The organism is Leifsonia sp. NCR5 (assembly GCF_002105485.1).
In the GTDB taxonomy this organism is placed as follows: domain Bacteria; phylum Actinomycetota; class Actinomycetes; order Actinomycetales; family Microbacteriaceae; genus Leifsonia.
In genome coordinates this window covers 1-57025 of the sequence record NZ_NCSR01000021.1, presented here as the reverse complement: position 1 = coordinate 57025, position 57025 = coordinate 1, and the positions used below count along the sequence as shown (strand labels likewise).

Annotated in this window: 52 protein-coding genes and 1 tRNA gene (1 of these 53 cut by a window edge); 37 read left to right on the top strand and 16 right to left on the bottom strand. The window is 69.1% G+C overall.

Annotated elements, in window-relative coordinates; all coding sequences use genetic code 11:
* A protein-coding gene (locus B7438_RS16040; protein ID WP_085370682.1) for an alkyl/aryl-sulfatase crosses the window boundary here: on the bottom strand, window positions 1–747 show its 5' end (the start). 1125 nt of this gene lie to the left of the window's left edge; only the first 747 of its 1872 coding nucleotides appear in the window; it begins with the start codon at window positions 745–747; the stop codon falls past the left edge of the window.
* A gap of 134 nt (window positions 748–881) precedes the next feature.
* On the opposite strand from B7438_RS16040, the gene B7438_RS16035 reads away from it, so the two are divergent.
* The 3 genes from B7438_RS16035 (at window position 882) to B7438_RS16025 (ending at window position 4686) form a co-directional block, all read left to right on the top strand.
* On the top strand, window positions 882–2300 hold the full coding sequence (locus B7438_RS16035; RefSeq protein WP_256922077.1) for an ATP-binding protein: 1419 nt from the start codon (window positions 882–884) through the stop codon (window positions 2298–2300).
* Window positions 2301–2312: 12 nt separating this feature from the next.
* Window positions 2313–3398, top strand: a complete 1086-nt coding sequence (locus B7438_RS16030) for a hypothetical protein (protein ID WP_256922076.1) — start codon at window positions 2313–2315, stop codon at window positions 3396–3398.
* Between the two features lie 175 nt (window positions 3399–3573).
* A complete protein-coding gene (locus B7438_RS16025; protein ID WP_085370680.1) occupies window positions 3574–4686 on the top strand; it encodes an acyl-CoA desaturase in 1113 nt (370 codons plus the stop codon).
* 196 nt (window positions 4687–4882) lie between these two features.
* On the opposite strand, the gene B7438_RS16020 is transcribed toward B7438_RS16025, so the two are convergent.
* Entirely contained in the window at window positions 4883–5224 is a 342-nt protein-coding gene (locus B7438_RS16020) for a YciI family protein (RefSeq protein ID WP_085370679.1), read from the bottom strand.
* Between the two features lie 166 nt (window positions 5225–5390).
* Between B7438_RS16020 and B7438_RS16015 the strand changes: the two genes are divergently transcribed.
* A complete protein-coding gene (locus B7438_RS16015; RefSeq protein ID WP_256922075.1) occupies window positions 5391–6122 on the top strand; it encodes a hypothetical protein in 732 nt (243 codons plus the stop codon).
* 30 nt (window positions 6123–6152) lie between these two features.
* On the opposite strand, the gene B7438_RS16010 is transcribed toward B7438_RS16015, so the two are convergent.
* The 3 genes from B7438_RS16010 to B7438_RS16000 form a co-directional block, all read right to left on the bottom strand.
* Entirely contained in the window at window positions 6153–7163 is a 1011-nt protein-coding gene (locus tag B7438_RS16010) for a PHP domain-containing protein (RefSeq protein ID WP_085370697.1), read from the bottom strand.
* Between the two features lie 8 nt (window positions 7164–7171).
* Entirely contained in the window at window positions 7172–8605 is a 1434-nt protein-coding gene (locus B7438_RS16005) for a DHA2 family efflux MFS transporter permease subunit (RefSeq protein WP_085370678.1), read from the bottom strand.
* A 106-nt stretch (window positions 8606–8711) separates the two neighbouring features.
* Window positions 8712–9275: a TetR/AcrR family transcriptional regulator gene (locus B7438_RS16000; RefSeq protein ID WP_085370677.1), complete on the bottom strand. Its 564-nt coding sequence runs from the start codon at window positions 9273–9275 to the stop codon at window positions 8712–8714.
* Window positions 9276–9373: 98 nt separating this feature from the next.
* Here B7438_RS16000 and acs point away from each other — a divergent pair, with 98 nt between their 5' ends.
* Window positions 9374–11362, top strand: a complete 1989-nt coding sequence (acs, locus tag B7438_RS15995) for an acetate--CoA ligase (protein WP_085370676.1) — start codon at window positions 9374–9376, stop codon at window positions 11360–11362.
* Window positions 11363–11364: 2 nt separating this feature from the next.
* Here acs and B7438_RS15990 read toward each other — a convergent pair whose 3' ends face one another.
* Both B7438_RS15990 and glgX read right to left on the bottom strand, forming a co-directional pair.
* Window positions 11365–12234, bottom strand: a complete 870-nt coding sequence (locus B7438_RS15990) for a serine/threonine-protein kinase (protein ID WP_085370675.1) — start codon at window positions 12232–12234, stop codon at window positions 11365–11367.
* Window positions 12234–14273 carry a glycogen debranching protein GlgX gene (gene glgX, locus B7438_RS15985; RefSeq protein ID WP_085370674.1) on the bottom strand — a complete coding sequence of 680 codons (2040 nt, stop codon included), beginning with the start codon at window positions 14271–14273 and terminating at the stop codon, window positions 12234–12236. The genes B7438_RS15990 and glgX overlap by 1 nt, the downstream gene beginning before the upstream one ends.
* A 427-nt stretch (window positions 14274–14700) precedes the next feature.
* Between glgX and B7438_RS15980 the strand changes: the two genes are divergently transcribed.
* The 4 genes from B7438_RS15980 to B7438_RS15970 all read left to right on the top strand — a co-directional run bounded on the left by B7438_RS15980 (window position 14701) and on the right by B7438_RS15970 (window position 19295).
* Window positions 14701–15633, top strand: coding sequence for a ThiF family adenylyltransferase (locus B7438_RS15980; protein ID WP_179150850.1), 933 nt, complete (start codon window positions 14701–14703; stop codon window positions 15631–15633).
* A gap of 368 nt (window positions 15634–16001) precedes the next feature.
* Window positions 16002–16913, top strand: a complete 912-nt coding sequence (locus B7438_RS20370) for a hypothetical protein (protein ID WP_143465992.1) — start codon at window positions 16002–16004, stop codon at window positions 16911–16913.
* Window positions 16891–18003: a JmjC domain-containing protein gene (locus B7438_RS15975; RefSeq protein WP_085370672.1), complete on the top strand. Its 1113-nt coding sequence runs from the start codon at window positions 16891–16893 to the stop codon at window positions 18001–18003. Before B7438_RS20370 ends, B7438_RS15975 begins: the two co-directional genes overlap by 23 nt.
* A complete protein-coding gene (locus B7438_RS15970) occupies window positions 18000–19295 on the top strand; it encodes an MFS transporter (RefSeq protein WP_085370671.1) in 1296 nt (431 codons plus the stop codon). Before B7438_RS15975 ends, B7438_RS15970 begins: the two co-directional genes overlap by 4 nt.
* Here B7438_RS15970 and treZ read toward each other — a convergent pair.
* Together treZ and treY are read right to left on the bottom strand one after the other, a co-directional pair.
* Window positions 19292–20980 carry a malto-oligosyltrehalose trehalohydrolase gene (gene treZ / locus B7438_RS15965; protein ID WP_085370670.1) on the bottom strand — a complete coding sequence of 563 codons (1689 nt, stop codon included), beginning with the start codon at window positions 20978–20980 and terminating at the stop codon, window positions 19292–19294. The genes B7438_RS15970 and treZ overlap by 4 nt on opposite strands.
* On the bottom strand, window positions 20977–23250 hold the full coding sequence (treY, locus tag B7438_RS15960) for a malto-oligosyltrehalose synthase (protein WP_085370696.1): 2274 nt from the start codon (window positions 23248–23250) through the stop codon (window positions 20977–20979). Before treY ends, treZ begins: the two co-directional genes overlap by 4 nt.
* Window positions 23251–23393: 143 nt before the next feature.
* Here treY and B7438_RS15955 point away from each other — a divergent pair, with 143 nt between their 5' ends.
* Window positions 23394–23567 (top strand): CsbD family protein, encoded by a 174-nt coding sequence (locus B7438_RS15955; protein WP_085370669.1) that lies wholly within the window; start codon window positions 23394–23396, stop codon window positions 23565–23567.
* Window positions 23568–23686: 119 nt separating this feature from the next.
* Window positions 23687–23959 carry a hypothetical protein gene (locus tag B7438_RS15950; RefSeq protein WP_085370668.1) on the top strand — a complete coding sequence of 91 codons (273 nt, stop codon included), beginning with the start codon at window positions 23687–23689 and terminating at the stop codon, window positions 23957–23959.
* Between the two features lie 96 nt (window positions 23960–24055).
* On the opposite strand, the gene B7438_RS15945 is transcribed toward B7438_RS15950, so the two are convergent.
* Window positions 24056–25000, bottom strand: a complete 945-nt coding sequence (locus B7438_RS15945; RefSeq protein WP_085370667.1) for an NADP-dependent oxidoreductase — start codon at window positions 24998–25000, stop codon at window positions 24056–24058.
* Window positions 25001–25038: 38 nt separating this feature from the next.
* Complete coding sequence (locus B7438_RS15940) at window positions 25039–26013, bottom strand: helix-turn-helix domain-containing protein (protein WP_085370695.1); 975 nt, start codon at window positions 26011–26013, stop codon at window positions 25039–25041.
* Window positions 26014–26099: 86 nt separating this feature from the next.
* Here B7438_RS15940 and B7438_RS15935 point away from each other — a divergent pair, with 86 nt between their 5' ends.
* Window positions 26100–26321, top strand: coding sequence for a hypothetical protein (locus B7438_RS15935; protein ID WP_256922074.1), 222 nt, complete (start codon window positions 26100–26102; stop codon window positions 26319–26321).
* 117 nt (window positions 26322–26438) lie between these two features.
* Window positions 26439–26930: an SHOCT domain-containing protein gene (locus B7438_RS15930; protein WP_179150849.1), complete on the top strand. Its 492-nt coding sequence runs from the start codon at window positions 26439–26441 to the stop codon at window positions 26928–26930.
* Between the two features lie 127 nt (window positions 26931–27057).
* Here B7438_RS15930 and B7438_RS15925 read toward each other — a convergent pair whose 3' ends face one another.
* Both B7438_RS15925 and B7438_RS15920 read right to left on the bottom strand, forming a co-directional pair.
* Window positions 27058–28134: a zinc-binding dehydrogenase gene (locus tag B7438_RS15925; RefSeq protein ID WP_256922073.1), complete on the bottom strand. Its 1077-nt coding sequence runs from the start codon at window positions 28132–28134 to the stop codon at window positions 27058–27060.
* Window positions 28135–28137: 3 nt separating this feature from the next.
* Window positions 28138–28431: a GNAT family N-acetyltransferase gene (locus tag B7438_RS15920; RefSeq protein ID WP_085370664.1), complete on the bottom strand. Its 294-nt coding sequence runs from the start codon at window positions 28429–28431 to the stop codon at window positions 28138–28140.
* Between the two features lie 168 nt (window positions 28432–28599).
* On the opposite strand from B7438_RS15920, the gene B7438_RS15915 reads away from it, so the two are divergent.
* From B7438_RS15915 to B7438_RS15865, 11 genes are all read left to right on the top strand, one after another.
* Window positions 28600–29376, top strand: coding sequence for a dienelactone hydrolase family protein (locus tag B7438_RS15915; protein WP_085370663.1), 777 nt, complete (start codon window positions 28600–28602; stop codon window positions 29374–29376).
* Between the two features lie 16 nt (window positions 29377–29392).
* On the top strand, window positions 29393–29779 hold the full coding sequence (locus B7438_RS15910) for an MmcQ/YjbR family DNA-binding protein (protein WP_085370662.1): 387 nt from the start codon (window positions 29393–29395) through the stop codon (window positions 29777–29779).
* Window positions 29780–29819: 40 nt separating this feature from the next.
* Window positions 29820–29892 (top strand) — tRNA-Arg (locus B7438_RS15905).
* Window positions 29893–30002: 110 nt separating this feature from the next.
* Entirely contained in the window at window positions 30003–30398 is a 396-nt protein-coding gene (locus tag B7438_RS15900; protein ID WP_085370661.1) for a hypothetical protein, read from the top strand.
* A 112-nt stretch (window positions 30399–30510) separates the two neighbouring features.
* A complete protein-coding gene (locus B7438_RS15895; protein ID WP_085370660.1) occupies window positions 30511–31458 on the top strand; it encodes a ribokinase in 948 nt (315 codons plus the stop codon).
* A complete protein-coding gene (locus tag B7438_RS15890) occupies window positions 31455–32456 on the top strand; it encodes an ABC transporter permease (protein ID WP_085370659.1) in 1002 nt (333 codons plus the stop codon). Before B7438_RS15895 ends, B7438_RS15890 begins: the two co-directional genes overlap by 4 nt.
* 76 nt (window positions 32457–32532) lie before the next feature.
* Window positions 32533–33561 (top strand): substrate-binding domain-containing protein, encoded by a 1029-nt coding sequence (locus tag B7438_RS15885; protein WP_085370658.1) that lies wholly within the window; start codon window positions 32533–32535, stop codon window positions 33559–33561.
* A 3-nt stretch (window positions 33562–33564) separates the two neighbouring features.
* On the top strand, window positions 33565–35127 hold the full coding sequence (locus tag B7438_RS15880; RefSeq protein WP_085370657.1) for a sugar ABC transporter ATP-binding protein: 1563 nt from the start codon (window positions 33565–33567) through the stop codon (window positions 35125–35127).
* Window positions 35128–35149: 22 nt separating this feature from the next.
* Entirely contained in the window at window positions 35150–35605 is a 456-nt protein-coding gene (rbsD, locus tag B7438_RS15875; protein WP_085370656.1) for a D-ribose pyranase, read from the top strand.
* 76 nt (window positions 35606–35681) lie between these two features.
* A complete protein-coding gene (gene deoC / locus B7438_RS15870) occupies window positions 35682–36389 on the top strand; it encodes a deoxyribose-phosphate aldolase (RefSeq protein ID WP_085370655.1) in 708 nt (235 codons plus the stop codon).
* Between the two features lie 63 nt (window positions 36390–36452).
* A complete protein-coding gene (locus tag B7438_RS15865) occupies window positions 36453–37193 on the top strand; it encodes a GntR family transcriptional regulator (RefSeq protein WP_085370654.1) in 741 nt (246 codons plus the stop codon).
* A gap of 12 nt (window positions 37194–37205) precedes the next feature.
* Here B7438_RS15865 and B7438_RS15860 read toward each other — a convergent pair whose 3' ends face one another.
* A complete protein-coding gene (locus B7438_RS15860; RefSeq protein WP_085370653.1) occupies window positions 37206–38165 on the bottom strand; it encodes a YafY family protein in 960 nt (319 codons plus the stop codon).
* Window positions 38166–38271: 106 nt separating this feature from the next.
* Between B7438_RS15860 and B7438_RS15855 the strand changes: the two genes are divergently transcribed.
* Window positions 38272–38697, top strand: coding sequence for a VOC family protein (locus B7438_RS15855; RefSeq protein ID WP_085370652.1), 426 nt, complete (start codon window positions 38272–38274; stop codon window positions 38695–38697).
* A 50-nt stretch (window positions 38698–38747) separates the two neighbouring features.
* On the opposite strand, the gene B7438_RS15850 is transcribed toward B7438_RS15855, so the two are convergent.
* The gene (locus B7438_RS15850; protein WP_085370651.1) at window positions 38748–39107 is read right to left on the bottom strand and encodes a cytoplasmic protein; all 360 of its coding nucleotides are present in this window, start codon (window positions 39105–39107) and stop codon (window positions 38748–38750) included.
* A gap of 210 nt (window positions 39108–39317) precedes the next feature.
* Between B7438_RS15850 and B7438_RS15845 the strand changes: the two genes are divergently transcribed.
* From B7438_RS15845 to B7438_RS15830, 4 genes are read left to right on the top strand one after another with little or no spacing between them, the layout of a single operon-like run.
* On the top strand, window positions 39318–40616 hold the full coding sequence (locus B7438_RS15845) for a sugar ABC transporter substrate-binding protein (RefSeq protein WP_085370650.1): 1299 nt from the start codon (window positions 39318–39320) through the stop codon (window positions 40614–40616).
* A 10-nt stretch (window positions 40617–40626) separates the two neighbouring features.
* A complete protein-coding gene (locus B7438_RS15840) occupies window positions 40627–41607 on the top strand; it encodes a carbohydrate ABC transporter permease (RefSeq protein WP_256922072.1) in 981 nt (326 codons plus the stop codon).
* A complete protein-coding gene (locus B7438_RS15835) occupies window positions 41604–42470 on the top strand; it encodes a carbohydrate ABC transporter permease (protein WP_085370649.1) in 867 nt (288 codons plus the stop codon). Before B7438_RS15840 ends, B7438_RS15835 begins: the two co-directional genes overlap by 4 nt.
* The gene (locus B7438_RS15830; RefSeq protein WP_085370648.1) at window positions 42467–44326 is read left to right on the top strand and encodes an amylo-alpha-1,6-glucosidase; all 1860 of its coding nucleotides are present in this window, start codon (window positions 42467–42469) and stop codon (window positions 44324–44326) included. Before B7438_RS15835 ends, B7438_RS15830 begins: the two co-directional genes overlap by 4 nt.
* Window positions 44327–44346: 20 nt before the next feature.
* Here the strand turns inward: B7438_RS15830 and B7438_RS15825 are convergent, their stop codons facing one another.
* On the bottom strand, window positions 44347–45003 hold the full coding sequence (locus tag B7438_RS15825) for a GntR family transcriptional regulator (RefSeq protein ID WP_247597270.1): 657 nt from the start codon (window positions 45001–45003) through the stop codon (window positions 44347–44349).
* Window positions 45004–45198: 195 nt separating this feature from the next.
* Between B7438_RS15825 and B7438_RS15820 the strand changes: the two genes are divergently transcribed.
* From B7438_RS15820 to B7438_RS15785, 8 genes are all read left to right on the top strand, one after another.
* Window positions 45199–47283: a beta-galactosidase gene (locus B7438_RS15820; RefSeq protein ID WP_218775176.1), complete on the top strand. Its 2085-nt coding sequence runs from the start codon at window positions 45199–45201 to the stop codon at window positions 47281–47283.
* Entirely contained in the window at window positions 47280–48746 is a 1467-nt protein-coding gene (gcvPA, locus tag B7438_RS15815) for an aminomethyl-transferring glycine dehydrogenase subunit GcvPA (RefSeq protein WP_256922071.1), read from the top strand. The genes B7438_RS15820 and gcvPA overlap by 4 nt, the downstream gene beginning before the upstream one ends.
* On the top strand, window positions 48743–50425 hold the full coding sequence (gene gcvPB, locus B7438_RS15810; protein ID WP_085370647.1) for an aminomethyl-transferring glycine dehydrogenase subunit GcvPB: 1683 nt from the start codon (window positions 48743–48745) through the stop codon (window positions 50423–50425). The genes gcvPA and gcvPB overlap by 4 nt, the downstream gene beginning before the upstream one ends.
* Window positions 50426–51664 carry an ATP-NAD kinase family protein gene (locus tag B7438_RS15805; protein ID WP_085370646.1) on the top strand — a complete coding sequence of 413 codons (1239 nt, stop codon included), beginning with the start codon at window positions 50426–50428 and terminating at the stop codon, window positions 51662–51664.
* A complete protein-coding gene (locus B7438_RS15800) occupies window positions 51655–52413 on the top strand; it encodes an SDR family NAD(P)-dependent oxidoreductase (RefSeq protein ID WP_085370645.1) in 759 nt (252 codons plus the stop codon). The genes B7438_RS15805 and B7438_RS15800 overlap by 10 nt, the downstream gene beginning before the upstream one ends.
* 127 nt (window positions 52414–52540) lie before the next feature.
* The gene (locus B7438_RS15795) at window positions 52541–54271 is read left to right on the top strand and encodes an ABC transporter ATP-binding protein (protein ID WP_085370644.1); all 1731 of its coding nucleotides are present in this window, start codon (window positions 52541–52543) and stop codon (window positions 54269–54271) included.
* 1 nt (window position 54272) lies between these two features.
* Window positions 54273–56414, top strand: coding sequence for an ABC transporter ATP-binding protein (locus B7438_RS15790; RefSeq protein ID WP_143465990.1), 2142 nt, complete (start codon window positions 54273–54275; stop codon window positions 56412–56414).
* Window positions 56415–56465: 51 nt separating this feature from the next.
* A partial coding sequence (locus B7438_RS15785; RefSeq protein WP_306293905.1) for a DUF805 domain-containing protein occupies window positions 56466–57025 on the top strand: 560 nt, incomplete at its 3' end.

Sequence of the window (57025 nt, the reverse complement as noted above, 5' to 3'; positions counted from 1 at the left end):
CTCGACCCCGTCGACCGTGTGCTTCTCCCCGGTCTCCGTGATGAACAGCGTCGGCACGATCATCCCGACCTCACCGGACGACGTGGTCTGCCCGAGCCCGGCCCCCACCTGCCCGAGCGGCCCGCGCGCGAGCACAGCGCCGTACATGTACCCCGCCCTGCGGCTCATCGCCGTTCCGGCGTAGACGTTCTCCGCGACGGCGTGCTCCACGAACCCTTCCGGGGCGATCACCTGGATGCGCCCGGCCTCCACATCCTCCACCGACGCCACCCCGAATACCCCGCCGAAGTGGTCGACATGGCTGTGCGAGAAGATGACGGCGACGACAGGGCGGTCTCCGCGATTGGCCCGGTACAGGCCGAGGGCGGCAGCGGCGGTCTCGGTGGAGATGAGCGGGTCGATCACGATCACGCCGGTGTCGCCCTCCACGAACGTGATGTTCGACAGGTCGAGCCCGCGCACCTGGTAGATGCCGTCCGTCACCTCGTAGAGGCCCTGGCGGGCGACGAGCTGCGACTGCCGCCACAGGCTCGGGTTGACGCTGGTGGGCGCGTCGCCGGCGAGGAAGGAGTAGCTGTCGTTGTCCCACACCACCCGCCCGTCCTGCGCTTTCACGACCCCGGGTTCGAGGGCGGCGACGAAACCGCGGTCGGCGTCCGCGAAGTCGTCCGTATCGTCGAACGGCAGTGAGTCGAGGAGTTCGCGATGTGCGGCTTCGACGGTCGGTGTCGGCGGCTTCTGGTCCATCTCCGGTCCCCTTCGCTCGCGGTCCCACCCGACGGCGGGCCATCACGCCCGACTATCCTCCGGGCCATCGGGGGCTGTCTAGTACTGAGATTCGGCCCTTGCCGCGGGCGCACCCGCGGTCATACCCTGACCACGTGACCTCGGCGCCCGATGGTGTTGCAACGTCGCTCGACGGAAGACAGTTCCGGTTCAGGACCCCCGTCGAGACGCCGTTCGTGCCCGGCGGGTTCGTCACCCTCCGCGACGGAGGCGCCGCGGGCGGCGCGGCAGAGGCCCGCGAACAGCTCGGGCAGGTCGACGATCTCGACTTCGACGGCGACGACACGCTCGCGGGCACCGGAAAGCTGCTGGGGGAGCGCAGAGCGGACGGCAGCCTCGACACCGGGGCGACGCATCCCTTCGCCTGGGCGGCCGTGGATGCGGCGGACGACGAGGCGGTCGAGCTCGTCTTCCGCGCGGCGAGGGCCACCCTCGACGTCGGATCGCTGATCGGCGTCGACAACGTGCGGGCCAGGCTGCTCACCCACCGGTTCAACCGGCACACCTTCTGGTGCGGCCAGAGCGGGTCGGGCAAGACGTACGCGCTCGGCGTGCTGCTCGAACAGCTGCTCGTCGACACCGAGCTGCCGATGGTGATCTTCGACCCGAACGGCGACTTCGTGCGGCTTCGCGAGCTGCGCACCGTCGTCGACACGGAGGCGGAGCGCACGCTCGCCGGGAAGGACATCCGGGTGCTGCGGCCCGGCGACAGTGAGAACCCGCTGCTCGCGCGGTTCATCGACTTCCCGATGCGGTCGAAGGCGGCCGTGCTGCGCCTCGACCCGATCGAGGACAGGGCCGAGTACAACGCACTCGTCCACCTCGACGTGCGCGAGGAAGCCAGGCGCCCCGACGGGATTGTCCCGGCGCTGCTCGCCTCGGGCGACCCGGCGGCGGAAGCCCTCGCCCGCCGCATCGAGAACCTGCGCCTGATCGACTGGGAGGTCTGGGCCGAAGGGCGGGAGGCGGTCACCGACATCCTCGACGACCGGCCGGATGCGACCGTGCTCGACCTGGGCGGGTTCGCCTACCCGGACGAGCATCTGGTCGTTTCCCTCGCCGTGCTCGACGACCTCTGGGCCAAACGGGAGTCGCGGCGACCGCTCCTCATCGTCATCGACGAGGCGCACAACCTCTGCTCGCCAGACGACGACCGGCCGCTGCAGCGCGCGGTGCGCGAACGGATCATCCAGATCGCGGCCGAGGGACGCAAATTCGGCCTGTGGCTGCTGCTGTCGACGCAGCGGCCGTCGAAGGTGCACCCGAACATCGTCTCCCAGTGCGACAACCTCGCCCTGATGCGGATGAGCTCACCGCTCGACCTGGAGGAGCTCGGCACGATCTTCGGCTTCGCGCCGCCGTCGCTGCTCGCGCACGCGCCCAGCTTCCGGCAGGGCGAGGCGCTGCTGGCCGGGGGATTCGCGCCGGCGCCGATGCTCGTTAAGGTGCGGGACAGGCTCACGGAGGAGGGCGGCGCCGACGTGCGCGTGCCCCTGCGGAATCCGGCCGGCTAGGGTCGGGGAACCGTGACGACCCAGGAAGTGACCGCCGAGGCGCCGACGCGGGGTGCGCATCCACTGTCCCGTGTGCTGCGAAGGCCGGTGGGCAGCGTCGAGTCCGTCGAGTCGTCTGCGCTTGTCATCGGAGCCGCGGTCTTCGTCGTCGGCGGCATCGTCGCGCTGTTCGTGTTCTGGGACAGGGACCTGCCCATCTCCGGCCGCGGCTCGATCGGCGAGTTCGCCGCGATCGGCGGCGCCGTGACCGCCGCTGTGGTGTTCGCGCTCGGGCGCATCCTGATCGACGTGGTTCCGCACCGGGATGCGGGAGCGCGCCCATCGCTGCGCCTGGCCGTGTTCGACGTGGTGGCGCTCGCCGTGGCGGTCGGGCTGATCGCGCTGCTCGCCTGGACGGCCATCTCGGACGTGGTGGAGCGCAGCTTCCAGGGCGCCGTGGTGTTCACACTGCCGGGCGCTGTGCTGGCCGGGGTCTCGCTGGCGCTCACCGCCTACGTCGTGTTCCTGACCGCCGTGCAGCTGACGTCGATGCTGCTCTCGCTCGTGCTCGCCGTCTTCCTGGTGGTCGGCGTGTTCACGAGCATGCTGAGTTCGTCCGACCCGCTCTGGTGGCAGAAGAACCTGTCGGCGCTCGGGATGACGGACGATCTCTCCGCCTTCGCGTTCAACCTGACGCTGATCGTGGCCGGAGCGATCGTCGTGATCATCGCGCGGGTGGCGACGGCGGGCATCCCGACCCCGGATCACGCGAGTCGCAGGGGCCGCGACCTCGTGCGGTGGGCGTTCGTGCTGATCGGGGTGTTCCTCGGGTGCGTCGGCGTGTTCCCCGTCGACCGGTTCTTCGTGCTGCACAACACCGTCGCATCCGGGATGGCCGTCGTGTTCGCCGCCCTCGTGATCGGGTTGCGCTGGTGGGTGCCCGCGATGCCGCGCGTGTTCCTGCTGCTCGGCTACGTCTACGTGGGCGTGGTGGTGGTGCTCGCCGTGTTCTTCGCCGTCGGCTACTACAACCTCACCGCGGTCGAGCTCGTGGCGGCCATCCTCATCTTCAGCTGGATCATCCTGTTCCTGCGGAACACCGCCGCGAGATACCCGTAACTGTCGCGTATCCCGGGCGTTTTGCGACAGTTGCCGGCATCTCGCGAAAACCGAGGCTGGGGATTTGCCCGGGTCGCGCCGGGCTCCCAGGGAGTGCGGGATATGGTGGGGCCATCCGGGCGAGCAGCCCACCCCCATATTGGCTGGGAAGTCGATCCAACCGAACGGCCCGCATATGGTTTCGCTCGCCCCTACCGCCGCACCCCGGGCATCCACGCTCGGCCCGATTCGCCGCACCGGCCCCCGCATCGAAGCGGCGCCCCCGGTCACCCAGAGCTTCAAGATCCTGCTGAACACCGTCCGCGACCAGGGCCTGCTGCGCAGGGCGAAGCTGTTCTACGCTCTCGTCGCCGGCGCTCTCGTCCTCGCCCTCGGCGGCGCGGTCGCCGGGATGATCCTGCTCGGTGACAGCTGGTTCCAGCTGCTCATCGCCGCAGCCCTCGGCCTGATCTTCACGCAGTTCGCGTTTCTCGCCCACGAGGCGTCGCACCGCCAGATCGCCGCATCCGGCCCCACGAACGACCGCCTCGGCCGGATGCTCGCCACCCTCGTCGTCGGCATCAGCTACTCGTGGTGGATGACGAAGCACACCCGTCACCACGCCAACCCCAACACCATCGGCAAAGACCCGGACATCGAGGTCGACACCATCTCGTTCGTCGAGGAGGACGCCGCGAAGCGCACCGGGTTCCTCGCCTTCATCACCAGGAAGCAGGGCTACCTGTTCTTCCCGCTGCTGCTGCTCGAGGGCTTCAACCTGCACGGCCGCTCGTTCGGTACCCTGTTCCAGCGCGGCAAGGTGGATGGGCGCGGCAAGGAGTTCGCATTCCTCGCGATCCGCTTCAGCCTCTACTTCGGCGCCATCTTCTGGCTGCTGCCGCTCGGGATGGCGTTCGCCTTCATCGGCGTGCAGCTCGCCGTCTTCGGCCTGTACATGGGTGCGAGCTTCGCCCCGAACCACAAGGGCATGCCGCTGATCGCCCCCGGCGTGAAGGTCGACTTCCTCAGCCGTCAGGTGCTCACCTCCCGCAACGTGGTCGGCTTCGGCATGACCGGTCTGCTGGGCGGCCTGAACTACCAGGTCGAGCACCACCTGTTCCCGAGCATGGCCAGGCCGCACCTGCGCAAGGCCGCCGCCATCGTGCGCGAGCACTGCCAGACCGAGAACATCCCGTACACCGAGACCTCGCTGATGAACTCGTACGGCATCGTCATCGAATACCTCAACCGTGTCGGCCTGTCCGCGCGCGACCCGTTCGACTGCCCCGCCGCCGCCTCGATGCGCTGACGCGCTGACGCCGTCGCGGCTGTCCCCCGAAGTGTGGACATGCGCTCTGCACAGAGCGGTCTACCGTATGGAGTGATCGCCGGATGGCAGGCCGGACCGTATTCGGGACGGACGGCAGAACTGCACTCCCGGTTTGTGGCGGCGGCGCGAGCTTTCGGGTAGCGAGCGCCGCCGCCGATCTCTGTCCTTGGGGTGACTACGTCCCGAGCGCCCGCACCTCGACCGGCGCGAAGCGCGCTTCGACGAACCGCGCCGCCAGCTCGACCGCCCTGTCGATGCCGGAGACGTCGACCAGGTAGTAGCCGCCGACGAACTCCTTGCTCTCGGTGAACGGCCCGTCGGTGACGTGCACGCCGTGGGCGTCGGTCCTCACAACGCGCGCATCCGTCACGCTGAGTTCTTGGGTATCGACCAGCTCGCCGCTCGCCGTCAGCTCGCGCTGGAGCTCCTGGTGCGCCCTCTCGAATTCGTCCTTGAGGTCTGTCGCCATCCTGGTAACGAACTCGTCGGTGTTGAAGATCGTCAGCAGATACTTCATCGTCGTCTCCTTATCGGCTCTGTCTCCTTCACGTCGAACGGGGTGCGGCCGATTCGACAGCTCGTGAGCGGTCCTTCCCAGAATGTACGCACGCTCAGGCGCGCGGTGCACCGAATCCGCGGATCCCGGTGACCTTTCCGCGGGCCTTTGCTACCCTCGAACGGGTATGCAGTCCGCATCCACCAGCCCCCGCAGTCATGGCCGCCGCTCGGCGGAACGCCGTGCTGCCCTGCGCACGCCGGGGCCGAGGGTGCCCGTGCACCACAGGATCGGCGTGACGCTGGCCGTCCTGGCACTCATCACCGGCTTCTCGATCGTGCCGACGGATGCCGCCCTCGCGGCGACTCTGGCCGTCCCGGTCAGTACCGTCGCCCCCGGCACGGATGCGCCGGAGCGCACCCCCGCGCAGCGCATCGACGTGGATGCGACCATCGCCGCCCCGGTCGTCGCCCGCGACCAGCTCTCGGCGACCGACGGCGTGCAGACCCTCAGCAACAACGGCACGAACGCCGACTGGGCGAAGCTCGTCCTGATGTTCGGCGGGTGGCCGCAGACCGACGCGAACGTGCAGGTGATGCTGCGCTGGATGCGCCAGGAGAACGGTCCTCCCGACTGGTGGAACCGCAACAATCCGCTGAACAACGGCTACGGCTCCGGTGGAGGGGCTGGTCTCGGCAGCTATCCGGACCTCACCACCGCCGCAGAGTACGCGGCGAAGAACCTGCAGCGCGGCTACCCGGGCATCGTGGCGGGCCTCACGGCCGGCACCTCCGCCGACGCGACCGCCGCGGCCATCTGGGCGTCTCCGTGGGCCACCAGCCACTACGGCAACGGCTCCCACTGGAGCACCGCCCCCGTGCAGCTGGTCAAGGCGCCCGCCTCCGCCTGGGGCAACTGACCCCGGGCCCCGACCCCCGGTCCGCCTCGCCTATTTGGCGGCGAGCCAGGCGCGGAGGCGGGGGAGCGGCCAGGTGGTGACGATGCGGTCGGCGGGGACGCCGTTGGCGGCGGCACGGGCCGCACCGTACGCGAGGAAGTCGAGCTGGCCGGGAGCGTGGGCGTCGGTGTCGATGCTGAACACGCATCCGGCCGCCAGGGCCAGCTGGATGAGGTCGTCCGGCGGGTCCTGCCGTTCCGGCCGCGAGTTGATCTCCACCGCGACATCGTTCTCCGCGCACGCGGCGAACACCCGCTCCGCGTCGAACTCCGACGGCGGCCGGGTGCCGCGCGAACCGGAGACCAGCCGTCCCGTGCAGTGCCCGAGCACGTTGGTGTGCGGGTCGCGGATGCCGCCGAGCATCCTGGCGGTCATCGTGGCCTTGTCCGAGCGCAGCTTGGAGTGCACGCTCGCGACCACCACGTCGAGCCTGCCGAGCAGCTCGGGCGTCTGGTCGAGCTCTCCGCTCTCCAGGATGTCCACCTCGATCCCGGTGAGCAGTTGCACGCTCCCGGTGTCGAGCGCCGCGATCACGTCGAGCTGTTCGGCGAGACGTTCGGCGCTCAGCCCGTTGGCGACGGTGAGGTTGGGCGAGTGGTCGGTGATCGCCTGGTACTCGCGGCCGAGCGTCGCGGCCGCCGCGGCCATCGCCTCGATCGGCGTCGTGCCGTCCGACCACTCGGTGTGCGCGTGCAGGTCTCCGCGCAGCGCTGCCCGCAACTCGTCGCCGCCCTCGGCCAGTGGATGCGCGTTCTTCTCGCGCAGATCGGCCAGGTAGTCCGGCACCTGTCCGTCCACCGCCTGCGAGATCACCTGGAAGGTGCGGTCGCCGATGCCCTTCGTGCGCTTCAGCCGCCCGTCCGCCACGCGCTCCCGCAGCTCGTCGGCGCTGAGCGGGGCGATGGTGCCCGCCGCCCTCCGGAAGGCCTGCACTTTGAACGTGGGGGCGAGTTCCCGTTCCAGCCAGAAGGCGATCTCGTTCAGGGCGTCGACAGCATCCATGGAGACCATCATGCTCCCGTTCGGCGCTGACGCAGCAGGACGACGACGACCGCGCCGATGATCGCGAGGACGGCGGTTCCGACGAACAGCAGGGAGAAGCCGTCGGAGACCGCGGTGGCAGCAGGGTCGCCGGCGCTGAGTCCCGCCGTGGTGCGGGCGGCCGCCACGCTGCCGAGGACCGCCAGTCCGAGCGCCCCTCCAATCTGCTGGCTGGTGTTGACGAGCCCGCTCGCGAGTCCGGAGTCCTGGGCGGTTGCGCCGTCGACCGCGAGCTGCGTGGCCGTGATGAAGCCTGCTCCCAGCCCGGCGCCGATCAGGATGCTCGGGCCGAGCAGCCCGCCCACGAACGAGGCGTGCGGTCCTGCGGCGGCGAGCCAGAGCATCCCGCCGGCGAAGACCACGAGGGCGGCCACGAGGGTCGGCCGCAGTCCGAGCTTGGCGATCAGGGCCGGCACGACGGCGGCGATCACCACGAGCGACCCGGCGAGGGGGAGCTGGCTGATTCCCGCGGTGAGGGCGTCGTAGCCGAGCACCTCTTGCAGGTAGACGGAGAGGGCGAAGAAGAGTGCTGTCGTCGCACCTCCGGCGAGGAGCATGACGACGTTGCCGGTGGCTGCGTCCCTGTTGCGGAAGAACGCGAAAGGCACCAGCGGATGTGCAGCGCGCCGTTCGACCAGCACGAACGCGGCCAGGAGGGCGAGCGCGGCGGCCGAGGTGCCGAGGGTGACCGGGCTCGCCCAGCCGAGCTGACCGGCGAAGCTGAGTGCGGCGACGAGCGCGGTGAGCCCTGCGGTGATCGTGGCCGCCCCCGCGATGTCCATGCGCTGGCGGTCGCCGGCCGGATCGCGACCGACCAGGAACGGGATGGCGACGAGCACCACGATGCCCACCGGCACGTTCACGAAGAACACGGCCTGCCAGCCGAGCAGCGCGGTGAGCACGCCGCCGAGGAGCACGCCGGCCGCGCTCCCGATCCCGGCGACGGCGCCCCAGACGCCGAGAGCCTTCGCGCGGTCCCGTCCGGTGACGAACAGCTGGGTGACCAGCGCGAGGGAGGCCGGCGCGAGCAGAGCGGCGGATGCGCCCTGGACGGCGCGGGCCGCGAGCAGCATCCCGCCGCTCACCGAGAGCCCGGCGATGGCGGACGCGACCACGAAGCCGGCGACGCCGATCAGGAAGACGCGGCGGTGGCCGTAGCGGTCGGCGAGTCGCCCACCGAGCAGGAGGAGCCCGCCGAAGGGGAGCACGTACGCGGTGATGACCCACGCGAGCGCGGCGGTGTCGAGGTGGAGCTGCGTGCCGAGCGCCGGGAGGGCGATGTTCACGATGGAGGCGTCGAGCACGACGAGGAACTGGGCGAGGGCGAGCACGCCGAGCGCCCACCAGCGATGCGCGCTGCGGGTGACGGCCGGGGCGCCGACGGTGGTGGATTCGAGGGACATGAGCGATTCCTTCCGATAGTGAGTGACTGATCAGTCACTCTTCTGGGTGTGAAAAACGAATGGTGCGATGAGAAGTGCGAGAAGGAGGGGAGCGGGGGAGGGGCGGCTACGGGTGCCGGATGCCCGCGGTGAGGATGCGGGCCCAGTCGGACGAGTCGCTCTCGATCCCGGCGGTCACGATGAGGTGGCACAGCTGCCCGAAGGCGATGAAGCGCTGCACCTCGTCGTCCGTCGCGCCGGAGCGCGTCTTGGTGAAGCGGGTGATCCTGGCCATGCCCCGCCGCAGGGACGCGCCGATCTCCGGCTCTGCTGCTGCCGACTGGGCGTGTACCTGGAGCATGAGCAGCGAGCGGTCCGCGATGAGCTCCGCGTATGCGTCCCCCATCGTGTAGAGGATGTCGGAGGGCGACTGGCTCGCGCTCGCCGCCGCGCCCGTGTCGAGGGCGTCCTCGATGCGGTCGAAGCAGCGATCCAGGGCGGCCACGAACAGCTTCTCCTTGCCGGGGAACAGCTTGAACACGTATGCGGGGGAGATCCGGGCATGCTCGGCGACCGCCGAGATCGGGGTGCCGAGGTAGCCGGACGCCCCGAACACGTCGATGGCGCTGGCGATCACGGTCTCGCGCCGTTCTTCGGCGGTCGAGAGGGTGGAGCGCGAGGAGGAAGACATGTGAGTGAATGTACACTCACTCTTTGCGCGCGGTCAAGCGTTACGTCCCCTTACGCCGCCCAGCGCCCGGCCGCGGCCCCCGCCGCTAGCGTCGGAGGGTGAGCTCCACCATCGAGAACCTCGGCCGCGAGACGCGCCTCTATCCGCCGACCGACGCGTTCGCGGCGCAGGCGAACGTGGGGGCGGATGCGTTCGACGACGCCAGCGACCCCGTCGCGTTCTGGGAGCGTCAGGCCGCGCGGCTGGACTGGGCGGAGCCGTGGCGCACCGCTCACACCTGGGAGCCCGCGACCGCCGGCACGGACGGCGAGCTGAGCATCCCGCGCGCCGAGTGGTTCGCGGGCGGCCGGCTGAACGCCGCCGTCAACTGCGTCGACCGGCACGTGGACGCCGGCAACGGGGACAGGGTCGCCATCCACTTCGTCGGAGAGCCGGGCGACACGGAGACCATCACATACGCCGAGCTGCAGCGCCGGGTCGCGAAGGCGGCCAACGCGCTCACGGCCCTCGGCATCGGGCCGGGCGACCGGGTGGTCGTCTACCTGCCGGTGATCCCGGAGACCATCGTCATCACGCTCGCCATCGCGCGCGTCGGCGCCATCCACTCGCTCGTGTTCGGCGGGTTCTCGGCGGAGGCGCTGCGCTTCCGGGTGGAGGACACCGGCGCGAAGCTGCTCGTCACCTCCGACGGCCAGTTCCGGCGCGGCACAGCGGTTCCGGTGAAGGCCAACGCCGACGCGGCCGTCGCGGGGGACAACGCCATCGAGCACGTGCTCGTGGTGCGCCGCACCGGCGACCTGACCCCGGACATCCCGTGGCAGGAGGGCCGCGATGTCTGGTGGCACGACATCGTGGATGCGGCGCCGGACACCCACGAGCCGGAGTTCTTCGACGCGGAGACGCCGCTGTTCATCATCTACACGTCCGGCACGACCGGCACGCCGAAGGGCGTCGTGCACACGACGGGCGGCTACCTCACCCAGGCGTCGTGGAGCCACTGGGCGCTGTTCGACGCCAAGGAATCCGACGTGTACTGGTGCACGGCCGACCTCGCCTGGGTGACGGCGCACACCTACGTGCTCTACGGTCCGTTCTCCAACGGAGCCACCTCCGTCATCTACGAGGGGACGCCGAACACCCCGCATCCCGGGAGGCACTTCGAGATCATCGAGCGCTACGGGGTCACCACGTACTACACGGCGCCGACGCTCATCCGGACGTTCATGACCTGGTTCCCGGACGGACTGGGCGACGGCTGGGAGCTGTCGAGCATCCGGCTGCTCGGCACGGTCGGCGAGGCCATCAACCCGGAGGCGTGGGTGTGGTTCAGGGAGCAGCTCGGTGCGGGAAGCGCTCCCGTGGTCGACACCTGGTGGCAGTCGGAGTCCGGCTCCGCCATCGTCGCGCCGCTGCCCGGGGTGACAGCGCTGAAACCCGGATCGGCGACCACGGCCGTGCCCGGCGTGACGGTGCGTGTCGTGGACGAGAACGGCGTGGACGTCCCGCGCGGCTCCGGCGGCTCCATCGTGATCGACGGCACCTGGCCGTCGATGGCGCGCACGGTGTGGGGCAACCCGGAGCGCTACCGGGACTCGTACTGGGCCACGTTCGCCGAGCACGGCTACTTCCTCGCCGGTGACGGCGCCGCCGTGGACGAGGACGGCTACATCTGGTTGCTCGGCCGCCTGGACGACGTGATCAACGTGTCGGGGCACCGCCTGTCGACGATCGAGATCGAGTCGGCGCTGGTCGCGCATCCCCAGGTCGGGGAGGCCGCCGTCGTCGGCGTCGACGACGCGACCACCGGCCAGGCCGTCGCCGCGTTCGTCGTGCCGAGCGGCCAGGCGTCCGCCGAGCAGCCGCCCAGCGAGCAGGTGCTGCGCGATCAGGTGACGCGCGAGATCGGCGCCATCGCTAAGCCGCGCCACATCGTCATCGTCCCCGACCTCCCCAAGACCCGCTCGGGCAAGATCATGCGCAGGCTCCTCGTCGACCTCTTCGACGGCCGCCCTCTCGGAGACGCCACCTCCCTCCAGGACGAGACGGTGCCCCACACCATCCGCGCCCTGCTGCAGAACCGGGTCTGAACCTAGTCGCGCGAAACGCCGGCGGAGGCGTGAACACCGTCGGACTCGATGACCGCGTCGCGGAATGCGGCGGTGAGCGTTGCGAACGGCGGCCGGGCGAGGGGGTCGCGCGCGGTCATGGCCGTCAGCAGCGCCGTCCACTGGCCGGGCAGGTCGCTCGGGATGGGCGGGTCGGTCCGCAGCCGCGCCAGGGCGGACTCCACGGCGGAGCCGGGGAAGGTGACCGTGCGCGTGAAGCACTCCAGCAGCACGAGGCCGAGCGAGTACACGTCGCTGGCCGGGGTGGCGTGCTCGCGCGACGCCTGCTCCGGGCTCAGGTAGGCGGCCGTGCCGGTCGTCGTGCCGTTCTCGTCCGGCTCCGGCCCGATGATCCCGCTGGCGATGCCGAAGTCGGTGATGCGCGCCCGTGCGCGGAACGTCGTGGTGCCGTAGGACACCAGCATGATGTTCGACGGCTTGATGTCGCGGTGCACCACCCCGTTGGCGTGCACGTATTCGAGCGCCTCCGACACGTCGTAGGCGATCTCGGCGATCTCCCGCTCGGCGAGGGTGCGCTCCACGATCGCGGTCTGCAGGTCGGTCCCCGACACCAGCTCCATCACCAGGAACGGCCGGGGGTCGTCGAGCGCCGAGTAGTCGACGCCGGCGTCGATCAGGGACACGATGCCGTGGTGGCTGAGCCGCGCGAGCGCCGCCTGCTCCCTGCGGTACTGCAGCATCTCCTCCTCGCCGCCGGAGCGGTAGACCTTGATGGCGACCTCGCGGTCGAGGAGCTCGTCCGTGGCGCGGAACACCCGTGCCTCCCCGCCCCTGCCGATGAGGGTGTGCGGCCGGTACCGGCCGAGGAGGGCGGGCACTTCGTGCTCGGACATCAGCCGGCCCGCGAACGCAGCAGCGCGAACGAGGTCTCGCCCACGATCAGGGACTCCGGATGCTCGACCGCGAGCTCGAGGTCGCTCGACAGTTCCAGCTCCCATGCCCCTCCGTCGGTCTCCGGGAGGGCGAAGTCGACGCCGTTCTCCGACGCGTTGAGCAGCAGCAGGAAGCTGTCCGACCCGGCGTGGCGCAGCTCGAACGCGATCGACTTGGCGTCCGCGTCCTCCCAGTCCTCGTCGGAGAACGGCTCGCCGTCTGCGCGCACGATGTGCACCGTGTCCGTCGCGCCCGTCTCCGGCGCCTGCCGGTACCAGTCAGGGCGCAGAGCCGGCTCCGCCCTGCGCAACCGGATGAGCGCGGTGGTGAAGTCGCGCAGCTCGGTGTCCGCGTCCTCCCAGTGGAACCAGGAGATCTCGTTGTCCTGGCAGTACGCGTTGTTGTTGCCCTGCTGGGTGCGCCCCAGCTCGTCGCCGCCGAGGACCATCGGCACGCCGGCGGAGAGCAGCACGGTGGCGAGGAAGTTCTTCCGCTGGCGTGTGCGCCTCGCGGTGATCTCCGGGTCGTCCGTCGGGCCCTCGACGCCGTTGTTGCATGAGCGGTTGTCGGATTCGCCGTCGGCGTTGTCCTCGCCGTTCGCCTCGTTGTGCTTCTCGTCGTAGCTGGTGAGGTCGGCGAGGGTGAAGCCGTCGTGGGCGGTGACGAAGTTGACGCTGGACAGCGGGGAGCGGCGGGAGTCCTCGTACACGTCCGGGCTGCCGAGCACGCGCTGCGAGAGGGTGGCGAGCATCCCGTCCGTGCCGCGCCAGTAATCGCGCACGTCGTCGCGGAACTTCCCGTTCCACTCCGACCAGCCGGCGGGGAACCCGCCCACCTGGTATCCGGCGGTGTCCCACGGCTCCGCGATCAGCTTGACCGTCGCGAGGGTGGGGTCCTGCTGCACGAGGGTGAGGAACGCGCTGTGCAGGCTGGCGTCTCCACCCTGCCGGGTGAGGGTGGTCGCGAGGTCGAAGCGGAACCCGTCGACGTGCATCTCGGTGACCCAGTAGCGCAGCGAGTCCATGATCAGCTGCAGCGCGGCGGGGTGGCTGACGTTGACGCTGTTGCCGGTGCCCGTCGTGTCGAAGTAGTGCGCAGCGTCGTCTTCGACGAGCCGGTAATACGCGGGGTTGTCGATGCCTTTGAAGCTGAGGGTCGGGCCGAGGTCGTTGCCCTCGGCGGTGTGGTTGTACACCACATCGAGGATCACTTCGAGGCCGGCAGCGTGCAGCGCCTTGACCATGCCCTTGAACTCGTCCACCTGCTGGCCGGCGTCGCCGGAGGCGGCGTACTCGCCGTGCGGGGCGAAGAACCCGATCGTGTTGTATCCCCAGTAGTTGCGCAGCCCCTTCTCCTGGAGGTGCGCATCCTGCAGGAACTGGTGCACGGGCATCAGCTCGACGGCGGTGACGCCGAGCGAGGTCAGCTTGTCGATGGCAGCGGGATGCGCCAGTCCGGCGTAGGTACCGCGCGCGTCCTCCGGCACCTCGTCGAGCAGCTTGGTGAAGCCCTTCACGTGCGTCTCGTAGACGACCGTCTCGGAGAGCGGGGTCGCCGGCGGCCGGTCGTCTCCCCAGTCGAACGAGTTCGGGTCGATGACGACGGACAGGGCGACGTGCCCCGCTCCGTCGGTCTCGTCGAGCTGGTCCGGGTCGTCGAGGCTGTGCCCGAACACCGCCTGACCGGTGTCGAACGCGCCGGTGACCGCGCGGGCGTGCGGGTCGAGCAGCACCTTCTTGTCGTTGAAGCGGAGCCCGTTCTCCGGGTCCCACGGGCCGGAGACCCGCAGCCCGTACTTCGTGCCCGGCGTGAGCCCCGGCACGATGCCGTGGAAGACGTGCGCCGTGCGCTTGGTCAGCTCGGTCCTGGTCTCGGTGCCGTCGTCGGCGAAGACGCAGACGTACACGGCGTCCGCGTGCTCGCTGTAGACCGCCACGTTGGCGCCGCCATCGACCAGGGTGACCCCCAGCGGATACCGACGGGATGCCTGCTCGGTCATGCGCGTCCCGCTCGATATTCCGTTGTGTTCATGCCAGCCTCGCCTCGTGGTGAATCGTTAGATTATCTAGACATCGTCGCCTGCCGCCACCCGTTGACAGGCGCGGGGGCGTCCGCTAGCCCGCGGGCGCGATGCCGAGATCGGAGGTTTGGTCCATGATCCCGGTATTTTTATATGTTTTGCCAAGATGATAAACATGATGTATATAATTGTGCAAAACTGATGGGCACGCGCGCACAAGCGTGCTGATACCGGCCGGAAGGAGGTGCACCATGGAAACTGCTTCTTTCGAGATCGAAGAGACGTCGGTCGACATCGACACTGTCGTGGTTCACCGTTCTTAGGACGCTGACTGCGAGGGGTGTGCATGACTGCACACCCCTCCTGACAAGGGATTATGAAGCACTCACTCACCGCGGCGTGGACTGTGACCACAACGAGCGACGCGCTGCACATCTCCTCAGAGACATCGAGTCTCTCGGTCAAGCTTCCGCCCGAACACCTTGCCAATGCCAGTCAGTTGCTCAGCGGATGGGAGCATGGCAGCGTTCCTGAGCTGGAACCTTTGCGCGCTGACCTGATCCGACGAGGAGTGCTGCGGCCTCTGGCGATCCCGCCGGCTCCTGCCCAATCGAGGCAGATTGAATACTGGCGAGCGTTTACCCAGAATGCGCTCGAAACCGTCGAACGCCTCAGCAACGCGACCATCGCCGTCGTCGGAGTGGGCGGTATCGGGAGCGTCGTACTCCAGCACCTCGTTGGGGCAGGCGTCGCCAATTTTCGCCTACTCGATTCGGACACTATTGACGCGTCCAACCTCAATCGGCAGTTCATCTACGACGTCGAGTCAATCGGAACCCCAAAAGTCGTCACCGCCAAGAGATTTGTTCTGCAGAGAGCGCCGAACGCGCGAGTGTCCGTACTCGAAGAAGAATGGCAACCCGAGTCGGCCGAGCAGCGCGAATTTCTCTTCGATGGCGTCGACTTCGTCGTCGCCGCCATCGACAAGCCAACAATCAATGCGTCCATCGCAGTATTAGATAGAGCATGGAGATCTGGGGTCGACTCGATCCTTGCGACCACCGGACTGTCGAAGTCGCTCGTCACGCAGGTATTCGCGCCGGACCTCAGCCTCCAGTCACCCCGACAAGCAATGCACTTCGTGCCTCGATCGGCAGAGTCGCCATTTCTTGCTTCCCACGGTCCGACGAACACCGTTCCCGCGGCGATTGCTGCCGACCAAGCGTTAAACCACCTAGGTGGGCTCGATAGTCGCGTGGAATACTCACGGCCGCTGGTGATTCTCTGGTCACAGGACGGCACGCCGATATCCACGCGGGTGGATCGAGTTCGGCTTTGACACGGCGGGTCGTTCTCGAAATCGATACATCGCCGTCTACGTACCTCGCTCCCGGCGAATTCACTGGGCTCCTCGTCAGCAAACAGTTGCATCGTGCCCTGTTTCGTGAATGCGGCCAGAGCGTTGTCCCTGACCTGATCGCCGTTCACGATCGGGTCGGGGACCACGAGTGGGTCTTCCGAATGGCAGGTGACGCCAGGTGGGGAGATGGTCAGCCTGTAACCGGTGCACACGTAGCGCGCCGCCTTGCCGACGTTTCGAAATCGCGCCGCTGGGCGTGGCTTGCGACTCTGCTGCGTCGCTGCGAAGCTCCCGATAAGGACACCATCCGGGTCACCACTCGGCGCGGCGTAGCGATACTGGACCGAGTGCTGGCGAACCCCGCATTCGCGCCACGCAGACCCTCGCACTCTTCGGGCGCATACTTCCTCCTCCGGGAAGATCGCGATCGGACCGTGCTCGTCCCCCGAGATTCATCGGCAGCGCCCGTCGTAGAACTGGTCTCGACCGGATCTCGCATCGAAGGGCGTCGTCAGTTCGACGCGGGCGCGCTTGACATCGGCTGGGGGGTCGGAGTTCCTCCGCAATTCTGGACACGGGAGGATCCCGGCCCGTTCGCGCGCTCGCCTGAACTGGACATGCATGTGATCGTGGCCGCCGGACGGACCGTGTCTCCCGACTCGGCGCGGGAAATTCTCGATTCCTGCGCACTCGCACGTGGTCTGCCTGCAGGGATCGACGCCACCAGCACGCGTTTTGCCGGGGAACGCAACGCTCCTGCTCAGGCTCGTCCGGTGGCGATCGACGACGAATGGCCGCTCTTCTTCAGCGAGTTTCCTCCAAATCGCGAGATTGCGAACTCGCTCGCGCGCGCGTCAAACGGCCGGCTGATTCCGACGCGAGTCTCGTATGGCGCTCTCGTCGACGGATCGCTTCGACAACACGGATTCAGCCTAGAGATACACGCGACCCAGTTTCCCGATGCTCTCGGCATGCTCGTGGAGACCGCCTTGATCGAAGGGACATCGCTTCCGGTGTCGGGCGACCTCCGCGAAGCCGCTAGCCAGATCTGGGGTACTGAAAACGAAAGCTCACGACGTGAGATGGCGAGATCTGTGGAACAGCATCTCGACACGATTCTGCGGCGCAGAGTGATCGGCCGAATGCGATCGCGCTTCCGATCGCATTCAGATCTCAAGATCCCGCGCACAGGGTGGCTCGACTTCCGACAATTCACCACTTTCGAAGGGGTAATGCATGAGTCACGCCAAAGTCACTGAGGAGTTGCTTTCACTCGCGGGCAGTCGGGACAGCGAGGAATTCGCAGCGGGCTCCATCCCCGCCGTCATTGCGCGAGAACTCCTTTCACCAGGAGAACTCGGCGTATTCCTCTGCAATCCTCTTGTCCGCTTTCCGCAGGTGCGGGTTGCCATGTCCGGCAGAGCTGTCGCTGCCGGTGACTATGTGACCTCCCGCCGCATCGGCACACGATCTGTAGAGGACGGAATAGACGGCCTTCGCGTCGCGGAGTGGCTCACCAAGGGCGCCACCGTCACCCTGGACTCCCTCGAATACCTTTCGAAGCCAGTTGCTCGGATCTGCGAGTCGTTGTCAGATGCCCTCGGACTGACGGCAACGGCTACCGCCTATGTGACTCCTCCCGGAAAACGAGGACTGAGCCCGCACACGGACGAGGAAGATGTCTTCGTCCTGCAGACGTACGGAACGAAGAACTGGATCGTCGATTCCGCGCAACGTCAGGAGACCGCGACGGCAGCTGGCTTTCCGTTCAACGACCAGATGAAGCAGGTCGCCCCCGTGACTTTGCGCCCCGGCGACATGTTCTTCATGCCAGCCGGAACTCCGCATGTTGCGGCAGCGCAGGCTGATCTCTCCATCCACATCACCATCTCGGTGGAGCGACCAAGGCTCAAGCACCTGCTTGAAGAGGCCGTCGCGACAGCCGTCTCCGTCTATCCCGAACTCAACAGGCTCCAGCGATGGAGTGCTGCGGAAAATCCCTCTGCAACGACGCTTCTGGAGCTTGTCGCACGCGTTTCGTCCACAGCTGTGCCCGCGAGAATCAGCATCGCGCCGAGTGCGTTGCCGTTCGATTCGTGGGACTCGCTGGATTCCGCCCGACTCAGTGTTCGGCTCATTGCGCCCATGAAGGTCACGCAGAATCTGGACAGCTACACACTCGCCTTTCCTGACTTCCGAATCACGCTCAACGGAGCGACAGGAAGATCTCTCGCAGGCCTTTCCATGCTCGATTGGACCTTGGTCGAGCCTGGCGACGGTGAGTGCAGAGAGGTCTTGTTCCAGCTCATCGGTCGCGGTGTCATCGAAGCTACAGGTGCCACCGCATGATGGACACCGTCAAGCTTTGGAACAGGGAGTTCAAGCGGCTCTGGTGGAGCGAAGCTCTTTCGTTTTTCGGCAGCCAGCTCACGCTCTTCGCAATTCCGATCGTCGCCCTTCAATACTTGCGCGCGTCGGCTGCGGATGTCGCCTGGATCAACACAGCAGCAGGACTTGGCACCCTTCTGTTCCTTGGACTGCTCAGCCCGTGGACGGACCGTGCGCGCCGGACACGGTTCATGATGTTGATGTCGGGCCTGCGTGCCCTCATTCTCGGCTCTGTCGCGATTCTGTTCTTAGCCGACCGACTCTCAATCATCGTCCTTATCGTCGCGGCAGGCCTCGTCTCGGGCTTGACCGGCTTGTACGACAGTGCGTTCGCAGCACTCATACCGGGGGTCACTCACCGAACCAAGCTGCCTGCGGCAAACACCTGGGTGGCAGGTATCCGTTCAGCGGGCGACATCGGAGCCGGAGCGACGGCGGGACTCTTACTTCAGGTGCTTTCGCCGGTAGCGCTCTTCCTCGCCGATGCGGCTACGTACGTGGCCTCCGCAGTCCTGATCTCTCGGATCCGCGACCGGGAACCCCCTCGCGCGGAGAGGCTTTCCGCAAAAAACTATATTCGTTCCCTCGGATCCGGGTTCAGCATCCTTCGTCGGAACCGCATCCTCTGGCCGGTGAATGTATCGATCGCCCATTTCAACCTGTTCACCACGGCGATACAAGCGGTTTACGTCACGCACGCACTGCGCACCGGTTCGATGTCTCCCGCCGAGATCGGATTCGCGGGTGCCATCGGCGGCGTTCTAGGCCTCCTCTCGATGAGTGTCGCGTACCGCATCTGGGATCGACTCCGCCCGATCGGGGCGCTCGCGACGACATTCGCGCTGCCAGCGATCGCCGGTCTGGGGATGCTGTTGCTCGCTCCAGGGGAACCAATTGTCAACGTTGTGATTCTGGGTTTGTCTCTAGGTCTCTGGGCTTCCTGCGTCATGATCAACATCACGGGGACAGAGTCGCTGAAGCAGATGCTCATCCCTGAATCCAGGCTTGGGCGTCTCTCCGCAGCGAGCAGGTTGCTCACCTGGGGCGTCGACCCGGTTGGCGCGGCCCTTGCGGCTTCACTTGTGCTGGTCCTCCCGACGGGTGCCGTCCTTGCTATTGCGACGGCGGGCGTTGTTTCCTCGGCAGTCTGGATCGTCTGTTCAGCGGAAGTGCGACGTTTGCCGCGCCTTTCCGAACTGGCCTCCAAACCCTCCCAACCGCCACCCGTTGACAGGCGCGGGGGCGTCCGCTAGCCCGCGGGCGCGACCCGCACAGCGTCGCCGAACCGGAGCAGCGCATCCGGGGTCGAACCCGCACTTTCCGGCAGGCGGTTCCCGCGCAGGTTCACCAGCACGCGCATCCCACCTCTGGTGAACGAGAACACGTCGCCGTCTGCGACGATGTCCGTCGCCCGCGCATCGGCGGGGACGGTGCGGCGCAGCGCGATGAGGTCGCGGTAGAACGCGAGCAGCCGCGCGTGCTCCTGCTGCTCCGGCTCGGACCAGTCGAGGTGCGAACGCTCGAACGTCTCCGGATTCTGCGGGTCGGGGACAACGTCGGGATCCCAGCCCATCTTCGCGAACTCGGCGATCCGGCCGCGGGCCGTCGCCTCGCCGAGCTCCTTCTCCAGGTGCGAGGTGAAGAACTGCCACGGTGTCGTCGCGCCCCACTCCTCACCCATGAACAGCATGGGCGTGAACGGTCCGAGCAGCGTGAGCGTCGCGGCGGCCGCCAGCTGCTCCTGGGTGAGCGTGGCGGTGAGCCGGTCGCCGACCGCCCTGTTTCCGATCTGGTCGTGATCCTGGCTGAACGCGACGAGCCTGGTGTGGGGGATGTCCGCATCCAGTGGCCGTCCGTGATGGCGTTCCCGGAAGCTCGACCAGGTGCCGTCGTGGAAGAAGCCGCGGTCGAACACCTTCGCCAGCGACGCCACGCCCGCGAAGTCGGCGTAGTACCCGGTGGTCTCGCCGGTGAGGTTCGCGTGGATGGCGTGGTGCACGTCGTCGTCCCACTGGGCGCCGATGCCGTAGCCGGTGCGCGCGCGGTCACGGATGATGCGCGGGTCGTTGAGGTCGCTCTCGGCGATCAGCGTGAGCGGGCGGCCGAGCTCGGCGCTCGCCGCGTCCACCCTGGTCGCCAGCTCCTCCAGGATGTGCACGGCGCGTTCGTCGTGCAGGGCGTGGACGGCATCCAGTCGCAGCCCGTCGACGTGCAGCTCGCGCAACCAGTACAGGGCGTTGTCGACGATGTACTGCCGCACCTCGTCGGACTGCGGCCCGTCGAGGTTGACCGACGCTCCCCAGGTGCTGTGGCCGTCGCCCAGATACGGGCCGTAGACCGGCAGGTAGTTGCCGCTCGGGCCGAGATGGTTGTAGACCACGTCCTGGATCACCGCGAGGCCGCGGGCGTGGCAGGCGTCGACGAACCGCTGGTATGCGGCGGGGCCGCCGTACGGCTCGTGCACCGCGTACCAGAGCACGCCGTCGTAGCCCCAGCCGTGCTCGCCGTTGAACGCGTTGACCGGCAGCACCTCGACCGCATCCACCCCCAGCTCGACGAGGTGGTCGAGCCGGGCGATGGCGGAGTCGAGCGTTCCGATGGGGGTGAAGGTGCCGATGTGCAGTTCGTAGATCACGGCGCCGGTCAGCTCCCTGCCGCGCCACGACCCGTCCGCCCACTCGTGCGCGGACGGGTCGAACTCGCGGCTCAGCTCGTGCACGCCGTGCGGCTGCCGCAGCGACCTGGGGTCGGGATGCGGCCCGTCTCCGTCGACCACGAAGCCGTAGTCGAGCGGGGCGTCGCCCGGCAGCGGCGCGTCGAGCTGCCACCAGCCGCCGTCCGTGCGCGTCAGGACGTGCTCTGCGCCGCTGTCTCCGCCGCCGATCACCAGGGAGACGGTGGATGCGCCGGGCGCCCACACCGGGAACCGCCGGTTCACAGCGCCACCAGCAGCGCGACGGGGTAGCGCTCGAAGATCCTGGCCAGCGGGGTGACCCCCGTGTGCTCCGCACCGGTCAGTTCGTCGCGCATCCGTTGTCCTCCGAGGTCGATGGTGGTGTCTCCCCAGCCTCCCGTAGCGGAGAGGCCGATGGGGAGCCTGGTCGCGAGCGCGATGGCGCCGCCGCGGTCGAAGCCGACGAGGTGGTCGGCCTGAGCGCCCTCCGCGAGCACCGGCCGGTACGTCGTGAACAGGTCGGGCCGGTCGCGGCGCAGGCGCAGAGCGCGCGAGGTGACGAGCACCTTCGCGGCCCCGGAGGAGTCGATCTCCGGCAGCCAGCCGTCGTCGATCCTGGCGAGCAGCGCATCCGCCACCTCGAAGCCGACCGGGCGCCGGTTGTCCGGGTCGACCAGCGACTGCTCCCAGCGCTCGCTGCCCTGGTAGACGTCCGGCATCCCGGGGGAGAGCAGCTGCAGCAGCTTGGCGCCGAGGCCGTTGGATGCTCCCGCCGCGTCGATCCGCGCGACGATCGCCTCGATCTCCCCGCGCACGATGTCGTCGTCGTATGCCGCGTCGACCAGGCCGAGCAGACGCTCCTCGAAGTCTGCGTCCCCGTCCGTCCACGACGTGCGCGTCCCCGCCTCGCGGGCGGCCTTGAGCGCATATTCGCGCAACCGCTCACGCGAGATCGGCCACGCGCCGACCGCGGCCTGCCACAGTCCGTCCTCCAGCGACGGGTCGCCGATGGATGCGCGGGCGCCCACCTCCCGCAGGAACCGCGCCCACGCCCCCGGCACCTCCGCGAGCTCGGAGACGCGGGCGCGGGTGTCCTCGCCGCGCTTGGTGTCGTGGGTGCTCAGCGTGGTCAGCGACTCGGGCAGACGGGCCAGCCGGTCGGCCTGCCGCTCGTGGAACGTGGCGACGGACACGGCGAACTCCGCGGGCTCCGCGCCCACCTCGGTGAGCGTGATGAGCCGCGTGTACCGGTAGAAGGCGTTGTCCTCGACGCCCTTGGCCATGATCATCCCGCTGGTCTGCTGGAACCGGACGGCTGCGGGGTCGGCAGGGTCGGACAGGCGCTCGGAGACGCGGCCGATGGCGTCGGCGATGTCCGGCCGGGAGGCGAGCGCGGCATCCCGTGCGGTGTGGAGGTGTTCGAGACCGAACGGGAGGTAGCTGCGGTAGACGGGGAAGCAGGCGGCGAGCTCGGCGATGGCGTCGACCGTGTCCTCCCCGGCCTCTCCGCCGTCCAGCTGGCGGGCGATTCTGCGCACCTCCGAGTTCAGGATGCCGTCGGCCACGGCGCGCTTGCGGTCGTGCACGAGCGTCGCCCAGTCCGTCTCCGCGTCGCCCGCGAGCTCGGTGAGTTCCTGCTCGCCCGCCTGGTCGACGAAGACGCGGTCGATCAGCGCCAGCGCGTCATACCCCGTCGTGCCGCTGACCGGCCAGTCCGGGATGCGCTCGTCGCCCTCGATGATCTTCTCCACCCACACCGGCTTGCCGTCGGCGAGCGCGGCCAGGCGCTCCAGGTAGCCTCCGGGGTCGGCGAGGCCGTCCGGGTGGTCGACCCTGAGCCCGTCGACGAGGCCGTCGCGCATCCACCTGCCGATCTCGACGTGGGAGTCGTCGAAGACCTTCTCGTCCTCCACCCGGATGCCCGCGAGCGTGTTCACCGCGAAGAACCGGCGGTAGTTGAGGTCGTGGTCCGCGCGCCGCCAGGAGACCAGCTCGTAGTGCTGGCGGTCGTGCACCTCGGCGGGGCTTCCGCCCTCCGTGCCCGGGGCGATGGGGAAGCGGTGCTCGTAGTAGCGCAGCTCGCCGTCGACGAGCTGCAGCTCTGCGGTGTCGTCGTCGCTGCCGAGCACCGGGATGCGTACCCGGCCTCCTCCTGCCGCCCAGTCGATGTCGAAGTGGCCGGCGTACGCGGAGTCCTGACCGTGCGTGAGCAGATCCCACCACCAGGCGTTCAGGCGCGGGGTCGCGATGCCGACGTGGTTGGGCACGATGTCGACGAGCACCCGCAGTCCGCGGCGGTGGGCGGCGTCGGAGAACGCGCGCAGCGCATCCTCTCCTCCGCGGGCCGGGTCGACGCGGGAGTGGTCTATCACGTCGTAGCCGTGTGCTGAGCCCGGCTCCGCCTCCAGCAGAGGGGAGAGGTACACCCAGCCGGCGCCGAGCCTCCGCAGATAGCCGAGAAGTTGTGCGGCGTCGCGCAGGGTGAATTCGGGGGTGATCTGGATTCGATAGCTACTGGTGCTCACGTTTGTCATCCTCTTCGCGTCCGCCCCCGCTGGGAAGGCCCGCATTCTCCGAAGTTCCTGGCAAGGGGGTAGAAGCGACGGGCGGGGAGTGGGAGCGTCGTTCACAGGTCGGCGGACAGCCGACGCGAATGCGTGAGAAAGGGAGGATCGTCATGGGACTCGACGACAAGATCCACAACGCTGCTGAGAACGCAGGGGGCAAGGCCAAGGAAGCGGCTGGCAAGGCCACCGGCAACGAGCGCCTCGAAGCTGAGGGCAAGGCGGACCAGACCAAGGCCGACCTGAAGAACGCCGGCGAGAAGGTCAAGGACGCGTTCAAGGAATAGTCCACGAACGACGAGAAACGGCCGTACCCCGGAATGGGGTGCGGCCGTTTCTCGGTGCACAGACTCTTCACCGCGCGTTCATCTGGTGTTCACCGCTCCGCGGGAGTAAGTTCCGGAGAATGGGCGACCGTGTGGAGCGCGCCAAGGCCTGGCGCGGAGTGGGTATCGGGCTGTCGTTCGCCGTTCTGGCGGCGATCGCGACCGGTGCGCTCGCCGTGGCCATCCCGACGCAGGGCGAGAATCCGCGGGCCTGGGGAGTGATCGTGTGCGGTGTTCTCACCGTCGCGATCTGCGTCCAGCTGGCCCTCCGGAACTGGCGCAGGATCCGTCATTACCGGGGCGACGACCTCCCCCTGGCGAGGGCTGGAGCGAAAAACCGTACGACCGGTTAATGGTAGTATTTTGGGCACGAGGCGCCGGTGTTGGTCGACGCCGTCACGGGGGTTATGGCGCACCCGCCGGCGCCTCTTCTCCGCTGCGCCCCCTCGTCACGGCAACAGGATGACCTTCCCGCCGGGGTGACCGGACTCCACCAGCCGCTGCGCATCCGCCGCCTTGCCCAGCGGGAACGTCCGCGCGATCTCGACCACGAACTCGCCGCGCGCGATCAGATCGAGCGCAACTCCGTACGCCTCCTCCCGCCACGCCTGCTCCTGCGGTGTGAGGGGAACGGGACTGCCACCCGCCCACGCCTGGATGCCCCACTCGGCGGCGCGTGCGCCCATCACGATGGTGCCGATCCGCGAGCGGTCGTCGACCAGTTCGAAGGACGCCTCCAGCGCTTCGTCGGTGCCAATCGCATCCAGGATGCGGTCGTAGCCCTGCGGGGCAGCGGTGCGCAGGCGATCGACCAGCCCCGGTCCGTATTCCACCGGGATCGCGCCGAGCGCGCGCAGGGCGTCGTGGTTGCCCGCGCTCGCCGTGGCCACCACGGTGGCGCCGTCACGCGTCGCGAACTGGATCGCCGCGCGCCCCACACTGCCGGAGCCTCCGTGGATGAGCAGCGTCATCCCCTTCCCGACGCCCAGCGAACGCAGCGCCTGGTAGGCCGTGCTGACCGGAACCCCGATCGCGGCGGCCTGCTCCCAGGTCACCGTCGCCGGCTTCCGCACCAGCTGGGCCGTGGATGCGGTGAGCTGGCTCGCGTACGCCCCGTGCGCCCCGCGCACCACCACCTCGTCGCCCACCGCCCAGTCCGTGACGCCGTCGCCGACCGCGGACACGACGCCGGCAGCGTCCGAACCGAGCCCGCGCGGCCCGGTGATCGGACCGCTCGGCCGCAGCGCAGACCGGATCTTCCCGTCGATCGGGTTCACTCCCGCCGCCCGCACGTCGACCACCACGCCGCCCGCCGGCGCCGTCAGAGGCGGAACCTCCACCACTTCGAGCACCTCCGGCCCGCCGAACCGCTCATACTGCACCCGCTGCCCCATCACCGCTCCTCTTTCTTCATGCCTGCCTGCACCGCGATTCAGGAGGCGGGCGTGAGCGCGGGCTCGCTGCGGGCGAATGCGGCGCGGTAGCGCGTCGGCGCGACGCCGACCTCCGCGTCGAAGTGGTGGCGCAGCAGGGTCGCGCTGGCGAACCCGCACTGGCGAGCCACCTCATCCACCGGCAGGTCGGTCGTCTCCAGCAGCAGCCGAGCGTGCAGGATGCGCTGCGTGGTCAGCCACTGCATCGGCGACACCCCGGTCTCCGCGACGAAACGGCGGGAGAAGCTGCGGGTCGACATGTGCACGCGTTCGGCGAGCGCGCTGACCGTGTGGTTCTCGTCGAGGTTCTCCGTGAGGTGGGTGAGCAGTTCGGTGAAGGTGTCGTCCGTGCAGTCCGGCACCGGACGCTCGATGTACTGCCGCTGGCCGCCGTCGCGCTGCGGAGGGACCACCATGTTGCGCGCGATGGTGTTGGCGGTCGCGCTGCCGAGCTCCCTGCGCACCAGGTGCAGGCTCGCATCCACCCCGGCGGAAGTGCCGGCGCTCGTGATCAGGTTGCCGTCGTCGACGAACAGCACATCGGCGTCGACATCTGCGGCGGGGAAGCGCCGGGCGAGAGCGTCGGCGTAGCGCCAGTGCGTCGTGACCTTGCGGCCGTCGAGCAGCCCGGCCGCGCCGAGGATGAACGCGCCGGAGCACACGCTGAGCAGGATCGCGCCGCGGTCGGCCGCGCGGCGCAGAGCGTCGATCAACTCGGGCGGGTACTCGTCCCTGATGCGCGCGGCCGGCACGGCGATCAGGTCGGCGTCGTCCATCGCCTCCAGCCCGTACGGCGCGATGATCGGCGCTCCTGTCGGGTTCGGGATGGGGACGCCGGGCTCGATCGCACACACCCGGAAGTCGAACGGCTCGATGCCGGCGTAGCTGCGGTCGAGGCCGAAGACCTCGCAGACCACGCCGAATTCGAACATGGCGAAGTCGTCGATGAGCGGCACTGCGACAGAGCGGATCATGCCCGTCAGCATACTGGCCGAATCTTTGCGAAGGAAGACCCAAAGCCATCTCGTGGCCGAATGTTTTCTTCCGTAACGTTCATGTCATGGCACAGGGAATCTTCGTACAGGGTATGGAACACGGCTGGATCGGCCACGCGACCGGCGCCGAGAGCGCGGTCGAACGCATCCCGCGTCGTCGGCGGTTCGTGTTGAGCGAGTGGCTTCCGGCAGCACTGCAGGCGCGCGGGATGCGCGTCGACCGCGAGACGGAGCGGGCATACGCCGACCTCAGCGCGGCGCGCGACGCCCGCGAGTCCGGCCGCTGACCGCTCCGCCGTCGCAGGACACCGGCCGTAAAGCGCTCTAGACGGGCCGAACCTCCCGCGCTACTCTCAGCGCATACCCAGGCCCGCCTCGGCCGGGGTCACGGAGGGTGGGGAATCATGTGGGATAACTTCTGGAACATCATCTGGCTCTTCTTCTGGAGCTTCGCGTTCATCGCGTACCTGTTCGCGCTGTTCTCGATCGTGGGCGACCTGTTCCGCGACCACAAGCTCAACGGCTGGTGGAAGGCGCTGTGGATCATCTTCCTGATCTTCGTGCCGTTCCTCACCGCGTTGGTCTACCTGATCGCACGCGGGCCGGGCATGGCGGAGCGCAGCCAGAAGGAAGCGCGTCAGGTGCAGAGCGCGACCGATCAGTACATCCGGACCGTCGCGAGTACGAGCCCGGCCGACGAGATCGCCAAGGCCAAGCAGCTCCTCGACCAGGGTGTCATCACCCAGGAGGAGTTCGCGCACCTGAAGGCCCGCGCCCTCGCGCACGACGGAGGGGCCGCCGGTGGGGCGCATGCAGCGCCGCCAGCGCCAGCGCCTGCCGCCGCGGCGCCCGCCGCGCCGACCGGGCCGACGCCGCCCGCACCGCCCGCTGCCTGACGCAGCCCTGACGCGGCGAGCGCCCCAGAAGAAGGGGTCCGTGTTGACCGACCGGTATGCAAAGAGGTTTGCTTAAGGGGTCGGCTGGCGCAGACGCTGGGACCAGGGGCCCTTTCGACCGCGCCGGCTACTTACCCGCTGCGTGTGTGGGAGGGAGCGTTCTCTCCCACACACGCCGGGCGGGGTCAACGACCGTCCGTGGTCCCTCCGGCATCGTCACGACGACCTTGCGGCCGCGCTGTGCCCGGTCTGCCGCGCGGTGCGCATCCCGGATCCGCTCGAACGGCACCGCATCCACGGCGGGGGCGGTCAGCTCACCGGCGGCGAGCATCCCGAGCAGTGCCGTGAGGTCGCGGCGGTAGTCGTTGCGTCTCGTCGCGACCAGCCCCGGCACCGAGCACACCCGCTGCCGCTGCGCTCCGAAGCGGTGTGCTGCGGCGGTGAGCGAGCCGCGCAGCGAGTCGCCGCGCTCGTGTCCTCTGCGCCCGACGAACGCGGTGTGCACCCAGGTGCCGCGCGGCGAGAGGGCGGTCAGCACCTCCGGTGACCCGGTGTGGTCGATGGCGGCGTCGGCCCCGCCGTCCGTCGCGTTCTTGACGCGCGCCGCCCAGAGCGGGTCGGTGTAGTCCACGAACGTCACGCCCAGTGCCTCCGCCGCTTCCCTCGACCGGGTGGATGCGCTGCCGAACACCGTCAGCCCCTCGCGCGTGGCCAGCTGCGCGGCGTACGAACCGACCGGGCCGGTGACGCCCTGGACGAGAATGCTGCCGCCCGCATCCACCTCCGCCAGCCGGAGGGCGTGGGATGCGGTCACCAGGTCGAGCGGCGCCGTCGCGGCGACCGCGGAGTCGAGTCCGTCCGGAACGGGGGCGAGGAGCGAGGCGGGGATGACCAGCCGGGTGGCGTGCGCGCCCATCCCGGGCAGCACCCCGGCGACGCGCGCTCCGGCGCGCAGACCCAGCACGGACGAGACGGCCGACTCGGTCTCGAGCACGCCGACGAAGTCGTATCCGGGGACGAACCCGGGGAACGGGTGGAAGACGTAACCGCCGCGGCGCGCGAGCACGTCCGTCGACCCGACGGACGCGTGGGTGACCCGCACGACCACCTCTGTGCCGCGCGGTGCGCGCACCTCCTCGTCGACGAGCTGGACGACGTCGGCGTCGCCGAACGCGGTGATCCGCGCCGCTGTGCGCTCCGGCACGGCTCAGCCGGCCCTGCGGGCGAGCAGCCCCGACCGCTCCTGGTGCGCCTCGAACCAGTCGGCGACGTACCAGCACATCGGGACGATCCGCAGCTCGGTGTTCGCCTCGATGTCGTTCACGGCGTATTCGACCAGCTGCGCCGCATACCCTTTCCCGCGTTTCGCGGGAGTGGTGAACGCCCTCGTCAGCGAGATCGAACCGCCCAGGATGCTGTAGTCCAGCACGCCGACGAGCTCACCGTCGATGTGCATGGCGTACCGTTTCGCATCCGTTTCATTGCTGAACTCCGTGGCCATGCGCCCATCGTACGTCCGTCGCGCACGAACGGAACCCGAGGTAGGCTGGCGCCGTGGGAACCCGACCCGCACCCGATCGGGCTTCCGCGCGCTTTCCGCGTTCGAGCCACAGCAGGCCAGGCCGCAGGCGACATCCGTCGCGTGTGCACCGAAGACTCTGGAGCTGTTGTGACGTTCGATTCCCCGTCGCCCCTCTCGCCCGCCCATGAGGCGCTGCTCGCGCAGGTGCCGATCCGCGACAGGGCGGTGATCGAGACCGAGACGCTCGGCTACGAGCACGAGGGGGTGGCCCTCGAGGGCTACCTGGCGAGGGATGCGCAGGCCGACGAGCGCCGCCCGGCCGTCCTCCTGCTGCACGACTGGCACGGCGTCGGCGACACGGTCAGGATGCGCGCCCAGATGCTCGCCCGCCTCGGCTACGTGGCGTTCGCGGCCGACCTGTACGGCGTCGGCGTGCGACCGCAGGGCGACGCGGCTCCCGCGGAGGCGGCGAAGTACTACAACGACCTCGCGCTGCTGCGCACCAGGGTCGCCGCCGGCTTCACGGTGCTGCAGCAGCATCCCACCGTCGACCCGGCCCGGCTCGCGGTCATCGGCTACTGCTTCGGCGGTACGGCCGCGATCGAGTTCGCGCGCACGGGAGCACCCGCCCGCGGTGTGGTGTCGTTCCACGGTGGGCTGATCGCGCACGATCCGTCCGACGCCGCGGCGATCGCCGCATCCCTCCTGGTGCTGACCGGCGGCGACGACCCCGTGGTGCCCCCGGATGCGGTGGTCGCGTTCGAGAACGAGCTGCGCACCGCCCCGCACGTCGACTGGCAGGTGACCACATACTCCGGTGCGCCGCACGCGTTCACGATCCCCGGAACGGACAGGTACCGCCCGACGGCGGACGCGCGCAGCTGGCGCGCGATGGTCTGCTTCCTCGACGAGGTGTTCGCCTGAGCGGTACCCTCGCCAGATGGATCACCCGGAACTCTTCGAAGACGGCGACCCGTTCGTCGAACGGATGCGCGCCATCTGCCTCCGCTTTCCCGACGCCGTCGAGGTCCAGACCTGGGGACGCCCCACCTTCCGGGCAGGCAAAAAGGTCTTCGCCCTCGCCGGAAGCGGCCTCGCGCGCCCGTACTCGCTGGTCTTCAAGCCGGACCCGGATGAGGCGAGAGCCTTCCACGAGGACCCTCGCTTCTTCGTGCCCAAATACTGGGGAGCATCCGGCTGGCTGGGCATCGACATCGACCAGGCCGCCGACGACGCCACCTGGAAAGAGCTCGCCGAACTGATCGAAACCTCCTACCGCCAGGTGGCGTTGAAGCGCCAATTGGCGGTACTCGACGGTGTCATGTAAGCTCTAATCCGGCCCGCGAGCAGCAATGTTCGAAGGCATTGCGCCCGTAGCTCAACGGATAGAGCATCTGACTACGGATCAGAAGGTTGGGGGTTCGAATCCCTCCGGGCGCACACTGGTTGAGACAGTAGACACGGCCCCCGCTTCGGCGGGGGTTTTGTCGTTGGCGGGGGTAGGCGATCTGCCAGGCTGGACTCCGACGTCCCCCACCGAGGAGCTCCCGATGCCGCGCATCACATCCCCGCAGGCCAAAGCGACGTTCGTCGTCCTCGGGTGCGTCGCCGCGGTCGTCGCCGCCGTGTTCGGGGCGCTGGCGCTCAGCGTGACGGGTGGCCTCGTCCTGTACTGCGCGGTCCTCGGTGCCGTCATCGTGTTCGGGGCGCGGGTCTTCCGGGGCGAGGACGAGGACGCGATGGCGCCGCGACCCCTCTGGCGCATGACCGCGAAGCCGGCCGCCGGATTCGTGCTGGCCGGGTTCTTCGCCCTCCAGGCCGTCTCGACCGGCGTCAGCGCAGCGAACGCCGACGCGTACGCGCCGCTGTACGTCGTGGCCATCGCCTTCTCGCTGGCGGTCGCGGCCGCGTACCTGAACTCGTCGCTGCGCCTGCGGCGCGGGTAGCGCGCGGCACCGGACGCACACGCTTCCACGCGTCGGCTTGACGCGTGGACAACTATGTACATAGACTCGCTCATGTTCATAGTTGTCCACGTACAAGGAAGTACCCGAATCAATGAAGATTGCCGTTGTCGGTAGCTACGGAGCCGGCCTCACCATGCGTGTTCCCTTGGCGCCCGAAGCCGGCGAGACCGTGTCGGGAGGCACGTTCGACAGTGGGCCAGGCGGCAAGGGGTCGAACCAGGCCGTCGCCGCCGCGCGGCTCGGCGCGGACGTCTCCCTGCTCACCGCCGTCGGAGACGACGACTTCGGGCGAGCGGCGCGCGAGTTGTGGCGGGCGGAGGGTGTCGACGCATCCAAGGTCGTGACCGGCGCTGGCGCGACGATGGTCGGCTTCATCCTGGTCGAACCGTCCGGGGAGAACCGCATCGCGATCGCGCCCGGTGCACTGGATGAGCTGGGGGAGGCCGCCGTCGAGACGTTCCGCGACGAGATCGCCGCCGCCGACATCCTGGTCGTCTCGATGGAGATCCCGATGGATGCGGTCGTCGCCGCCCTGCGGATCGCCAGGGAGGAAGGCACCCGCACCCTGCTCAACCCCGCGCCCGCGAAAGCTCTGCCGGACGACGCCTGGGCGCTCATCGACATCATCACCCCCAACCAGACCGAGGCGCCCGTGCTCCTCGGGCTCGGACCGGATCACGGACGCAGCGAGCGGGAACTGGTCGAGGCGCTCCGCGAACGGCTCGACGGCGGGGTCATCCTGACCCGCGGATCCGATGGTGCCCTGCTCAGCGACAGCGACGCCGACGCCGACGCCGACAACCCTGCAGACACCATCGTGGCCATCCCACCCGCCGTCCCCGTGCGCGTCGTGGACACCACCGGGGCAGGCGACTCCTTCACCGCGGCCCTCGCCGTCGCGATCGCCGAGGGCAAGACACTCGCAGACGCCGCAGCGTTCGCCGCCCTCGCCGGCGCCCACACGGTGTCGATCCCCGGGGTCATCCCCGCCCTTCCCACCCGCGCTCAGCTCACCCAGACGAATGGACCGACTCGATGACCGCCACCACCTCAGCGCCGCAACGGAGCGCGATCGACTTCCGCAAGATCCTGCACGCCCGTGAGGCCGGAGTGTTCGCAGCGCTGGTGCTGCTCTTCGTGCTCGGGACCGTGCTCTCGCCCAGCTTCCTGCAGGGCGGGAACCTGCTGTCCGTCGGCCAGCAGGTCTCGCAGATCGGGATCATGGCCGTCGGGGCGACGTTCGTCATCGTCAACGGCGAGATCGATCTCTCCGTCGGCTCGATCTACGCCCTCTCCGCGATCAGCACGGGCATGGCCATCGCCGCCGGGGTGGCCTGGCCGCTCGCGATCGTCATCGGCCTGCTCGTCGGTGTGGTCGCCGGTCTCCTCAACGGACTCGCGGTTGTGCTGCTCGGCGTCCCGTCGTTCATCGTGACGCTCGGAAGCCTCAGCGTCTTCCGCGGCGTCGCCCTGCTCATCTCCGACGGCGCCCCCATCTCACTCAGCGCGTCGAACTCCGGTGTCGCCGAATTCAACCTGCTCGGTCAGGGCAGGCTGTTCGGCGTCATCCCGATGCAGTTGCTGTTTTTCATCGTGATCGTCGCGCTCGGGGTCGTGCTCCTCTCCCGCTCGCGGCTGGGATTCAACACGTACGCGGTGGGCGGCAACAAAGAGGCAGCGCGCCTGGTAGGCATCAACGTCTCCGGCGTGAAGGTCGCGGCGTTCGTGCTCTCCGGATTCACCGCGGCCGTCGCCGGAGTGCTCGGCCTCTCGTTCCTGTCCTACGTGCAGGGCGTCACCGGCAGCGGACTCGAGCTCACCGTCATCTCGGCCGTCATCATCGGCGGGGCCGCCCTGTTCGGAGGCTCCGGCACCATGTGGGGCACCGTCATCGGCGTGGTCTTCATCGGAGTGCTTCAGAACATCCTGAACATCAACGGCATCTCGTCGTTCTGGCAGACCGTCGTCACCGGTCTCGTCATCGTCGCCGCAGTCGCGGCGGACACCTGGCAGCGCAAACGCAAAACCCGCGCGTGACACCCGGATGCGCCGACGCAGACGCATCCGGATCAGCACCATCCAGCAGCACGTCATCACACACGAAGGAGTATTGATGTCATTCCGCACCATTTCGCGCCGCGTCCTCGCGGCGGGAGCCATGACAGCCGCCCTGGCCATCGCCATCACCGGCTGCGGCGCGATCACCAACGCAACAGCAGACTCGACCTCGGGAGGCGGCTTCCAGCTCGCCGACTACATCCAGAAGCGCGTGGATGGAGGAGAGAAGCTGCGCATCAAGCTCAGCTACCACGACCCGTCGCTCGCCTTCGCCACGCCGATCGGCCAGGGGATGGAACGGGCGGGCTCCGAGCTCGGCGCAGACGTCCAGCTCATCGGCCCGACCGGCGGCGACGCTGCGAAGCAGGTCGCTGAGCTGCAGACCCTCATCCAGCAGAAGTCGGTCGACGGTCTGGCCGTCTCGTCCGCCAGCTCGGACGCGCTCAAGCCGGTGATCGCCGAGGCGTACAACGCGGGCATCCCGATCATCTCGTTCAACACCGACAACCCGGACTCCAAGCAGATGGGCTTCGTCGGCCAGGACCTGAAGGCGTCGGGGAAGTCCGAGGCGGAGGAGCTGCGCAAGGCGCTCGGCGACACCGCCACGGGCAAGGTCGTCGTCTTCTCGCTCGACACCGGGGCCGGCTGGTCGAACGACCGGTTCGGCGGATTCAAGGAGGGGATGAGCGGCTCCACGCTGGAGGTCGTCGGCCCGGTGAACGTCGGCAACGAGCCGAACGCCGCGTACAACGTGGTCGACTCGACCATGTCCGGCCAGTCCGGGGTCGTGGCCATCGCCGGCCTCGACTGCTGCAGCACCACCGCATCCGCCAAGTGGGTGCAGCAGTCCGGCAACGCGGGGAAGATCACCACGGTCGGCTTCGACCTCCTTCCGCAGACGGCCGAGTTCATCAAGGACGGCGTGATGACGTTCACCATCAGCCAGAACCCGTCCGAGCAGGGATACCAGGCGGTGAAGGTGCTCGTCGACTTCCTGAAGAAGGGCACCAAGATCTCCGGCGTCGACACTGGCGCGCAGATCATCACCAAGGACAACCTGTCCGAAGCAACGGTGGAGGGCTAGGCCATGACGTTCCCGTCGTCCGGCGATGGTGCGGCCGTGAAGCCGCGCCCCGCCATCCGCATCACCGGGCTCAGCCGCCGGTTCGGCCCGGTGCGCGCGCTGGAGGGTGTGACCTTCGAGGTGCCGGAAGGCGAGGTGACGGCCCTGCTCGGTGAGAACGGCGCAGGCAAGTCGACACTGCTGAAGGTCCTCGCGGGGCTGCAGCCGCCGAGCGACGGGACCGTCACCGTCGGCGACGCCCCGGTGACGCGCTACGACCCGCACACCATGCTCACCGAGCACGGCGTCGCCATCGTGCCGCAGGAGTTGTCGCTGCTGCCGGAGCGGACCGTGGCCGAGAACATCCTGGTCGGGGTGGAGCCCGGCAGCCGCTGGTTCCCCTCCCGTCGCAGGATGACCGCCCGCGCCACCGAACTGCTCGCCCAGCTCGACCTCAGGCTCGACCCGGCAGCGCCGGTCGGAACGCTCGACCTCGCGACGCAGCAGCTGATCGTGGTGGCGCGTTCGATCGCCCGCGGCTGCCGCATCCTGATCCTGGACGAACCCACCTCGGTGCTGACGCCCGCGGAGTCGGAGCGCTTGTTCGCGCTCATGGCGACGCTCAAAGCGCAGGGCGCCACCATCGTCTACGTGTCGCACAGGATGCCGGAGGTGTTCCGGCTCGCCGACCAGATCGAGGTGCTGCGCGACGGCAGGCACGTGGCGTCCTGGCGCCGGTCGGAGACCACGCCGGAACAGGCCGTGGCCGCGATGGTCGGCCGGGAGCTCGGCAACCTCAGCAGGCGTGCGGACACGACGGACGCGTCGGCCTGGCGGGATGCGCCCCCAGTGCTCGCCGTGACCGGGCTCGCCGGCCGTGCCCATCAGGACGTGACGTTCGAGGTGCGCCCGGGCGAGATCCTCGGTTTCGCCGGGCTTCCGGACAGCGGCCGCGTCGAGATGCTGCGCAACCTGTTCGGAGCGGACAGGGGAACGGGCGGAAGTGTCGACCTGCTCGGCTCGCCGTATCAGCAGCGGTCGCCCGCGGAGTCTGTCCGGCGCAAGCTGGCGTTCGTGCCGGGCGAGCGCAGGGCGCAAGGGCTGCTGAGCACGATGAGCGTCGGCGAGAACATCGGCGTGCTCGAGGTGCGCAGGCTCACCAGGTTCGGGCTCGTGCGCCGCCGCCAGTTCGACCGGGACGCCGCGGCCCTCTCCGCAGCGATGACGGTGAAGACCGCGTCGCTCGACACCCCCATCATGAACCTCTCCGGAGGCAACCAGCAGAAGGCGATGCTCGGCCGCTGGATGGCCATCCAGCCCGACGTCCTCGTTCTCGACGAGCCGACACGAGGGGTGGATGTCGGTGCTCGCGCCGAGATCTACGAGCAGCTGTACGCCCTCACCGCCCGCGGGGTCGCGATCGTCTGCTCGTCGTCCGACCTGCCGGAGCTCCTGACGATCACCGACAGGATCGCCGTCATGGCAGAGGGCCGCATCGTCGCCGTGCTCGACTCGGCGGACGCCACCGAGGAGTCGATCATGTCCGCCGCCACCGGCGCGAACGCGTCGGCCTCCTCCGCCGCATGACCACCAGGGAAAGGACCCGACCATGAAGAAGCACGGCATCCTGAACGCCGAACTGAGCGGCGCACTCGCGACGCTCGGCCACACCGATCTGATCCTCGTCGTCGACGCCGGTTTCCCCATCCCGCGCGACGCCCACCGCATCGACCTCGCGCTGGCGGAGAACCTGCCCGACCTGCGCACCGTGCTCGGCCTCATCGCCGGCGAACTGGTGGTCGAGGGCGTCGTCCGGGCGGACGACGTCGTCAGCAACAACCCCCGGCTCGACGAGTGGCTGCAGTCCACCTTCGCCGAGGCCGAGTTCAGCACGCGCACCCACGCCGAGATGCTGGGCGATGTCGCAGCCCAGGCGAAGGTCATCGTGCGAACGGGCGCCTTCGAGCCGTGGGGCAACATCGGCCTCGTCTGCGGCGTCGACGTTCCGCGCTGGTTCGGCGGCGACGGCGTGATCGCGCCCGACTATTACGCAGACCGGCTCTGACCCGGTCGCGCATCCCCAGACCTGCACCACACCACAAGCACTGCGACCGCGGTGCCCGCGAAAGGAAACAGAAACCGTGACTGACACTTCGACCACCGAGCTGACTCTGGCTCCGGCGCAACTCGCACCGTACATCCAGCACACCAAGATCGAGGTCGGCCTCACCCGCGACGAGATCGTCGCCCACGCCAAGGAGACCGTCGAGCACGGCTTCAACGCCGCGATGGTGCCCGCATCCTGGGTCGACGTGGTCGCCGCAGAACTCGCGGGCACGGGCGTCGGCATCGCGACGGCGCTCGACTTCCCGACCGTCGGCGTGACCACGAGCGCCGGTAAGGCCGCCGAGGCGGAGTCGATCGCCAAGCTCGGCGCCACCCAGCTGGACATCGGTGTGCAGATCGGCTGGCTGAAGAGCGGGATGTACGACGCGTTCCGCGACGACATCGCCGGTGTCGTGCAGGCGGCGGGCATCCCGGTCAAGGTCATGCTCGAGCTCCCGCTGCTCACCCCGGACGAGCGTCGCGCGGCCGTCGAACTGTCGATGGATGCCGGCGTCGCCTTCCTGAAGAACGCGTCGAGCGGGCAGATCGAGACGGCCAGCCCGGAGAGCGTCCGCTACCTGGTCGACCTGGCTCGTCCCGGCGTGCTGGTGAAGGCCTCCGGCTCGATCAAGAGCTACCCGCAGGCCCTGGGCCTGCTGCGCGCGGGCGCCAGCCTGCTCGGGACGAGCGCCGGCCTGTCGATCATCACCGACTCCGGCGACGAGAACACGACCAGCTACTGACGAGCGCCGCCGTCCCGACTGCCGTAGTGTCGGGACGGCGGGTGCCAGTGAAAGAGGGGGAAAGTGACCGACGACCTCGACAGAGACGCACCCGTCGCTCTGCACAGCCAGATCTCCGAGCGCATCCGGACCAGGATCGCCGCCGGTGAGTGGCCGGCGCACTACCGGCTGAAGAGCGAACCGGAGTTGGCGCACGACCTCGGCGTGAGCAGGGGGACGCTGCGCAGGGCCCTCACCACCCTGATCGAGGAAGGGCTGCTCCGGCAGGTCAGGGGGAAGGGAACGTTCGTCACGTCGACGACGATCGAGCCGGCCATCGCGCAGAAGCTCAGCACGCTGTCGGAGGATTTCGCCAACCAGGGGATCGTGACCGAGACGGACGTGATCGAGTGCCGCCTGATCGAGCCGCCCCGGCCGGTCGCCGCACTGCTCGACGTGTCGCCAGGAGCACGGGTGCTCAAGCTGGTCCGTTTGCGCAGCACGGACCGCGGCCCAGTGGCCCTACTGGTGAACTACGTCCGCGCCGACCTCGCGCCCGGCATCGAGAAGACCGACTTCCGCACCACCAGCCTCTTCGGGACGCTCGAAGGCACCTACCATCTGAAGATCGGCAGCGCCCGCCGCACCTTCTCCGCCGAGGCGGCATCCGGCGACGCCGCCTCCGCCCTCGAACTGCCGATCGGCGCACCCGTCCAATACCTGCAGCAGGTCACCTACCTGGCCGACGACCGTCCGGTCGAGTACTCCGACGTGTGGATCCACAGCGAGAAGCTGCGGGTCACCTCACTGCTCTCTCGGCGCTGAGTCGGCGGGAAGCTACCGGCCGGCCGCGGCATAACGCCCGGCCAGCATCCCGAACGCCTCCCGCAGTTGGGCCGGTTCCACATCCTCCAGCGCCGCGTCGAATCGCCCGAGCGACGCCGCCAGCGCAACCCACGACCACGAGCCGACGTGGATGCGGCAGCGCCCGTCCCCGAGGTCGTCCACCACGGCGTCGCCCGCGAAGGGCAGCACCTCGGAGGCCGGCAGGTGCAGGATCGCGCTGCCGTGGCAGGGCCAGTCGTCGGCGTCGGCCGAGCCCTTGAAGCGGGCGGACACGTATGCGCGCACGTCGCCTCCCGGCACCGGGCGCGGTTCGAAGCGGCGGCCGTTCGGGGTGCGGGGGCGCATCCGGTCGACGCGGAAGGTGCGCCAGTCGTCGCGATCGAGGTCCCAGGCGAGCAGGTACCAGCGTTCGGCGGCGACCACCAAGTGGTGCGGTTCGACCCGGCGGGGAGGGCGGTCGTCGTGGTCCCCGTAGTCGAAACGGAGGGTCTCCCGCCCGCGCACCGCGGCGGACACCGAGAGCAGGACACCCGGATCCACCGGCTGCACCGCCGTGTTCCGGCCGTTCGGGATGGTGGTGAACGTGAGCGCATCCAGTCGGTGGCGCAGGCGGGACGGCATCACCTGGCGCACCGTGGTGAGCGCGCGCACCGCCGCCTCCTCCACCCCGGCTCCGCTGACCGCGGCGGCCTGGAGGGCGACCGCGAGCGCGACGGCCTGGTCGTCGTCGAAGAGGAGCGGGGGAAGCTCGGTACCCGCATCCAGCCGGTACCCGCCATCCGGGCCTTTCGTCGCCTGGATGCGGTAGCCCATCTCGCGCAGCCGGTCGATGTCGCGGCGCACGGTGCGGTGGCTGATGTCCAAGCGTTCGGCCAGCAGCCCGCCCGGCCAGTCTCTCCGTGCCTGCAGCAGGGAGAGCAGCACGAGCAGCCGGGAGGTGGTCGAGGTCATGCTGCCAGCGTAGATCGAGTAGAGGACCGAAGCTGTCCTCTACTGCTGTGAGAGTGGGCGTCGACCGTCCGGAACGTCCGGGCGGAACGTCAGCGAGGAGCAGACAATGTCCGTCACCACCACACCCCACCTCAACTTCCGCGGCGACGCCAGGGCGGCGCTGGAGTTCTACCACTCCGTCTTCGGCGGGCAGCTCGTCGTCGTCACCAACGCCGACGCCCACGCCGCGGAGACCCCGGACGAGGCCGACCAGGTGAAGTTCGGCCAGGTCATCGGCGGGAACGGGTTCCAGGTCATGGCATACGACGTGCCGGCCAGCGTCGGCTACGACCAGGGCGACACGGCGTTCTTCGTCTCGGTGCGCGGCGAGACCGCCGACGAGATCGCCGAGCTCTGGGGAAGGCTGGCCGAGGGCTCGACCATCATCGAAGACCTCGGGCCGTCCGCGTTCTCGCCCGCGTACGGGATGCTCGCCGACCGCTTCGGCGTCGTCTGGGTGCTCGACGTGGCGGTGGCGTGGGACGCGGCGTGAGCCTCAGCCGGCAGGCGTGACCGCGGCGGTGCGGGGCGGGGACCCGGCGGTCAGTCCGCCGTGCTCGGCCCCACCGCCGCGGGCCCAGGGCCTCCCGGGGTTCCCGCCGCATCCCCCTTGAGCTCGATCAGCAGCGTGTGCGTCGGCGTCGTGCCCACGTTCTCGCCCGAGTGCCGCTGCGCGGGCAGCCACACGGCTTCGCCGGCATCGAGGTGCACCGTGCGTTCCTTGTCCGGTGTGCGCAGGTGCCGGTCGAATTTGCTCAGCGCCACGAGCACGCTGTTCGGATGGTCGTGGTCGTTCGTGCGGAGGCCGGGCGCATCCAGGTATTCGAGCACGCGCACGTACTCGTTCTCCCAGAGCAGGTGATAGTTGTCCGGATCGGTGTCGAGCGGGTCGTCGGTGACCATGCGGCGACCATACGCCCACCGGCCCCGCCGCCGCTACTACGACCGAAACACCAGTAACTGTCGCGAAACGCCCGGGAAGCGCCGCAGTTGCTGGTAGTTCGCGGACACTTGCATAACGCGCCTGCCTACTGTATACAGAATACAGACCAGGAGCGGCCCCGTACCCGTGGCCCCCGAATTGCAAGAGACACTTCAAGGAATGAGGTAGGCATGTCTCGCGTCGACTCGAAGATGAGAAGGCTGGTGGCTGTGGGGGCGGCCGTCGCGTTGGCACTCAGTATGGCCGCGTGTTCAGGATCGGGATCGGGGGGTTCGGGCTCCAAGACTGTCGTCTGGTCCACCTGGGGCACTCCGGAGGAGATCGCCCGCTACAAGGACTTCGACAACCAGTTCATGAAAGAGCACCCCGACATCAAGGTGGTGCTGCAGCCGGTCGCCGACTACGGCGACTACCACACGAAGCTCCTCGCCCAGCTCGCGTCCGGCACAGCACCGGATGTGTTCTACATCGGCGACGACAAGATCGGCCAGTTCGTCAACTCGAAGGCGCTGCTGCCTCTCACCGACCTGATGAACTCCAGCGCGAGCAAGACCAAGCCGGAGGACTTCGCGCAGGGCCTGTTCGGCGCCACCAAGAAGGGCGACCAGATCTACGCTGCGCCCAACGACTCCAACCCGGATGCGCTCTGGTACGACAAGGTCGCGCTGAAGAAGGCCGGCGTCACCGATGACCCGGCCACCCTCGCCGCCGAGGGCAAGTGGACCACAGAGGCATACCTCGACATGAACGAGAAGCTCAAGAAGGCCGGGCTCACCGGATCCATGTTCTGGAACTACTGGTCCACCCACTACAGCTGGATCTCGGCGCAGGGCGGCAAGGCGTTCGACGAGTCGGGGAAGTTCGTCGCCAACACCGACCAGACCAGCGTCAAGGCGATGGATGTGCTGGCCAAGAACTTCCAGAACGGCACGTTCGTCGTCGCGGACACCCTCCCGCAGGGGGCTGGAGCAGACAGCGTCTTCGTCACCCACAAGGCGGGCTTCTTCGTGCAGGGCCGCTACACGATCGGCACCGTGAAGTCGGCGGGCGACCCGGAGAACTACGACGTCGCACCGTGGCCGACCCCGGACGGCAAGGCCGCGCCGACCGGCACGGCCGTGAGCTACCTCGCCATCAACGCCAAGACCAAGAACAAGGCCGCTGCGTTCGAGTTCTGGACCAACTACCTGTCGGCAGCCGGCCAGACCGAGCGCCTGAAGGGCGGAGGCAACGCCGTCCCGTCGATCAAGGGCGCGGACAAGGTCGTCCTCGACGGATACCCGGAGCACGCCCAGACGCTGCTCGACATGCGCGACATCGGGTTCGAGGACTACGCGACGGAAGCATCCGTCCCCGGCCTCTCCAGCGACATCAGCGACAAGATGCTCGCGCTCTACGAGGGCAAGGCGTCCACCAAGGCGACCCTCGACGATGTCGCGAAGATGATCGAAGACAAGACGGGCAAGTAGGGATCGACGCGTGAGTGCAATCCGAGGGTCGCTGACCGAAGCCCCCGACCAGGCGGCGACGGCGAAACCCGCAGACACCGCGCCGGGCGGACTCCGAGGGGAGTCCGCCTGGCGGCGGCGCGACCGGCGCTGGGGCTATGTGTTCGTCGGCCCGCAGCTGATCGGCATGGCACTGTTCGTCGTGCTGCCGTTCGCGGCGAGCCTGGTGCTCGCCTTCGCCCAGTGGGACGGTCTCAACGACCTCAGCTGGGTGGGCTTCGACAACTTCCGCAACCAGCTCTCCGACCCGCTGTTCGGCAGGGCCATCCTCAACACCCTGCTGATCGCCGTGATCACGGTCCCGGTCGGCCTCGGCCTCGCCGTGGTGATCGCGGTGGCGCTGGAGAAGCTGAAGACGAAGACGCTGTACCTGATCCTGTTCTTCGCGCCCGTGGTCACCTCGTCGGTGGCGGTCGCGATGATCTGGCAGCAGCTGTTCCGCAAAGACGGCGTGATCAGCGGCTTCATCGCCAGCGTCTTCCACGTGCCCGCCCCGGACTGGCTGGGCGACCCGCACCTCGCGCTCATCGCGGTCTGCATCGTCTCCATCTGGTCGTCGCTCGGCCTCAACGTGATCATCTTCCTGGCCGGCCTGCAGAACATCTCCCCCGCCGTGATCGAGGCGGCGCGCATCGACGGGGCGGGGGCGCTGACTCTGTTCTTCCGCATCCGGATGCCGTTGCTGTCGCCGATCATGTTCTTCTCGTCGGTGATCGCGTTCATCAGTTCGCTGCAGACGTTCGACACCGTGTTCATCCTCACGGCGAACGCCGGCCCGGACAACGCGACCCGCACGATCGTCTACCACATCTACGATCTCGGCTTCGGGAAGTTCCAGTTCGGTCCGGCCAGCGCTGCGTCGGTGATCCTGCTGCTGATCACGCTCGTCATCACGGGCATCCAGTTCACGGCGCAGAAGAAGTTCGTCCACTACGAGGATGGTGCAGCATGACCGCCGTATCCGGGGCAGCCCGCGAGGGCCGCGCAGGCACCCGCGTCCGCAAGACGCTCCTCCATGTGGTGCTCGCCATCGGCGGCGTCGCGATGGTGTTCCCGTTCATCTGGATGCTCATCACCTCGTTCAAGACGCTGCCCCAGCTCCTGAACGACCCGCTCAGCTTCCTCCCCACTCCGTTCACGTTCCAGAACTACGTGGATGCGTGGAACGACGCCCCGTTCGCGCAGGCGTATTTCAACAGCATCTACATCGCCGTGCTGGTGGTCATCGGCACGCTCATCACCGCGGCCATGGCCGGGTACGCGTTCGCGCGCATCCGGTTCCGCGGCAGCCGCGTGCTGTTCGTGGTGTTCCTGGCGACGCAGATGATCCCGATGCAGGTCACGCTCATCCCGTTCTACTTCCTGATGGCGAAGCTGGGCTGGGTGGACTCGCACCTGTCGCTGATCATCCCCGCCGCCCTGGCGAACCCGTTCGCGGTGTTCCTGATGCGCCAGTTCGTGCTGTCGCTGCCGAAGGAGCTGGAGGAGGCCGCGCTGGTCGACGGCGCAGGACGGTGGCGCATCTTCTGGAGCATCATCCTCCCGAACCTGCGCCCGGGCCTCGGTGCGCTCGCGATCATCGTGGCGCTCAGCACCTGGAACAACTTCCTGCTTCCCCTGGTGCTGCTGAACAGTCAGGATCTCTTCACGGTTCCGCTGCTGCTGCAGAGCTTCCGCGGCCAGTTCGGCTCGATCAACTATGGGCTCATCATGGCGGCGTCGGCTGTGGCGACCATCCCAATGTTGATCGCGTTCGTCATCGGCCAGCGTCGCATCCTGAACAGCATGGCGGCGTCCGGACTGGGCGGCCGATGAGCGCGGCGGCGACGACGCGGGATGCGCGGGGCGCGGCGGCACAGGATGCGGCGGCGCTGGATGCTGCGGCACAGGATGCGGCCGACCGTGCCGCTCGGTTCCTCGACCTGGAGAACGCGCCGTTCACGCTGCCGGGGTCGCGCATCTTGGTGCAGCGGACGGACGGCGGCGTGACCGTGCGGCTGGCCGAGTACGAGCGCAGGCTCGACGACTGCGTCGTGGTGCGGGCGCTGCGGGTGTTCGGTGCGGACGGGCGCGTCGCGGAGATCGCGGACGTGCGCCCGGAGAGCATCGCGTTCGACGGGGGAGCGACCCTGACCTTCGACGGTCAGCGGGCGCTGAGCCTCGGCGGCGGCTCGCGGTGGACGGTCGAGCTGACCGTGCCGGGCGCGGTCGGCGCGCTCGACGCCGCTCAGGCAGGCGACGCATCCGGTGCCTGGGCGCCCGGGCTGCCGTCGGCCGGCGAGGCGTCCTGGACGGCGACCGGCGCGGACGACCTGCGGGTGCGGGAGGTGGGCGGGGACACCGTCGTGCGGCTCTCGTTCCCCGGCGGAGACGGCGCGCAACTGCGGATCGCACTGGGCGCAGCCACGGCGGAGAACGCGGAGGCTTCGCACGCTTCGGGTACCCCGCACGCCTCCGCCCTCGCAGCCACCACATCCGTCTGGGCGGACTGGTTCGCCCGCACACCGCGGGTGCGTTCCGACCTCGCCGACCTCACGGCGTTCTGCTGGTGGGTGCTCGGCGCCAACATCGTCACCCTGCCCGGTCGCGGCGACGCGCGCGCCGTCGTCCCGTCGAAGATCGGCTACGTCGGCCTCTGGCAGTGGGACGCGTACTTCATCGCGGCCGGCCTCCGCCACGGCGCCCCGGAGCTCGCACGCGAGCAGCTCGCGCTCGCGTTCGGCTTCCCGGCACCGGACGGCCAGCTGCCCGACGTCGTGCACGACGACGGCGTGCTGGCGTCGAGCGACGACCTCCCGCCCGGCGACAGGGACACGCTGCGTCGCGCAGGCTCCTCCATCGCCGACCCGTCAGCGCCGATCCCGCTCACCAAGCCGCCGCTCGCCGCCTGGGCGTTGCGCTCGCTCGACGGCCTGGTCGACGACCCCGCCTGGTTCGACGAGGCGTGGCAGACGGTCGCGCACAGCCAGGAGTGGTGGTTCGCGCACTCCGACCTCGACGGAGACGGGATGCCCGAGTACGGCCACCCGTACTCCTCCGGCCTCGACGACAGCCCAGTGTTCGACGGAGAGCTTCCCGTCGCGTCGCCGGATCTCGCGGCATACCTGATCCTGCAGGACGACTTGCTCGCATCCCGGGCCAGATCGGTGGGGGACACTGCGGCAGCCGAGCGCCACGCCGCACGAGCCGAGCGCACCCTCGCGCTGCTCGAGGCGATGTGGGACGACGCCGCCGGATTCTTCCGCTCCCGCGGAGCAGGCACGCCGCTCTCCGCGGAGACCGCCGTCAGCCTGCTCCCGCTGCTCACCGGCCGCCTTCCCGGGCGCATCGTGACCAGGATCCTCGAAGCCCTCGACGACCCGGACCGGTTCGCGACGCCGTGGGCGATCCCCACGGTCGCCGCCAGGGATGCCGACTTCTCCGCAGAGCGGATGTGGCGCGGCCCGGTATGGGTCAACATCAACGCCCTCATCGCCGAGGGGCTGGCCGTCTCCGGCCACGCGGACCGCTCCCGCGAGCTGGTCGAGGCGACGCTGCGCCTGGTGCAGCACGCCGGTGGACCGCACGAATACTTCAACCCGCTCACCGGCAGGAAGGCCAGGACGGCGACGACGTCGTTCGGCTGGTCGGCCGCGCTGTGCGTCGACCTCGCGGTGCGCGCTTCGGGCTGAGGGCCGGATCGCCCCGCCGGTCAGCCCAGCCGCTCCCACGAGATGCCCGCGTCCGCGAGCAGACGGCGCATCCCATTGGTCCAGTTGGCGGCCAGCGCCTCTTTCGCCGCCGGCAGGTCGCCGGCGACCAAGTAGCGCGCGATGTCTGCGTGTTCGATCGCGCTGCGTTCGACCATCACGTCGTCGGACACCAGCAGCGACTCGTAGCGGTGGATGGCGCGGCGCACGCCGGCGATCTCGTCGAGCAGCCGCTGGTTGGGGCAGGCGCTCAGCATCAGGTTGTGCCACTCGTCGTCGCGGCGGTTGACCAGCGCGTGCTGGGCGACATCGTCGTTGAACTCGGCGGCGAGGGCGGCGAGCTGCGTGCCGATTCCGGCCAGCTCGTCGGCCGGGCTGAGGTCGAGCGCGAGGCTCTCCAGCGCCACGATGATGGGGCACAGTTCTTCGAACTCCCGCGCGCTCAGCGGCACGAACCGGAAGCCTTTGCCGTTTTCCGACTCGATCTGCCCTTCGCTCTCGAGTGCGATCAGGGCCTCCCGCAGCGGCGTGCGCGACACGCCGAGCTCGGCGGCGAGCTGCACCTCGTTGATGCTCTCGCCGGGGCGCACGTCGCCGGCGCGCATTCTCGCGATGAGTTCTTCGCGCACCTGGGACCGCAGGTTCTTGCGCTCGATCACTGTGACCTCCTGGTCGGTTCGTGCGTGGCCTCCCGGCCGGCCGGCGTCGCCAGCTTAGGGCTTGACCCACCGCGGGAATCGCTTTAGCGTTACTGTATACAGAATACAGTCGACGGTTGCCCGGTGTAAAGCACCACGCCGTCGCCGCGCCCAGCGCCACCCCAGAACAGCCCCAGCACAGCCGCAAGGAGACCAGTGACGACCACCTCGCCGCGGACCATCCGCCTCGACGCCCTCGCATACGGCGGCGACTACAACCCCGACCAGTGGCCGGAGAGCGTCTGGGCAGAGGATGCACGCCTCATGGCCGAGGCCGGGGTCAACCTGGTCACCCTTCCCGTCTTCTCCTGGCCGCTGCTCGAACCGCGTGAGGGCGAGTACGACTTCGCCGGCCTCGACCGCGTGATCGACCTGCTCTGGGAGCACGGCATCAGCATCGACCTGGCCACAGCGACCGCCACACCTCCCGCCTGGCTGGTCCGCGAGCATCCGGAGGTGCTGCCCTGGAACGCCGACGGCGTCCGGCTCGAGTTCGGCTCGCGGCAGACGTACTGCCCCAGCTCTCCGGTGTTCCGGGATGCGGCCCTCCGCCTCACGCGCACCCTCGCCGAACGCTACGGCGATCATCCGGCACTCGCGCTCTGGCACGTGTCGAACGAGTACGGCGACCACGTCTCCCGCTGCTGGTGCCCGGAGTCAGCTCGCCACTTCCGCCGCTGGCTGCGCGACCGCTACGAGACGATCGACGGCCTCAACGCGGCCTGGGGCACCAGCTGCTGGGGGCAGCACTACCTCGACTTCGACCAGATCGAGCCGCCGCGCACGGCCACCGGCCCGATCAACCCTGCCCAGCTCCTCGACTTCGAGCGCTTCTCCTCCGACGCGCTGCTCGAACTCTTCCAGTCCGAGATCGACGTGCTGCGCGAGGTCACCCCCGACATCGCGGTCACCACCAACTTCATGAGCCTGTTCCGCGAGCTCGACTACTGGGACTTCGCGGACGCGGAGGACATCGTCACCGACGACGCCTACCCCGACCCCGCCGATCCGGATGCGCACATCGGCGCCGCCCTCAACTACGGCCTCATGCGTTCCCTCAAAGACGGCCGCCCGTGGCTGCTGCTCGAACAGGCGCCGAGCGCGGTGAGCTGGCGCGAGGTCAACGTGCCGAAGGCGCCGGGTCAGATGCGCGTCGGCAGCATGCAGGCGCTCGCCCACGGCTCGGACGGCGTGCTGTTCTTCCAGTGGCGGCAGGCGAAGTTCGGTCCGGAGAAGTTCCACTCCGCGATGCTCGGCCACCGCGGAGAGCGCAGCCGCACCTTCCAGGAGACCAAGGCGCTCGGGGCCGAACTGAAGAAGCTTGCGCCGATCAAGGGCACCCGCGTGCGCGCATCCATCGCCCTCGTCGCGGACTGGGACTCCTGGTGGGGCGTCAGCGAACCGGAGTCCCTGCCGTCCGTGCGCCTCGACTGGCTGAAGGAGGCGCGGGCCTGGCACGCCGCCGCGTACGCGCTCGGCCAGCCGGTGGATGTCGCCCGCGCCGCCGGTCCGTACGGAGAGCACCGCGTGCTGCTCGTCCCCAACCTCTACGCAACCACCCCCGAGCAGGCGGATGCGCTCTCGGCGTTCGTCGCGGAGGGAGGCCAGCTGGTCGTCGGACCGTTCTCCGGCGTCGTCGACCACAGCGAGCAGGTGCACGACGGAGGCGCCCCCGGCCCGCTGCGCGACCTGCTGGGCGTCGAGGTGGACGAGTGGTGGCCGCTGGCGGACGGGCAGACGGCGTCCGTCGCGTTCGGAGGCGAGCGCCACGGCGTCCGCGTCTGGAGCGAGTGGATCGATGCGGCGGACGGCACAGAGGTGCTCGCCCACTACAGCGACGGCGACCTCGCCGGGCGTCCGGCCGTCACGCGCCGCGCATCCGGTGCCGGCGCCGCCTGGTACCTGAGCGCCGGTCTCGACAGCGACGGGATGCGCGCCGTGCTCTCCGGGGTGTTCGCCGCCGCGGGCGTGCCCGTCCCCGCCTCCACCGAGCGCGACACCGACCTCGAGGTCGTCACCCGCACCGACGGCGTCACCGACTACACGTTCGTCCTCAACCACGGGCGCCGCACGCTCACCGCTCCGCGCATCCCGGGCGGACGCGACCTGCTCACCGACGCCGACGCCGACGCTGCCCCCGGCCTTCCCCTCGGGCCCTTCGGCGTCGCCGTCATCGCCCACCCCGCCCCCCAAGCCATCGAGTCCGAAGTTATTCACGCGACACGCCGGGATCACCCGTGAACAACTTCGGACTCGATCCTTTCCCCGACCACCAGACCACCGACCGCGAGGCCACCATGACCCAACCATTCGTCCACCCGTACGTGCCGAACATGGCGCCGGCATCCCGCCAGGCGATGCTCGACGCCGTCGGCGCGGAGTCCGTCGAGGAGTTCTACGCCGACGTGCCAGCCGACCTGCGCCTGGCCGGCCCGCTCGACCTGCCGGAGCCGCTCGTCGCCGAGCAGGACCTGGTGCGCCACGTCGGCGGCCTGCTGCGCCGCAACCGCGCGGTGGAGCCCGGCCGGCTGTTCCTCGGCGCGGGCACGTACCAGCACGCCGTGCCCGCCGTGGTGGACGAGGTCATCAACCGCAGCGAGTTCCTCACCGCGTACGCCGGAGAGCCGTACGAGGACCACGGCCGGTTCCAGGCGCTGTTCCAGTACCAGTCGCTGATGGGCGAGCTGCTCAACCAGGATGTGGTCAACGTGCCGACGTACGACGGCTTCCAGGCCGCGGCGACCTCTCTCGCGATGGCGGGCCGCATCACCGGCCGCCGCACCGTGCTGCTGGTGAGCGACGCGCATCCGGACAAGCTGTCCAAGGTGCGTGACTACATCGCGCCCACCATCGACCTCGTCCTGGTGCCGACCGTCGACGGCGTCGCCGATGTCGCCGCGGCCACCGGGATGCTCGACGACGCGACGGCAGCGATCTGGATCGAGACCCCGAGCTACACCGGAGCACTCGAGACCGCCGTCGCCGAACTCTCCGACGCCGCCCACGCGGTCGGAGCCGTCGTCATCGTCGGCACCGACCCGATCGGCCTCGGCATCCTCACCCCGCCCGCCGACCAGGGCGCGGACATCGTCCACGGCGACATCCAGTCCCTCGGGCTGCACCCCTGGTTCGGCGGAGCCCACGCCGGTTTCATCGCCGTGCACGACGACCCCCGCTTCGTGATGGAGCTGCCGTCGCGCCTGTTCGGCCTCGCCTCCACCGATGTGCCGGGCGAGTACGGCTTCGGCGACGTGGCATACGACCGCACCTCCTTCGCGCTCCGCGAGGAAGGGAAGGAGTGGGTCGGCACCGCCGCAGCGCTCTGGGGCATCGCGGCGGGCGTCTACCTCTCCCTGATGGGTCCGCAGGGCATGGCGGAGGTCGGAGAGACCGTCCTCGCCCGCACGGCGTACGCCTCCCGCGCCCTCGCCGCCCTTCCCGGCGTCGCGCTCGCCGACGGGGCGACGCACTTCCGCGAATTCGTCATCGACCTCCGGGATGCGGCGCTCACCGCACCGGAACTGGTCGCCGCCGGCCGCGCATCCGGATTCGAGCCCGGCCACGCCATCGACGAGACGCACCTCCTGGTGTGCGTCACAGAGCAGAACACCCAGTCAGACATCGACGACCTCGCCGCCGTGCTCTCCGACGCCCTCGGCGCCGGTGCAGCCGCTGGCGCACAGAAGAAGGAGCAGAGCGCATGAGCCTCCCCATCGCCCCCAAACCGCCCGTGCGGCGTTTCCACCAGGCGCGCTGGGACGAGCCCGTCGTGTTCGAACTGCACACGCCGGGCGAGCGCGGAGTGCTCGTCTCCCGCCCGGAGGCCGGCGTGCGGGAGGCCGTCGGCGACGTCGTCGCGGCGCTTCCCGCATCCCTCCGGCGCAGTGCACCGCCGGCGCTGCCGGAGATCGGGCAGATGCGGGTGCTCAAGCACTACCTGCGCCTCAGCCAGGAGAACCTCGGCGCCGACCTCAACGTCGACGTCGGCCAGGGCACCTGCACCATGAAGTACGCGCCGAAGGTCAACGAGGCGATCATTCGGACCCCCGACCTCACCGAGCTGCACCCGCTGCAGGATCCGGCGAGCGCGCAGGGCATCCTCGAGATCGTCTGGCGCACCGAGCGGATGCTCGCCGAGATCTCCGGCATGAGCCGCGTCTCCCTGCAGACCAGCGGAGGATCGGAGGCGATCTGGGCCAACATCTCGATGATCCGCGCGTACCACGCCTCCCGCGGCGAGGCCGAGCAGCGGGATGAGGTCATCACCACGATCTTCTCCCACCCGTCCAACGCGGCGGCGGCCAAGGCGGCCGGATACCGGGTCATCACCATCCACCCGGATGCGGACGGCTACCCCGACATCGACGCCCTCCGCGCCGCGCTCTCACCGCGCACCGCGGCGATCATGGTCACCAACCCGGAGGACACGGGCATCTACAACCCGCGCATCCGGGAGTGGGTGGAGCTTGCGCACGGTGTCGGCGCGCTCGCCTCGTACGACCAGGCCAACGCCAACGGAATCCTCGGGATCACCCGCGCCCGCGACGCCGGATTCGACGTGTGCCACTTCAACCTGCACAAGACGTTCGGAACGCCGCACGGCTGCGGCGGCCCCGGCTCGGGAGCGAACGCCGTCTCCGAGGCGCTTGCGCCGTTCCTGCCCGGCCCGGTGGTCGAGCGGGTCGGCGACCGCTACGTGCTGGATGCGGACCGGCCGCAGTCGATCGGCTCCGTCGCCCCGTTCTACGGCGTCATCCCGAACATCGTGCGCACGTACGCCTGGATCAGCGCGCTCGGCGCGGAGGGCCTGCGCGCCGTGGCAGAGACGGCGGTGCTGAACAACAACTACCTGATGAAGCGCATCCTCGCGATCCCCGGCGCCAGCGCACCGTACGCCACCGGCCGCCGCCGCATCGAGCAGGTGCGGTACTCCTGGCAGGAGCTGTTCGAGGAGACGGGCATCAGCTCCGAGGAGATCGGCGTCCGCGCCTCCGACTTCGGCATGCACTACTGGACCAGCCACCACCCGTACATCGTTCCGCAGCCGTTCACGCTCGAACCGACGGAGTCGTACTCGATGGCCGAACTGGACGAGTACGCCAACGTGCTCGCCGAGGTCGCCCGCGAGGCCCGCGAGACGCCGGACGTGGTGCGCACGGCGCCGCACAACCAGACCGTGCACCACACGCACCACGACGACATGGACGACCCGGATCGCTGGGCGGTGACCTGGCGGGCGTACCAGCGGAAGTACGCCGGGGCGGGAGAGGGTGCGTTCGCGCCGTTCTCCGCTCCGTCGTCCGAGGCGGATGGCGGTGGCGCTGGCACTGGTGCTGCCCCTGGCGCTGCGTCGGCCTCCTCCTCCGACGAGGCCGCTGCGTAGATGTCCTCCCTCCGTCAGCTCCGCCCGGCGATCGGGGTGATCGTGAACCCCGTCGCCGGGATCGGGGGACCGGCCGGCCTCGTCGGCAGCGACGGCGAGGCCGTGCAGCGCGAGGCCGCCGCGCGCGGCTCGCATGCCAGGGCCGCCGAGCGCACTGCCGCGGCCCTCGCGGTGCTGGCGGGCGCGCATCCCGGGCTGGAGGTGCTGACGGCGTCCGGGCCGCTCGGTGAGGATGCGGTGCGCGCCGCCGGTCTCCTCCCGCGCGTCGTCTACGCTCCGGATGCGCAGCGTGGCCTAACGGGCGACGGCCTCGTGGGCGACGGCCTAGCGGGCGACGGCACGACGGGCGACGACACCGCGCGTGCCGTCGCGGCCTTCGTGGCCGATGGCGCCACCCTCGTGCTGTTCGCGGGTGGAGACGGCACGGCACGCGATGCGGCACGCGGCGCCCCGGCGCACACCGCACTGCTCGGTATCCCGGCCGGGGTCAAGATGTATTCCGGCTGCTTCGCCGTCGCTCCCGCCGCAGCGGGCGCGATCGCCGCGGAGTGGCTGACCGCCGGCGGCCTGCCGACGCGCGAGGCGGAGGTCCTCGACCTCGACGAGGAGCTGCTGCGCGCCGGCCGGCCGGACCCTCGCCTGTTCGCGCTCGTCCGCGTGCCCGTCGCCCGCGAGCGCACCCAGGCACGCAAAGCGCCCACCCGCACCAGCGAGGCCGACGCCGTCCGCCGGGCAGCGGCGGGCGCCGTCGCCGCCATGCGGCCGGGCGTGCGCTACCTGCTCGGCCCGGGAGGAACGCTCGCCGCCGTGTCGCGCGAACTGGGCGTGCCGGCCACCCCGCTCGGCGTCGACATCGTGCAGGACGGGATGCTCGTGGCACGCGACGTGTCGGAGCAGCAGGCCATCGCATCCATTGCCGGACACCCCGCGCAGGCCGTCGTGACCGTGATCGGCGGTCAGGGCTTCCTGCTCGGGCGCGGCAACCAGCAGCTCTCGCCCGCCGTGCTCGACGCCATCGGCGCCGACCCTCTACTCGCCGACCCCCTGATGGTTGTCGCGACCGAGCAGAAACTCATCGACCTCGCCGGACGACCGCTCCTGGTCGACACCGGCGACACCAGCCTCGACGCACGCCTCGCCGGTCACCTCCGGGTGATCACCGGTCCGTCGTCGTCGAGCATCTACCCTGTCAGTGCCGCCAGTGCGGCCACCACCGAAGGAGCGCACACATGCGTCTAGCCGACAAGTCCGCCATCGTCACCGGAGGAGCCGGCGGCATCGGCCGCGCCACCTCCCTCGCCTTCGCGGCGGAGGGCGCGCGCGTCGCCGTCGTGGATGTCGCGCCCGGCGCGGCGGAGAAGGTCGCGGAGGAGATCCGCGCGGCGGGAGGCACCGCCATCGCCCTCACAGCAGACGTGTCGAACGAGTCGGACATCGAGCGGGTCGTCGCGGACACCGTCTCCGCGTTCGGCGGCGTCGACGTCGTCTTCAACAACGCGGGCATCATCCGCCGCACCACAGCGGTCGAGACCACGGCAGACGAGTGGGACCGCGTCTTCGGCGTCAACGTCAAAGGCATCTTCCTGATGTGCAAGCATGTCGTGCCCGTCATGGCGGCGAACGGCGGAGGATCCATCGTCAACACCGGCTCCGGATGGGGGCTCAAGGGAGGAGCGCAGGCCATCTCGTACTGCGCGTCCAAGGGTGCGGTCGTCAACATGACCCGCGCGCTCGCCATCGACCACGGCCCGCAGGGCATCCGCGTCAACTCGGTGAACCCCGGGGACGTCAACACCGGGATGCTCCGCGACGAGGCCCGCCAGCTCGGCCAGGAGGCCGGCTCGTTCCTCGCGGAAGCCGCCGACCGCCCGCTGCAGCGCATGGGGGAGCCGCAGGAGATCGCCGCCGCCGTCGTCTGGCTCGCGTCTGACGAGTCGTCGTACGTGACCGGTTCCGCGCTCGTCGTGGACGGTGGAGGCATCGCCTAGCGACGCCTCCGTTCGCGTGCAATAGGAGCGGGAAAAATGCGACGCCGCAAATTTCAGGTGCGGTGTCACGAATGTCGGAGGCTTCTGCCACAATCTTCAGGTACCGAAAGCCACCCCTTGGGGATCCTTGATCCTGCTCCGTCTTACCCTGCGTCACGCGCGCCCATACGTGTGGGGGATCGTGGGGGTCGTGGTCCTGCAACTGCTGTCCACGATCGCCGCGCTCTACCTGCCCAGTCTCAACGCCCAGATCGTCGACAAGGGCGTCGTCACCGGAGACACCGACTTCATCTGGAACACCGGCATGACGATGCTCGTCGTCTGCCTCGCGCAGGTGCTGACCGCCATCGGCGGCATCTATTTCGGTGCGAAGGTGTCGATGGCGGTCGGCCGCGACCTGCGTCGTGAGGTCTACCGCAAGGTCGATTCGCTCGACGCGCTCGACGTCGGCCGCTGGGGCACGGCGACGCTCATCACCCGCAACACGAACGACGTGCAGCAGGTGCAGATGCTCGTGCTGATGACGCTCAACTTCATGGTGTCGACGCCGATCATGTGCATCGGCGGCATCATCATGGCCCTGCGCGAAGACATCGGGCTGTCCTGGCTGGTCTGGGTGTCCGTTCCTGTCCTCTTCGTCGTGGTGGGCATCCTGGTCGTGCTCCTGCTTCCGCTGTTCCGCGAGATGCAGGAGCGCATCGACAAGGTCAACGGCGTGCTGCGCGAGCAGATCGTCGGCATCCGCGTCATCCGGGCGTTCGTCCGCGAGCCGTTCGAGTCGGAGCGCTACGCGGAGGCCAACTTGGCACTCACCAAGGTGTCGGTGCGGGTCGGCAACATCTTCGTCCTGATGTTCCCCGTCATCATGGTCATCCTGCACCTCGCGACGGCCGCCGTCCTCTGGTTCGGCGGACAGCGCGTGGATGCCGGTCAGATGCAGGTGGGCTCGCTCACCGCGTTCCTGCAATACCTGCTGATGATCCTCACCGCGGTCATGATGGGCGTGTTCATGGTGATGATGATCCCGCGCGCCGTCGTCTGCGCCGGGCGCATCGACGAGGTGCTGTCGACCGAGGCGTCCGACGCCGGGCGAGCAGGGGATGCGCCGCTGCCGTCCTCCGGCAGGGTCGAGTTCCGGGGTGTCACCTTCGGCTACCCCGGTGCGGAGAAGCCGGTGCTGAGCGACATCGACTTCGTCGCCGAGCAGGGCAAGATGACGGCCATCGTCGGATCGACCGGCGCAGGCAAGACCACGCTGGTCAACCTCGTGCCCAACCTCTACACGGCGCAGCAGGGCACCGTCACCATCGGAGGGGTGCGGGTCGACTCGCTCACCAGGGCGCAGCTCGCCGGCGTGCTCGGGCTCGTCCCGCAGCGTCCGTACCTCTTCTCCGGCACGATCGCATCGAACCTCCGGTTCGGCCGGCCCGACGCCACGGACGAGGAGCTGTGGGAGGCGCTCCGCGTCGCCCAGGCCGAAGACTTCGTGCTGGCCAAGGAGGGCGGGCTCGACGCGCGCATCTCCCAGGGCGGCACCAACGTCTCCGGCGGTCAGCGCCAGCGTCTCTGCATCGCCAGGGCGCTCGTCTCGCAGCCGCAGGTGTACCTCTTCGACGACTCGTTCTCGGCCCTCGACGTCGCGACGGACGCCCGCCTTCGCGCGGCCCTCGCCGACGCGACGAGAGACGCCGCGGTGATCGTGGTCGCACAGCGTGTGTCGACCATCCGGGAGGCGGACACCATCATCGTCCTCGACGACGGCCGCATCGTCGGCCGAGGAACCCATGACGAACTCCTCGAGACGAGCGAGACCTACCGCGAGATCGTCGAATCGCAGCTGAGCCTGGAGGTGGCCTGAGATGGCACGCAAGCGTGCGGACGACGTCCTCGAACGCGACGACGTCACGGCCCCCGAGGTCGAAGACTACGAGTTCACCCCCACCGAGGCAGACGGCGACATGTTCGGCGGAGCCCCGGCCAAGAAGGCGCAGAACTTCTGGCCGTCTCTGCGCCGGCTGCTCGGCCTGCTCCGTCCGGAGCGCGTGCAGTTCTCGTTCGTGGTCGGGCTCGTCGTCATCTCGGTGATCCTCACGGTCATCGCGCCGAAGATCCTCGGTTCGGCGATGGATGTGATCTACCGCGGCGTGATCGGCAAGGGGCTCCCCGCCGGCCAGTCGCTCGACCAGCAGATCGAGCAGGCGCGCGCGGCGGGCAACGACCAGTTCGCCGACATGCTCGCCAAGACCCAACCCATCCCGGGCGTCGGCATCGACTTCGTCGAGCTGAGCCGTCTCATCTTCATCGTGCTCGCCATCTACCTGGTGGCCTCGTTCCTGATGTGGGCGCAGGGCTACGTGCTCAACGCCCTCGTCATGCGCGTCGTCTACCGTCTGCGCGCCGACGTCGAGACCAAGCTCAACAGGCTGCCGCTCAGCTACTTCGACACCCGCCAGCGCGGTGACCTGATGTCGCGCGTCACGAACGACGTCGACAACATCCAGGCCGCGCTGCAGCAGGCGTTCTCGCAGCTGGTCCAGTCGGTGCTCACCGTGCTCGGCATCACGATCATGATGTTCATCGTCTCGTGGCAGCTCGCCCTCATCGCCCTGATCGCGCTGCCGCTGTCCGGCATCATCGCCGGCGTGATCGGCTCGCGCTCGCAGAAGCTGTTCGCGGCGCAGTGGAAGAACACCGGCTCGCTCAACGGTCACATCGAGGAGTCGTACTCCGGGCTCGAGCTGGTCCGCGCCTTCGGCCGCGACGAGGTCATGCTCGCCGAGTTCGACGAGCGCAACGAGAAGCTCTACCGGGCATCCTTCGGCGCGCAGTTCGTGTCCGGCACGATCATGCCGGCGATGACGTTCGTGTCCTACCTGTCCTACGTGCTGATCGCCGTCGTCGGCGGCCTCCGCGTCGCGACAGGGCAGATGACGCTCGGAGACGCGACGGCGTTCATCCAGTACTCGCGCGAGTTCACGCAGCCGATCACCCAGGTGGCCGGCATCGCGAACATGCTGCAGTCCGGTGTCGCCTCCGCGGAGCGCACGTTCGAGTTCCTCGACGCCGACGAGCAAGACCCGGACGACGTCAAGGCGGAGCTCCCGGAGCGCACGGACGGTCACGTCGAGTTCGAGAACGTCTCGTTCAGCTACTCGCCGGCCACGCCGCTCATCGAAGATCTCTCGTTCTCGGTCGAGCCGGGGCACACGGTCGCGATCGTCGGCCCGACCGGCGCGGGCAAGACCACCCTGGTCAACCTCGTGATGCGCTTCTACGAGCTGAACTCCGGCCGCATCCTGCTCGACGGCATCGACATCACCGAACTGGCGAGGGCCGAACTGCGCGAGCAGGTCGGCATGGTGCTGCAGGACGCCTGGCTGTTCGGCGGCACGATCCGCGAGAACATCCGCTACGGCCGCCTCGACGCCACCGACGAGGAGGTGGTCGACGCGGCGAAGGCCACGATGGTCGACCGGTTCGTGCGTCAGCTGCCGGACGGCTACGACACGGTCCTCGACGCGGACGGCGGAAGCGTCTCGGCCGGTGAGCGCCAGCTCATCACCATCGCGCGCGCGTTCATCGCCAACCCGTCCCTGCTCATCCTCGACGAGGCCACCTCCTCCGTCGACACCCGCACCGAGCTGCTGGTGCAGCAGGCGATGGCGGCCCTCCGCACCGACCGCACCTCGTTCGTGATCGCCCACCGCCTGTCCACGATCCGGGATGCGCACACCATCCTGGTCATGGAGAACGGCGCCATCGTGGAGCAGGGCAACCACGAAACCCTCCTCGGCCGCCGCGGCGCGTACTACGACCTCTACATGACGCAGTTCCGTGGCGAAGACGCGGAGGCGGAGGCCGAGCTCCTCGAAGCGGCCGCCGTGCCGCCCGGCGTCGAGTCGGGTGCGTTCGGTGGGGCGGCTGCGGCTGAGTCCGCTGAGTCCGTGTCCGCTGAGGCTGTGTCGGATCCGGCAGGGGACGGCAGCGCGCCCGCGAGCTAAGCTGTGTGCGTCCGGGGCCGTGGGCGCCCCGGGCGCACAAAGGGGGATGCCGTGAATCCGATCGTTCCGCTCTGGGCGCCGTACTACGGTGCACCGCTGGGTGCCGCATTCGTGCGGTTCTGGAAGAAGTACGCACGCTTCGACGGCCGGGCCAGCCGCAGCGAATACTGGTGGTGGTTCTTCGTCAACGCGATCGTCGGCCTGGTGCTGTACATCCTCTTGCTCGTCCTCGGCCTTTCCGGCGCCACCACCGACGACAGCGGCCGCTCGGTTCCAGGCCCCGGCTTCGCCGTCGGCATCGTCCTGCTCGTCCTCTGGGGTCTGGCCACCATCGTCCCGGGCATCGCGCTGACCGCGCGACGACTCCACGACGTGAACCTGAGCGGCTGGCTGATCCTCCTCGTCCTCATCCCGAGCCTCGGCGGCATCGCCATCTTCGTGATGACGCTCCTCCCGCCGAACCCGGCAGGTGCCCGCTTCGACCGCCCGGACTCCGAGGTCCCCGGTTACGTCCCCGTCGTCCCCGGCGCCGCCCTCCCTCCCCGCGACTACGGCTGGCCCGAGTCCCCGCTTCCCTACGCGAGCCCCGCGGGCGGCCAGCCCCTCTACGC

Excerpts from the sequence above, each read along its gene's own strand:
- B7438_RS15790 (WP_143465990.1), top strand. The coding sequence starts at position 54,273 with ATGGCACGCAAGCGTGCGGACGACGTCCTCGAACGCGACGACGTCACG.
- B7438_RS15830 (WP_085370648.1), top strand. The coding sequence starts at position 42,467 with ATGAGCGCGGCGGCGACGACGCGGGATGCGCGGGGCGCGGCGGCACAG.
- B7438_RS15945 (WP_085370667.1), bottom strand. The coding sequence starts at position 25,000 with ATGGGGCAGCGGGTGCAGTATGAGCGGTTCGGCGGGCCGGAGGTGCTC.
- B7438_RS16020 (WP_085370679.1), bottom strand. The coding sequence starts at position 5,224 with ATGAAGTATCTGCTGACGATCTTCAACACCGACGAGTTCGTTACCAGG.
- B7438_RS15910 (WP_085370662.1), top strand. The coding sequence starts at position 29,393 with ATGGATCACCCGGAACTCTTCGAAGACGGCGACCCGTTCGTCGAACGG.
- B7438_RS15975 (WP_085370672.1), top strand. The coding sequence starts at position 16,891 with ATGAGTCACGCCAAAGTCACTGAGGAGTTGCTTTCACTCGCGGGCAGT.
- B7438_RS16000 (WP_085370677.1), bottom strand. The coding sequence starts at position 9,275 with ATGTCTTCCTCCTCGCGCTCCACCCTCTCGACCGCCGAAGAACGGCGC.
- B7438_RS15835 (WP_085370649.1), top strand. The coding sequence starts at position 41,604 with ATGACCGCCGTATCCGGGGCAGCCCGCGAGGGCCGCGCAGGCACCCGC.
- B7438_RS15970 (WP_085370671.1), top strand. The coding sequence starts at position 18,000 with ATGATGGACACCGTCAAGCTTTGGAACAGGGAGTTCAAGCGGCTCTGG.
- B7438_RS16005 (WP_085370678.1), bottom strand. The coding sequence starts at position 8,605 with ATGTCCCTCGAATCCACCACCGTCGGCGCCCCGGCCGTCACCCGCAGC.
- B7438_RS15955 (WP_085370669.1), top strand. The coding sequence starts at position 23,394 with ATGGGACTCGACGACAAGATCCACAACGCTGCTGAGAACGCAGGGGGC.
- B7438_RS15900 (WP_085370661.1), top strand. The coding sequence starts at position 30,003 with ATGCCGCGCATCACATCCCCGCAGGCCAAAGCGACGTTCGTCGTCCTC.
- B7438_RS15930 (WP_179150849.1), top strand. The coding sequence starts at position 26,439 with ATGTGGGATAACTTCTGGAACATCATCTGGCTCTTCTTCTGGAGCTTC.
- B7438_RS15860 (WP_085370653.1), bottom strand. The coding sequence starts at position 38,165 with ATGACCTCGACCACCTCCCGGCTGCTCGTGCTGCTCTCCCTGCTGCAG.
- B7438_RS15890 (WP_085370659.1), top strand. The coding sequence starts at position 31,455 with ATGACCGCCACCACCTCAGCGCCGCAACGGAGCGCGATCGACTTCCGC.
- B7438_RS15805 (WP_085370646.1), top strand. The coding sequence starts at position 50,426 with ATGTCCTCCCTCCGTCAGCTCCGCCCGGCGATCGGGGTGATCGTGAAC.
- B7438_RS15950 (WP_085370668.1), top strand. The coding sequence starts at position 23,687 with ATGGGCGACCGTGTGGAGCGCGCCAAGGCCTGGCGCGGAGTGGGTATC.
- B7438_RS16015 (WP_256922075.1), top strand. The coding sequence starts at position 5,391 with ATGCAGTCCGCATCCACCAGCCCCCGCAGTCATGGCCGCCGCTCGGCG.
- B7438_RS15920 (WP_085370664.1), bottom strand. The coding sequence starts at position 28,431 with ATGGCCACGGAGTTCAGCAATGAAACGGATGCGAAACGGTACGCCATG.
- treY (WP_085370696.1), bottom strand. The coding sequence starts at position 23,250 with ATGACAAACGTGAGCACCAGTAGCTATCGAATCCAGATCACCCCCGAA.
- rbsD (WP_085370656.1), top strand. The coding sequence starts at position 35,150 with ATGAAGAAGCACGGCATCCTGAACGCCGAACTGAGCGGCGCACTCGCG.
- B7438_RS15845 (WP_085370650.1), top strand. The coding sequence starts at position 39,318 with ATGTCTCGCGTCGACTCGAAGATGAGAAGGCTGGTGGCTGTGGGGGCG.
- B7438_RS15935 (WP_256922074.1), top strand. The coding sequence starts at position 26,100 with ATGGCACAGGGAATCTTCGTACAGGGTATGGAACACGGCTGGATCGGC.
- B7438_RS15850 (WP_085370651.1), bottom strand. The coding sequence starts at position 39,107 with ATGGTCACCGACGACCCGCTCGACACCGATCCGGACAACTATCACCTG.
- B7438_RS15885 (WP_085370658.1), top strand. The coding sequence starts at position 32,533 with ATGTCATTCCGCACCATTTCGCGCCGCGTCCTCGCGGCGGGAGCCATG.
- glgX (WP_085370674.1), bottom strand. The coding sequence starts at position 14,273 with ATGACCGAGCAGGCATCCCGTCGGTATCCGCTGGGGGTCACCCTGGTC.
- B7438_RS15880 (WP_085370657.1), top strand. The coding sequence starts at position 33,565 with ATGACGTTCCCGTCGTCCGGCGATGGTGCGGCCGTGAAGCCGCGCCCC.
- B7438_RS16025 (WP_085370680.1), top strand. The coding sequence starts at position 3,574 with ATGGTTTCGCTCGCCCCTACCGCCGCACCCCGGGCATCCACGCTCGGC.
- gcvPB (WP_085370647.1), top strand. The coding sequence starts at position 48,743 with ATGAGCCTCCCCATCGCCCCCAAACCGCCCGTGCGGCGTTTCCACCAG.
- B7438_RS15895 (WP_085370660.1), top strand. The coding sequence starts at position 30,511 with ATGAAGATTGCCGTTGTCGGTAGCTACGGAGCCGGCCTCACCATGCGT.
- B7438_RS15800 (WP_085370645.1), top strand. The coding sequence starts at position 51,655 with ATGCGTCTAGCCGACAAGTCCGCCATCGTCACCGGAGGAGCCGGCGGC.
- B7438_RS15990 (WP_085370675.1), bottom strand. The coding sequence starts at position 12,234 with ATGTCCGAGCACGAAGTGCCCGCCCTCCTCGGCCGGTACCGGCCGCAC.
- B7438_RS15940 (WP_085370695.1), bottom strand. The coding sequence starts at position 26,013 with ATGATCCGCTCTGTCGCAGTGCCGCTCATCGACGACTTCGCCATGTTC.
- B7438_RS16010 (WP_085370697.1), bottom strand. The coding sequence starts at position 7,163 with ATGGATGCTGTCGACGCCCTGAACGAGATCGCCTTCTGGCTGGAACGG.
- B7438_RS15855 (WP_085370652.1), top strand. The coding sequence starts at position 38,272 with ATGTCCGTCACCACCACACCCCACCTCAACTTCCGCGGCGACGCCAGG.